At 48.1% G+C, this 57,671-nt stretch carries 52 protein-coding genes; 28 read left to right on the top strand and 24 right to left on the bottom strand.

Annotation, left to right across the window (positions count from 1 at the left end; all coding sequences use genetic code 11):
- Positions 1 to 176: 176 nt before the first annotated feature.
- The 4 genes from ACTHMC_RS16250 to ACTHMC_RS16235 form a co-directional block, all read right to left on the bottom strand.
- Positions 177 to 1,475: a TolC family protein gene (locus tag ACTHMC_RS16250; protein WP_440414583.1), complete on the bottom strand. Its 1,299-nt coding sequence runs from the start codon at positions 1,473 to 1,475 to the stop codon at positions 177 to 179.
- Between the two features lie 39 nt (positions 1,476 to 1,514).
- Positions 1,515 to 3,107 (bottom strand): DHA2 family efflux MFS transporter permease subunit, encoded by a 1,593-nt coding sequence (locus tag ACTHMC_RS16245; protein ID WP_440414581.1) that lies wholly within the window; start codon positions 3,105 to 3,107, stop codon positions 1,515 to 1,517.
- An 82-nt stretch (positions 3,108 to 3,189) separates the two neighbouring features.
- Positions 3,190 to 4,236 (bottom strand): HlyD family secretion protein, encoded by a 1,047-nt coding sequence (locus tag ACTHMC_RS16240; protein WP_440414579.1) that lies wholly within the window; start codon positions 4,234 to 4,236, stop codon positions 3,190 to 3,192.
- A 26-nt stretch (positions 4,237 to 4,262) separates the two neighbouring features.
- Complete coding sequence (locus tag ACTHMC_RS16235; protein WP_440414578.1) at positions 4,263 to 4,895, bottom strand: TetR/AcrR family transcriptional regulator; 633 nt, start codon at positions 4,893 to 4,895, stop codon at positions 4,263 to 4,265.
- Between the two features lie 324 nt (positions 4,896 to 5,219).
- Here ACTHMC_RS16235 and ACTHMC_RS16230 point away from each other — a divergent pair, with 324 nt between their 5' ends.
- The gene (locus ACTHMC_RS16230) at positions 5,220 to 6,248 is read left to right on the top strand and encodes a 2-oxoacid:ferredoxin oxidoreductase subunit beta (protein ID WP_440414576.1); all 1,029 of its coding nucleotides are present in this window, start codon (positions 5,220 to 5,222) and stop codon (positions 6,246 to 6,248) included.
- A 706-nt stretch (positions 6,249 to 6,954) separates the two neighbouring features.
- Here ACTHMC_RS16230 and ACTHMC_RS16225 read toward each other — a convergent pair.
- Positions 6,955 to 7,845, bottom strand: a complete 891-nt coding sequence (locus ACTHMC_RS16225; protein WP_440414575.1) for a cupin-like domain-containing protein — start codon at positions 7,843 to 7,845, stop codon at positions 6,955 to 6,957.
- A gap of 110 nt (positions 7,846 to 7,955) precedes the next feature.
- Here ACTHMC_RS16225 and ACTHMC_RS16220 point away from each other — a divergent pair, with 110 nt between their 5' ends.
- Positions 7,956 to 8,573: an L-threonylcarbamoyladenylate synthase gene (locus ACTHMC_RS16220; protein WP_440414573.1), complete on the top strand. Its 618-nt coding sequence runs from the start codon at positions 7,956 to 7,958 to the stop codon at positions 8,571 to 8,573.
- A 21-nt stretch (positions 8,574 to 8,594) separates the two neighbouring features.
- Positions 8,595 to 9,203, top strand: coding sequence for a GNAT family N-acetyltransferase (locus ACTHMC_RS16215; protein WP_440414571.1), 609 nt, complete (start codon positions 8,595 to 8,597; stop codon positions 9,201 to 9,203).
- 121 nt (positions 9,204 to 9,324) lie between these two features.
- Here the strand turns inward: ACTHMC_RS16215 and ACTHMC_RS16210 are convergent, their stop codons facing one another.
- Together ACTHMC_RS16210 and ACTHMC_RS16205 are read right to left on the bottom strand one after the other, a co-directional pair.
- A complete protein-coding gene (locus ACTHMC_RS16210; RefSeq protein WP_440414569.1) occupies positions 9,325 to 9,630 on the bottom strand; it encodes a hypothetical protein in 306 nt (101 codons plus the stop codon).
- 95 nt (positions 9,631 to 9,725) lie between these two features.
- Entirely contained in the window at positions 9,726 to 10,331 is a 606-nt protein-coding gene (locus ACTHMC_RS16205) for a ribonuclease HII (RefSeq protein ID WP_440414567.1), read from the bottom strand.
- A 125-nt stretch (positions 10,332 to 10,456) separates the two neighbouring features.
- On the opposite strand from ACTHMC_RS16205, the gene ACTHMC_RS16200 reads away from it, so the two are divergent.
- From ACTHMC_RS16200 to ACTHMC_RS16190, 3 genes are all read left to right on the top strand, one after another.
- A complete protein-coding gene (locus ACTHMC_RS16200) occupies positions 10,457 to 11,257 on the top strand; it encodes a sulfite exporter TauE/SafE family protein (RefSeq protein WP_440414565.1) in 801 nt (266 codons plus the stop codon).
- Positions 11,258 to 11,313: 56 nt separating this feature from the next.
- Complete coding sequence (locus tag ACTHMC_RS16195) at positions 11,314 to 12,426, top strand: COX15/CtaA family protein (RefSeq protein WP_440414564.1); 1,113 nt, start codon at positions 11,314 to 11,316, stop codon at positions 12,424 to 12,426.
- 75 nt (positions 12,427 to 12,501) lie between these two features.
- Complete coding sequence (locus ACTHMC_RS16190; protein WP_440414563.1) at positions 12,502 to 14,757, top strand: hypothetical protein; 2,256 nt, start codon at positions 12,502 to 12,504, stop codon at positions 14,755 to 14,757.
- Here ACTHMC_RS16190 and ACTHMC_RS16185 read toward each other — a convergent pair.
- On the bottom strand, positions 14,738 to 15,637 hold the full coding sequence (locus tag ACTHMC_RS16185; protein ID WP_440414561.1) for a diacylglycerol/lipid kinase family protein: 900 nt from the start codon (positions 15,635 to 15,637) through the stop codon (positions 14,738 to 14,740). The genes ACTHMC_RS16190 and ACTHMC_RS16185 overlap by 20 nt on opposite strands.
- A gap of 27 nt (positions 15,638 to 15,664) precedes the next feature.
- Here ACTHMC_RS16185 and ppk1 point away from each other — a divergent pair, with 27 nt between their 5' ends.
- Positions 15,665 to 17,713 (top strand): polyphosphate kinase 1, encoded by a 2,049-nt coding sequence (gene ppk1, locus ACTHMC_RS16180; RefSeq protein WP_440414560.1) that lies wholly within the window; start codon positions 15,665 to 15,667, stop codon positions 17,711 to 17,713.
- A 221-nt stretch (positions 17,714 to 17,934) separates the two neighbouring features.
- Here ppk1 and ACTHMC_RS16175 read toward each other — a convergent pair whose 3' ends face one another.
- Together ACTHMC_RS16175 and ACTHMC_RS16170 are read right to left on the bottom strand one after the other, a co-directional pair.
- Complete coding sequence (locus ACTHMC_RS16175) at positions 17,935 to 18,984, bottom strand: 3-oxoacyl-ACP synthase III family protein (protein ID WP_440414558.1); 1,050 nt, start codon at positions 18,982 to 18,984, stop codon at positions 17,935 to 17,937.
- Positions 18,985 to 19,058: 74 nt separating this feature from the next.
- Positions 19,059 to 20,057 (bottom strand): alpha/beta hydrolase, encoded by a 999-nt coding sequence (locus tag ACTHMC_RS16170; protein WP_440414557.1) that lies wholly within the window; start codon positions 20,055 to 20,057, stop codon positions 19,059 to 19,061.
- 256 nt (positions 20,058 to 20,313) lie between these two features.
- On the opposite strand from ACTHMC_RS16170, the gene typA reads away from it, so the two are divergent.
- The 5 genes from typA to ACTHMC_RS16145 all read left to right on the top strand — a co-directional run bounded on the left by typA (position 20,314) and on the right by ACTHMC_RS16145 (position 25,136).
- Positions 20,314 to 22,113 carry a translational GTPase TypA gene (gene typA / locus ACTHMC_RS16165; RefSeq protein WP_440414555.1) on the top strand — a complete coding sequence of 600 codons (1,800 nt, stop codon included), beginning with the start codon at positions 20,314 to 20,316 and terminating at the stop codon, positions 22,111 to 22,113.
- A 130-nt stretch (positions 22,114 to 22,243) separates the two neighbouring features.
- Positions 22,244 to 23,116 carry an RDD family protein gene (locus tag ACTHMC_RS16160; protein ID WP_440414553.1) on the top strand — a complete coding sequence of 291 codons (873 nt, stop codon included), beginning with the start codon at positions 22,244 to 22,246 and terminating at the stop codon, positions 23,114 to 23,116.
- Positions 23,113 to 23,973 carry an RDD family protein gene (locus ACTHMC_RS16155; RefSeq protein WP_440414552.1) on the top strand — a complete coding sequence of 287 codons (861 nt, stop codon included), beginning with the start codon at positions 23,113 to 23,115 and terminating at the stop codon, positions 23,971 to 23,973. Before ACTHMC_RS16160 ends, ACTHMC_RS16155 begins: the two co-directional genes overlap by 4 nt.
- Before the next feature lie 160 nt (positions 23,974 to 24,133).
- The gene (locus ACTHMC_RS16150) at positions 24,134 to 24,580 is read left to right on the top strand and encodes a hypothetical protein (protein ID WP_440414551.1); all 447 of its coding nucleotides are present in this window, start codon (positions 24,134 to 24,136) and stop codon (positions 24,578 to 24,580) included.
- A gap of 337 nt (positions 24,581 to 24,917) precedes the next feature.
- Positions 24,918 to 25,136, top strand: a complete 219-nt coding sequence (locus ACTHMC_RS16145) for a hypothetical protein (RefSeq protein WP_440414549.1) — start codon at positions 24,918 to 24,920, stop codon at positions 25,134 to 25,136.
- Between the two features lie 3 nt (positions 25,137 to 25,139).
- Here the strand turns inward: ACTHMC_RS16145 and ACTHMC_RS16140 are convergent, their stop codons facing one another.
- The 7 genes from ACTHMC_RS16140 to ACTHMC_RS16110 form a co-directional block, all read right to left on the bottom strand.
- A complete protein-coding gene (locus ACTHMC_RS16140) occupies positions 25,140 to 25,832 on the bottom strand; it encodes a LytR/AlgR family response regulator transcription factor (protein WP_440414548.1) in 693 nt (230 codons plus the stop codon).
- Positions 25,829 to 26,872, bottom strand: coding sequence for a sensor histidine kinase (locus ACTHMC_RS16135; RefSeq protein ID WP_440414546.1), 1,044 nt, complete (start codon positions 26,870 to 26,872; stop codon positions 25,829 to 25,831). Before ACTHMC_RS16135 ends, ACTHMC_RS16140 begins: the two co-directional genes overlap by 4 nt.
- 9 nt (positions 26,873 to 26,881) lie before the next feature.
- A complete protein-coding gene (locus tag ACTHMC_RS16130; protein WP_440414544.1) occupies positions 26,882 to 27,538 on the bottom strand; it encodes a hypothetical protein in 657 nt (218 codons plus the stop codon).
- A 10-nt stretch (positions 27,539 to 27,548) separates the two neighbouring features.
- Entirely contained in the window at positions 27,549 to 28,172 is a 624-nt protein-coding gene (locus ACTHMC_RS16125; protein WP_440414543.1) for a hypothetical protein, read from the bottom strand.
- Between the two features lie 87 nt (positions 28,173 to 28,259).
- Complete coding sequence (meaB, locus tag ACTHMC_RS16120; RefSeq protein ID WP_440414541.1) at positions 28,260 to 29,150, bottom strand: methylmalonyl Co-A mutase-associated GTPase MeaB; 891 nt, start codon at positions 29,148 to 29,150, stop codon at positions 28,260 to 28,262.
- An 81-nt stretch (positions 29,151 to 29,231) separates the two neighbouring features.
- The gene (locus ACTHMC_RS16115) at positions 29,232 to 30,101 is read right to left on the bottom strand and encodes a glycosyltransferase family 2 protein (RefSeq protein ID WP_440414540.1); all 870 of its coding nucleotides are present in this window, start codon (positions 30,099 to 30,101) and stop codon (positions 29,232 to 29,234) included.
- A gap of 65 nt (positions 30,102 to 30,166) precedes the next feature.
- On the bottom strand, positions 30,167 to 30,943 hold the full coding sequence (locus tag ACTHMC_RS16110; RefSeq protein WP_440414538.1) for a glycosyltransferase family 2 protein: 777 nt from the start codon (positions 30,941 to 30,943) through the stop codon (positions 30,167 to 30,169).
- A 72-nt stretch (positions 30,944 to 31,015) separates the two neighbouring features.
- Here ACTHMC_RS16110 and ACTHMC_RS16105 point away from each other — a divergent pair, with 72 nt between their 5' ends.
- The 5 genes from ACTHMC_RS16105 to ACTHMC_RS16085 all read left to right on the top strand — a co-directional run bounded on the left by ACTHMC_RS16105 (position 31,016) and on the right by ACTHMC_RS16085 (position 35,686).
- Positions 31,016 to 31,666: an LON peptidase substrate-binding domain-containing protein gene (locus ACTHMC_RS16105; protein ID WP_440414536.1), complete on the top strand. Its 651-nt coding sequence runs from the start codon at positions 31,016 to 31,018 to the stop codon at positions 31,664 to 31,666.
- 23 nt (positions 31,667 to 31,689) lie between these two features.
- Positions 31,690 to 32,424: a type III pantothenate kinase gene (locus ACTHMC_RS16100; RefSeq protein WP_440414535.1), complete on the top strand. Its 735-nt coding sequence runs from the start codon at positions 31,690 to 31,692 to the stop codon at positions 32,422 to 32,424.
- Entirely contained in the window at positions 32,417 to 33,730 is a 1,314-nt protein-coding gene (locus ACTHMC_RS16095; protein ID WP_440414533.1) for a hypothetical protein, read from the top strand. The genes ACTHMC_RS16100 and ACTHMC_RS16095 overlap by 8 nt, the downstream gene beginning before the upstream one ends.
- A 15-nt stretch (positions 33,731 to 33,745) precedes the next feature.
- Entirely contained in the window at positions 33,746 to 34,603 is an 858-nt protein-coding gene (gene lptC / locus ACTHMC_RS16090; RefSeq protein WP_440414532.1) for an LPS export ABC transporter periplasmic protein LptC, read from the top strand.
- A gap of 93 nt (positions 34,604 to 34,696) precedes the next feature.
- The gene (locus tag ACTHMC_RS16085; protein ID WP_440414531.1) at positions 34,697 to 35,686 is read left to right on the top strand and encodes a potassium channel beta subunit family protein; all 990 of its coding nucleotides are present in this window, start codon (positions 34,697 to 34,699) and stop codon (positions 35,684 to 35,686) included.
- Between the two features lie 148 nt (positions 35,687 to 35,834).
- On the opposite strand, the gene ACTHMC_RS16080 is transcribed toward ACTHMC_RS16085, so the two are convergent.
- Positions 35,835 to 36,179 (bottom strand): carboxymuconolactone decarboxylase family protein, encoded by a 345-nt coding sequence (locus tag ACTHMC_RS16080; RefSeq protein WP_440414530.1) that lies wholly within the window; start codon positions 36,177 to 36,179, stop codon positions 35,835 to 35,837.
- A 102-nt stretch (positions 36,180 to 36,281) separates the two neighbouring features.
- On the opposite strand from ACTHMC_RS16080, the gene ACTHMC_RS16075 reads away from it, so the two are divergent.
- A complete protein-coding gene (locus ACTHMC_RS16075; protein ID WP_440414529.1) occupies positions 36,282 to 38,423 on the top strand; it encodes a S9 family peptidase in 2,142 nt (713 codons plus the stop codon).
- Here ACTHMC_RS16075 and ACTHMC_RS16070 read toward each other — a convergent pair.
- Entirely contained in the window at positions 38,416 to 39,654 is a 1,239-nt protein-coding gene (locus tag ACTHMC_RS16070; protein ID WP_440414528.1) for a TCR/Tet family MFS transporter, read from the bottom strand. The genes ACTHMC_RS16075 and ACTHMC_RS16070 overlap by 8 nt on opposite strands.
- Positions 39,655 to 39,939: 285 nt before the next feature.
- Positions 39,940 to 40,263, bottom strand: a complete 324-nt coding sequence (locus ACTHMC_RS16065; protein WP_440414527.1) for an RNA recognition motif domain-containing protein — start codon at positions 40,261 to 40,263, stop codon at positions 39,940 to 39,942.
- Between the two features lie 208 nt (positions 40,264 to 40,471).
- On the opposite strand from ACTHMC_RS16065, the gene gndA reads away from it, so the two are divergent.
- From gndA to pgl, 3 genes are read left to right on the top strand one after another with little or no spacing between them, the layout of a single operon-like run.
- Complete coding sequence (gndA, locus tag ACTHMC_RS16060) at positions 40,472 to 41,887, top strand: NADP-dependent phosphogluconate dehydrogenase (RefSeq protein ID WP_440414525.1); 1,416 nt, start codon at positions 40,472 to 40,474, stop codon at positions 41,885 to 41,887.
- A 27-nt stretch (positions 41,888 to 41,914) separates the two neighbouring features.
- On the top strand, positions 41,915 to 43,429 hold the full coding sequence (gene zwf, locus ACTHMC_RS16055) for a glucose-6-phosphate dehydrogenase (protein ID WP_440414524.1): 1,515 nt from the start codon (positions 41,915 to 41,917) through the stop codon (positions 43,427 to 43,429).
- Between the two features lie 5 nt (positions 43,430 to 43,434).
- Entirely contained in the window at positions 43,435 to 44,160 is a 726-nt protein-coding gene (pgl, locus tag ACTHMC_RS16050; RefSeq protein WP_440414523.1) for a 6-phosphogluconolactonase, read from the top strand.
- A 225-nt stretch (positions 44,161 to 44,385) separates the two neighbouring features.
- Here pgl and ACTHMC_RS16045 read toward each other — a convergent pair whose 3' ends face one another.
- A complete protein-coding gene (locus tag ACTHMC_RS16045; protein ID WP_440414521.1) occupies positions 44,386 to 45,561 on the bottom strand; it encodes an N-acetylmuramoyl-L-alanine amidase family protein in 1,176 nt (391 codons plus the stop codon).
- 70 nt (positions 45,562 to 45,631) lie between these two features.
- Between ACTHMC_RS16045 and ACTHMC_RS16040 the strand changes: the two genes are divergently transcribed.
- The 3 genes from ACTHMC_RS16040 to ACTHMC_RS16030 all read left to right on the top strand — a co-directional run bounded on the left by ACTHMC_RS16040 (position 45,632) and on the right by ACTHMC_RS16030 (position 50,238).
- On the top strand, positions 45,632 to 47,089 hold the full coding sequence (locus ACTHMC_RS16040; protein WP_440414519.1) for a M48 family metallopeptidase: 1,458 nt from the start codon (positions 45,632 to 45,634) through the stop codon (positions 47,087 to 47,089).
- Positions 47,086 to 48,639, top strand: a complete 1,554-nt coding sequence (locus ACTHMC_RS16035; RefSeq protein WP_440414517.1) for a DUF6770 family protein — start codon at positions 47,086 to 47,088, stop codon at positions 48,637 to 48,639. Before ACTHMC_RS16040 ends, ACTHMC_RS16035 begins: the two co-directional genes overlap by 4 nt.
- A 69-nt stretch (positions 48,640 to 48,708) precedes the next feature.
- Positions 48,709 to 50,238 (top strand): DUF6770 family protein, encoded by a 1,530-nt coding sequence (locus tag ACTHMC_RS16030; RefSeq protein WP_440414516.1) that lies wholly within the window; start codon positions 48,709 to 48,711, stop codon positions 50,236 to 50,238.
- A 79-nt stretch (positions 50,239 to 50,317) separates the two neighbouring features.
- On the opposite strand, the gene ACTHMC_RS16025 is transcribed toward ACTHMC_RS16030, so the two are convergent.
- Together ACTHMC_RS16025 and ACTHMC_RS16020 are read right to left on the bottom strand one after the other, a co-directional pair.
- Positions 50,318 to 52,120 carry an acyl-CoA dehydrogenase family protein gene (locus ACTHMC_RS16025; RefSeq protein ID WP_440414514.1) on the bottom strand — a complete coding sequence of 601 codons (1,803 nt, stop codon included), beginning with the start codon at positions 52,118 to 52,120 and terminating at the stop codon, positions 50,318 to 50,320.
- Positions 52,121 to 52,153: 33 nt separating this feature from the next.
- The gene (locus ACTHMC_RS16020; RefSeq protein WP_440414513.1) at positions 52,154 to 52,594 is read right to left on the bottom strand and encodes a MarR family winged helix-turn-helix transcriptional regulator; all 441 of its coding nucleotides are present in this window, start codon (positions 52,592 to 52,594) and stop codon (positions 52,154 to 52,156) included.
- A gap of 208 nt (positions 52,595 to 52,802) precedes the next feature.
- Here ACTHMC_RS16020 and ACTHMC_RS16015 point away from each other — a divergent pair, with 208 nt between their 5' ends.
- From ACTHMC_RS16015 to ACTHMC_RS16000, 4 genes are read left to right on the top strand one after another with little or no spacing between them, the layout of a single operon-like run.
- Complete coding sequence (locus ACTHMC_RS16015) at positions 52,803 to 54,050, top strand: SGNH/GDSL hydrolase family protein (protein ID WP_440414512.1); 1,248 nt, start codon at positions 52,803 to 52,805, stop codon at positions 54,048 to 54,050.
- Entirely contained in the window at positions 54,050 to 54,898 is an 849-nt protein-coding gene (locus ACTHMC_RS16010; RefSeq protein ID WP_440414511.1) for an alpha/beta fold hydrolase, read from the top strand. Before ACTHMC_RS16015 ends, ACTHMC_RS16010 begins: the two co-directional genes overlap by 1 nt.
- A gap of 53 nt (positions 54,899 to 54,951) precedes the next feature.
- Positions 54,952 to 56,103 (top strand): glycosyltransferase, encoded by a 1,152-nt coding sequence (locus ACTHMC_RS16005; RefSeq protein WP_440414510.1) that lies wholly within the window; start codon positions 54,952 to 54,954, stop codon positions 56,101 to 56,103.
- 29 nt (positions 56,104 to 56,132) lie between these two features.
- Positions 56,133 to 57,203, top strand: a complete 1,071-nt coding sequence (locus ACTHMC_RS16000; protein ID WP_440414509.1) for an ABC transporter permease — start codon at positions 56,133 to 56,135, stop codon at positions 57,201 to 57,203.
- Positions 57,204 to 57,255: 52 nt separating this feature from the next.
- Here the strand turns inward: ACTHMC_RS16000 and ACTHMC_RS15995 are convergent.
- Positions 57,256 to 57,671 (bottom strand): hypothetical protein (locus tag ACTHMC_RS15995; protein ID WP_440414507.1); only part of this gene is annotated, 416 nt, incomplete at its 5' end.

The raw sequence follows: 57,671 nt of genomic DNA, 5'->3' as shown, positions 1-57,671 counted from the left end.
GATGATAAAACGGCTGCAAAAATAACGGAAAAAAGCGTAACCGGAGTGCTGCCAGTCACTCGCGGGGATGAGCGAGCGACCGGCACACCATAATAAAGCCCGTACTCCCGGCTAGGGAATACGGGCCGCACTTAGCCAATCTGATAATAATGCCTGTTAATTACACGCTCACAAAATCAAAACAACTTCGTTCCAACTACTTTATGACTTTCCAGTTTATCAAGCTGAGTCTGGTACTGAAGCTGCACCAGTTGTAGTTTTGCATCTTCAACATTTGTCTGTGCAGACAGCAGCTCCACATTGGTGATCAGGCCTTCCTTGAACCGCACCTGGGCTAAAGAATAGGCGCGTTCCGCCTGGCTCACCAGCACACTGGTGTTCTTTATCTTTTCCTGCAGGTTCCTGAAATCCTCCTGAACTGTGGCCAGGTCCTTGCGGATTGTGTTCTCCAGGGTTGTGAGCGATGCTTTGGTGGCATCGATCTGAACCTGCGTCAGCTTCTGGCGCAGTTTGGGACGGTCGCCGCTCAGGATGGGGATATTCAGGCCCACCCCCACTGACCCGTTGAGACGGAACTGATCAATATCCGGCTGAAAGCCGTTACGAACACCGCCGGAGGCCGTACCGGTCAGGCTGGGACGGGATTCCACCGCAGACTCTTTCAGATCATACTGGTAAACATCCAGTCTTTTCCGGATCAGTTTCGCTTCAGGGTTGATATTCTTCCAGTCGCCCGCATCCATGAGCAGGGTAAGCTCATCATAACTATCACGCGCCAGGATCTTACCATGCGCATCGGTGGCCGACAACCACTGCATCAGCACATATTGTTTTTCCAGCTGGCTTTGCAGGTCGGTGAGGCGGTTGGTAGCATTGGCCGTGCGCACCTGTGTGGTGAGCAGGTCATATTCCAGCGCATCCCCGTTTTTGATGCGGGCCTTGATCAGCCTTTCATTTTCTGTAAGTGAACTGAGCTGATCGGTCTGCACCTGGATGGCTTTCTGATAGAACTGGATATTGTAATACAGCTGCGCTACCTGGTAGGCGATCGCATTCTTACTGTTATCCAGGTTCTCTATATTGAGTGAATGTTCTGCATCATTCTTACCGAGCTTCAGTTTTGTTCTTCCGAAATCATAGATCAGCTGCTGCACATTCAGCGCCGCATTGTAGTTGTTGTAGGGCGTGAACTGAATGGTAGCCGGACCTGTAGGCAGGGGGAATTCCGCCTTGGCCACCGGCGCATCAAAACGGTAGCTGATATTGGTATTTACGGTAGGAAGATAACCGGCTTTGATGATGGATTCTTTCACACCATCCGCTTTCAGCTGTTCTTCCATTTCCTTGATGCGGGGATAATTGGTAACTGCTGCCTGGATCAGGCTTTTCAGTTGTTCATCCCTCACTGGCGATTCCTGTGCCATGGCGGGGGCCAGTGCAATCACCAGGGCCAGTACGCCGATAATCTTTTTCATGTTGTATAATTTGATTGGTCGCTTCATTATTGTAATATATCAGTGAGCCGCCTCCATGGCTTCTTTCACAGCCTTTGCATCGATGGGTGCAGCAACGGCCGTTTTCTTCTTCCTCAGGAATACCACCAGCGGCAGCACTATTATGAAGAAGACGCCAATGAGCCTGAACGTATCCAGGTAAGCGAGATAGTATGCCTGCTTGTCTATCGCACCACTCACCATCGCATATGCCTTGGCGGTAGCTGTAGACGCATCGCCTGTTTTGGCGATCATACTCTGCGTGATGGCATTCATTCTTTCCGTCATGGCCGGCGCACCATCATAGGTGGACGCCACCATATCCGAGCGGTGTTGTGCATAACGCTGGCTGATGAAATTGTTGGCCATCGCAATACCAAAAGCGCCACCGATCTGACGGATCATATTATTGAGTGAAATACCTGCTGCATAATCTTTCGGCTGCAATCCCGCCACTGCCTGGTTGATCAGCGGCAGCTGGCTCATGGAGATCCCGAATGCACGGATCAGCAAAGGCACAAAGAAGGCCCATCTTCCTACATCCGGACTTACATCCGCACTCATCCAGGAGTAAATGGCAAATAGTATGAAACCTGCCACAATGAAAGGGATCGGAGAGATGCCCTTGCTCATCATCTTACCGATCACGGGCATCATGATCACGCCCGCGAGCGTTGGTGGTAAGAGTGACAAGCCCGTTTCATAGGCCGTGAATCCCAGTACGCGCTGTGCCAGCACAGGATACACGAACACCGAGGTAAAGAGGCCCAGGCCCGCCACGAAGGTGAACACCAGCGTAAAGGCATAGGTCCGGTGTTTCATGATACGCAGGTTAACAACGGGGTTGGCTACACGAAGTTCATAAATAATGAACCCCACCACTCCTATCACCGCCAGCACTGCATTCACCTTGATCACATCACTGGCAAACCAGTCTTCCGCCTCTCCCCGTTCAAGTACAAACTGCAGGGTTCCGATACCAAGCATCAGCAGGGCGATGCCGATATAATCGATCTTTATGCCGGCTTTTTTCTTTCCTTCTCCTTCTTTCTTATCTATGAATGTGTAAGCCAGGAAAGTGGCGATAACACCTACAGGAATATTCACCAGGAACATCCATGGCCAGCTGAAATGTTCAATGAGATAGCCGCCCACAGTGGGTCCCAGCGTGGGCCCGAGGATCAGTCCCATACCAAAGAGACCTGAGGCCATGGGCCTTTCTTCAGGAGTGAACGCATCAAAGAGAATGGCCTGGGAAGTAGAGAGCAATGCTCCGCCACCTACTCCCTGAATGAAACGCCAGATGATGAGCTCCACCAGATCCGTTGACTGGCCGCACATATAACTTGCGGCCGTGAAGATCACCATGCTCACGAGGTAATAATTCTTCCGGCCGAAATATTCAGCCAGGAAGCCTGTCATCGGAATGATGATCACGTTTGCGATGGCGTAGGAAGTGATCACCCAGCTGATATCCTCGATGCTCACACCCAGGCTGCCAGCCATCTCACTCAGGCCCACGTTCACGATACTGGTATCGATCAGTTCCATGACGGCTGCCGTTACCGTGGTGAGCACTATTATAAACCGGGCAAATCCTTTTGGACTGGACATGTTAAAAGGTTGGATAGATCAGGCCATAACATTGCCTGTGCTGCTTTCGCAACAGAGAAAATGATAGGGCGAGTATCTGTGATTAATTCAAGGGAACACTTACGAAAACGCTGAGACCGGCACGCAGCACCTGGCGGTATTTATCGCAATCAGTGATAGCGATCTTCACGGGAACACGCTGCGTTACTTTCACAAAGTTTCCGCTGGAATTGTCAGGAGGCAGCAGCGCGAAACGTGCGCCTGTAGCATCACTCAGACTTTCAACAGAGCCTTTGATATGCATATCGGGGTAAGCGTCAACCTCAATGTCAACAGGCATTCCCGGGTGCAGTTTCTTGATCTGGTTCTCTTTGAAATTGGCAACGATCCAGTAAGTGGTATCATTCACCACCGTAAAGAGCGGAGCACCGGCCTGTACATACTGACCGGGAGAAACATTCTTCCTGCCGATCTTTCCTGCCTGCGGCGCATAGATCTTTGTGTAAGTAAGTTTAAGTTTTTCCTGCTCGATAAGCGCTTTCTTCACATCGATATTTGCACTGGCTTTTGCAACGGCGGCCTGCAGAATACCGATACGGCTTTCAGCACCGGCGAGGTCATTATGACTGTTATCTGTTTCTTTCACCAGCGTTTCATAATCATACTTACTGTCTTCAAGCTGCTTGTAGGTGATAGCATTCTCTGCATACAGGTTCTGATTACGCTGCAGGTCTTTCTGTGATTTTTCCAGTTTCACCTGGTTGATGGAGATATTGCCTTTGTTCACTCTGAGTGAAATGAGGGCGTTGTTCAATGCAGCTTTTGCATTTTCCAGATCGGCCACTGCCGCTGCATAATCAGCATTCATTTGCATGAGTTGTGCCTGGATATCTGCGTCGTCCAGCTCCACTACCAGCTGATTTGCCTTCACGGAATCATAGTCGTTAACTGCAATTGTTTTCACGTAACCGGCCACACGGGGTAGTACGGGCACCAGCTGCGTTTCCACCTGTGCATTATCTGTACTCTCATGATGCAGGGCAAACATGATCTTCTTGTAACCAAAAATGGCTGCTACCACCAGGATGGCGCCAATAACGATCATCCGCACGGGCGATTTCTTCTTTTCAGGTTTGTTTGGTTGTTCCATACTGTTCTGTCTGTTTATAAAAGGTGTTATTGTATCTGGAGATGGGCGTGGATCATTTGTTTAAGATGTTCTGTGAGCCGGGGTTTCATTTTAGCCAGGTACTCTTCTTCGTTACCAGGTTCAATTCTGAACAGGGTACAATACAGATTTTTTGAATTGATGGCCGAGTTGATGGTACCCATCATGGAGGCCATGGTCATTTCACAGTCTACCTTACGGAATGCTTTCCTTTCCACTCCTTCTTCTATGAGTTGCCTGATCAGCGAGAAGTTCCTCATCTTGATGCCCGTTATAAGATCGATGATCTCCTGTGACCGGTCAGTATTGTATTCCTGGTTGATAATGGTATGAAAGCGGCGGCCGTTCAGGATCTTGTTCACATAGTATTCGATCAGCTTCTCCACTTTCTGCCAGGGGGTCATCTCCGTATTGCGAACCAGTTCATCCAGCAGTTCAAAACTGGAAGCGAAACGCCACTCGATCAGCACCTGCAGCAATTTCTCCTTGGAGCCGAAATAGTAAGAGATCATGGCCAGGTTCACGTCTGCCCGCTGGGCAATATCGCGCACCGAGGTACCGTCGAACCCCTTTTCTGCAAATAAGAATTCGGCCGCGATGAGTAGCTGCTCCCTTTTATCAGTTTTTTCCTGTGCTGTCATCCGTAAGAATTAATTGTACAGCAAAATTAAACAAACGTTTGAATTAAACAAATGTTTAGTTTGTTACCGGCTCGTTAAGGGCCTGCTTCCGGGTTGGAAAACATACCCGCACCTTTAGAGGTGCTATTGAACTTTTGGAGGGAGTGTTGGGGCCGGGGTGCATAGCCGGGCTATGGGACCGTATGTTTTCCAGCCCGGAAGCAGACACCCAAGCCCGATAACATTGGATAATATTCCCGAATGCGAAAACCACGGCAAGACTTCAGTTGTAATTATTGGGTGCGTATATCGTAAATTTGCAGGAATCTATTTTTGAAATTGAATATGAGTGTAATTACAACCCCTACGCTGACGGCAAAGGATTTCTCAAGTGACCAGGAAGTGCGCTGGTGCCCGGGCTGCGGCGACTATTCCATCCTGGCGCAGGTGCAGAAGATCATGCCCGGACTGGGGATACCCAAAGAAAATATTGTGATCATCTCCGGAATCGGCTGCAGCAGCCGCTTCCCATATTATATGAATACGTATGGCATGCACTCGATCCACGGCCGCGCTACAGCCATTGCCAGCGGACTGAAGGCATCGAGGCCCGACCTCAGCGTTTGGATTGTTACCGGTGACGGCGACGGACTGAGCATCGGCGGCAACCATACCATCCACCTGCTCCGCCGCAACTTCGATGTGAATGTGATGCTGTTCAATAACCAGATCTATGGCCTAACTAAAGGACAGTATTCCCCTACTTCTGAAGAAAATAAAGTCACCAAGTCCACCCCCTTCGGCAGTATCGACCATCCTTTCAACCCGCTGGCCCTGGCCATGGGAGCGGATGCCACCTTCATTGCGCGGACCATGGACCGAGACCCCAAGCACCTCCAGGAATCACTGATCCGCAGCCATAAACATAAAGGCTCTTCCTTCCTGGAGATCTATCAGAACTGCAATATCTTCAATGATGGCATTTTTGAAGTGTTTACGGAGAAATCCTCCAAACCGGATAATACCCTCTTCCTGGAGCAGGGCAAGCCCCTGATCTTTGGCGCCCAGCGCAATAAAGGCATCAAACTGGATGGTTTCAGACCTGTGATCGTGGAGTTGGGAGAAAATGCCAGCACAGATGATCTGTGGGTGCATGATGAGCGCGACTTCTACAAAGCGCAGATCCTCGTCCGCATGTTTGATGACCCGCGTGTGGAAGGTCATCTTCCCAGGCCCTTCGGCGTATTCTATGAAACTGACCGCCCCTGCTACGAAGAAATGATGGCGCTGCAGATCGAAGAAGTGATCGCTTCCAAAGGAAATGGCAACCTCGACAAACTGTTGAGAGGCCATGAAACCTGGACCATCGCTTAATAAAAAGGAATAAGAATTCTTGATAGCAAGCCATACCTGGAGTATGGCTTTTTCTTTTGCTGTTCTGTTTCACTTCGAAATAAAAAAGCCAGCGATGGAAATCGCCGGCATGTGCTTACCTCTGAAACCACAAAAAGAAAGAAGTTAGCAATGAGTTCTATCTACTAATAGGTTGGGCATTTCCCATAAAAGCGTATTGGATCTTTCCCAGCGGGGTGGCATCAGCTTATTAGGCCTCGCCATAAAAAATCTTTGTAGCAATTGCTTTGGCTCCGTAAAAGAAGCCATTGGCATTGTATTGAGTTTCCTTTTTTTATTCAGGAATCAAAAAAATAATAATGTGGTTGCAGAAAACACCATCATCAAGTGTATGGATACATAACACCGATGACATGTAACTACGAAGGTTACGAACACAACGAGGTAAGCTTATTTACAAGGGTTGGGATACAACAAATATCAACACGGAAATAGTTAACACAGAAAAAAGGATCGTCCTCACATCAGACTTTAGATACCGGAGATTGGATGGTTGGAAATGAGGAGATTGGATAGTAGAGGGTGCTTTGTCGGTGAGAATAGTGTTTCAGCGCATAAGCAGGGTAAAAGTAAAGACTGTTTTCTTAAAAATCAACATTTTTAAGAAGAAATTTTAACAGTGTTGCAATAAATCAATAATAGCTGACAAAAATCAGTAACAGAAACATCAGTGAATACTGGTAGTTTCCATGATTCTTCCCGCCGCTTTGAATACTTTTTCTTTTTTATAATCGTACCACCATTTGGGGGCTGTGCGCTTCATCAGGGTATCGATGCCACGCATGCCGAAGAGATTCCAGAGCCCGTTCAGTTTGCCGATAGGCGATTTCTGAAGGGCCCGCAGGCTCATGGCAAAGCCACTGTCGAGGTACTCCATATGGTGCCAGTAACCCGCCGGCATGAAAAGCGTGTCTCCATGATCCAGGATCACTTCATAGCCCTCGGCCAGCTTCAACGCCGGGAACTGATCATAATCCGGCTTTCCGGTATTCTCAGAATAATTGCTGAAATCCGCCAGGCTGAGCACTTCAAAAGGCTTACGGTATAGCTTGTGCTGCTCCTCGAAGGGGAAAAGCAATACTCGCTTCCTGCCCGAAAACTGTGTGTGCATGATATGGGACAGGTCGATATCAAAGTGCATATGGGTGATACTGGTGGCGCCACCGGTGAACAGCATGGGATATTTCTTCACAAATCCCTTCATCAGGTCCTCAGGCCAGGTGAAATCGCTGGTGAGCTGGGGAGCGTGATCAAAAATATTGAAGAGGAAGATGCGCCAACCCGCCGGGCCCTGGCTGATCATATCAATGTATTCCCCGAAGGTCTTGTAATCGTCTGCTGTATTGATGGGGGTATAAGCATCGCTCTTCACATTGTTGTAGAGCCCTACTCGCTTGTCTCCTACGATACTTTTGAAATAGTTCCAGTTCCATTTGTCGTAAGCAGGCCAGGCCTTGGCGAGGTCTTTGATTACGAGAGGCTTCATCGGTTTATAATAGTGCTGCTGAAAATCTTCGCCACTGATATTGTCTACTCTGTCAACAGGCTTTAAGCGCATAGCAACAGTTTTGGGCAAATCTAACATTAAATTCATTTTGGCGGTACAGCCCGCCCCCGGAATATGGCGGTATGGTGACAATTTTGCACCTTTACACCTTAATCCATAATATGTTACTACACCTGCATCCAGAAGACCCGCAGCCGAGGAATATCCGGACCATTGCGGCCACCCTCTCAAAGGGCGGTGTGATCATTTACCCTACTGATACCATTTATGGCCTGGGTTGTGACATATATCAACACAAAGCAGTTGAACGCATTGCCCGCATCAAGGGAGTGGATCCTCAGAAAGCCCAGCTGAGCTTCATTTGTTATGATCTCAGCGATCTCAGCCAATACACCAAAAGCATCAGCACTCCCATGTACCGGATGCTGAAAAGTTACCTTCCCGGGCCATATACTTTCATCCTGCCGGCCAGCAAGGAAGTGCCGAAGATCCTCAAAAGCAAAAAAGACACCATCGGTCTGCGGATACCCGACAACAATATCGCCCGCGCCATTGTGAAAGAACTGGGCCATCCCATCCTCAGCGCCTCCCTGCCGGGAGACATGGTGGAAGAATATACCGATCCCGAACTGATGCTCGATAAATTCGGTAAACTGGTTGACCTGGTGGCCGATGGCGGTATCGGCGGCATGACGCCCTCTACCATTGTTGACTGCACCGGCGATTATCCCGTTGTAACCAGACAGGGTGCCGGCACCTTTGAACTCACTGAAGAATAAATTATCCTAAACGTAAAAAACATGTCTGTTCAACTTCAATACGAACAATACTTTCCCCAACACTTTGAACTGGAAACGCCCCGCGTGATCCTGCGACTGCTGAAGCCGGAAGACTTTGAAGCCTTCCTCCCGCTGGCCGCCCCCAAAGACACCTGGACTTACTTCAACAAAGACCTCAGCGATCCCGAAGAACTGCGCTCCTGGATCTATGTGGCGCTGGAAGAAAGAGCAGCTCATAAGCGCATGCCCTTCACCGTTATAGACAAGGACACATATGAGATCTGCGGCAGCACCAGTCTTGGGAATATCTCTTTTTACGATTCCCGCATCGAGATCGGCTGGAGCTGGCTGGGGCCTGACTTCCGCGGCACCGGCGTTAACAGGCATGCTAAATTCGCCCTGCTCAGTTATGCGTTTGAAGTGATGAAGATGGAACGTGTGGAGATCAAAACAGACAATACAAATGAGCGCGCCAAAGCTGCCCTGCTCAAAGTAGGAATGATACCCGAAGGCGTGCTGCGGAGCCATATGCAGATGCACTCCAACAGGAGAAGGGACAGTATTTTTTACAGCATGCTTAAGAATGAATGGAACGAAAGGAAATTCAGCTTTTTTCCGGACATGTACTGATGCCTTTACTCGGAAATCAGTCGCTCGCGGGGACGCGAGCGACTGGGCACTGCGAAATAAAAAAGGGCCGACTATCACTAGTCAGCCCCCAAAGTACAACCACCTGAAAAACCATCCTTATTTATTTGCAGCGAACGCGGCCATTGTGTTTATAGTGGTATATTTTTCTGCTGGCCTGTTTGCGTTCGTGGATCAAATGCTTTCTTTCGCGTGGACTGATGCGGCCATCATTCCTCTTATAACGTAAGCGGTCCATACGGATATCTTTCTGATCTTTGGCCAGTCTGAGTGTTTCTGCTTTTGTCAGCTGACCGGTTCTAACGCCGTTATATATACGCTCTTTCTGATTCCTGTTGGGTTGAGCTTGCAATGTGCCTACACCAACTATCGTCATCAGTAACATCGAGAGGAAAATTGAAGCTTTCATAATCTGTAAATTTTGTAGTGAAACAATCTTTACATATCAGACGCCTGCTGTTCTGTTGCGTTTAATGGAGAGGGTGGTGAGAATTGTTAGGGAAACTATAAATCCAGTTCCAGCTGTTCTTCAGAGGAGAAGCACTGGAAGGAACGGCGGTGGTAAGGGCTAAGCCCATGGCTCATGATGGCGCGGCGATGGTCCGCAGTGCCATATCCTTTATTCCTGTCCCATTTGTAGTGAGGGAAAGACTCGTGCAGTTGCTTCATATGATCATCGCGGTAAGTTTTTGCGAGGATGCTGGCTGCTGCAATATTGGAGTAAATGGAATCACCTTTAACGATGCAGGTATGAGGAATGCCCTGGTATGGAATAAAACGGTTTCCATCGATGAGCAGTAGTTTGGGCGGCTGCTTCAGTTGCGCCACCGCCAGGTGCATGGCTTTGAAAGAAGCTTTGAGAATATTGATCTCATCTATCTCTTCATGTGACACCATGGCCACTGCATAGCTGAGGGCCTTTTCCTGGATGAAGCTTCTCAGTTCATATCGATGCTCTTCCGTCACCTGTTTGGAATCGTTCAGCAACGGATGATAGAAGTCCACAGGCAGTATTACTGCCGCAGCCACTACCGGACCGGCCAGGCAGCCACGTCCTGCTTCATCGCAGCCGGCTTCCAATAATTCTTCCTGGTGATAATTTTTAAGCAAATGCTGAACTTTGCCCCAAAAGTAGGGATTGGCAGGAATACCTGCATGGTTGGTACCTTATTTTTACTCACATGTGTATTCAAATCCATAATCGCTAAAGATTCCGTTCTTTTGCTAAATTTTTCATGGAGATTCTTGCCTATATCATTGCTGTGCTGATTGGCGTTTCACTGGGCTTGATCGGTGGAGGCGGCTCTATCATCACAGTACCTGTGCTGGTATATCTCCTGAAAGTGCCGCCTGAACTGGCTACTGCTTACTCTCTCTTTGTGGTGGGCAGCTGCAGCCTCGTAGGATCAGTAAGATCCTATAAGAAAGGACTGATAGATTTTCCCGTTGTTTTTGTTTTCGGCAGCGCTTCCATGTTATCGGTTTTCACCACCAGGCATTTCCTGGTCCCAAGGATACCGGATCATATTTTCACTATCGGTGGCTATGATATGAATAAGGGCATGTTCCTGATGCTCCTTTTTGCCTGCCTGATGCTGGCCAGTTCTTATTCCATGATCAAAAACGGAAGAAAAACACTCTCCGTGGTGCCTCCTCCCGACAAACCACGTAAAATGGGCCCGCTCTTTTTCCAGGGCATTGCCGTGGGCATCGTAACCGGATTATTAGGTGCAGGCGGCGGCTTTCTCATCATTCCGGCCCTGGTGCTCTTCGGGAAACTGCCCATGAAAGAGGCAGTAGGCTCCTCCCTCACCATCATGGCCTTCAGCTCTCTCTTCGGTTTTTTCAGTACCTCCGGACAATATCATATCAACTGGATGCAGCTGCTGGTCTTCACCGCCATTGCAGTAAGTGGCATCTTTATCGGCACCAGTTTGTCTGACAGGATCTCCGGAGCCTCCCTCAAAAAAGGATTCGGATGGTTTGTTCTTGCCATGGGCCTCTATGTTCTCAGCAAAGAACTTTTCCGCTGGTAATAGTTTCCTGATTTGCTGCATGCGCAAACGGGTTTGTCCCTACCTTTGTGCGCGCTATGAAGACACAATCACCCCCTGCTGATTTATTGCAACCAGGGTCTTATGGCCCGGGATCCAAAGCAGTTGCCAACTGGATCATGATCGGTGTAGTGATGTTGCTGATCCAGGTAGTGCTCGGCGGTATCACAAGATTGACCGGCTCCGGATTGTCCATCACCGAATGGAATGTTGTTACAGGCGCCCTCCCTCCGTTGAATGAAGAAGCCTGGCTCCGCGAGTTCCAGAAATACCAGCAGACCCCACAGTATCATTACCTCAATTCCGATTTCACTTTATCAGATTTCAAATTCATTTTCTTCTGGGAATGGTTTCACCGTTTCTGGGCCAGGCTCATAGGAGTTGTATTTGTAGTAGGTTTTGTGTACCTGATAGCCAAAAAGTTTTTGAAAAAGGAAATGATGGTCCCCCTGATCACCCTCTTCCTCTTCGGGGCATTACAGGGCGCAATCGGCTGGATCATGGTGGCCAGCGGCCTTACCGGCGATGCTGTATATGTTAAGCCTACAAGACTGGCGCTGCACTTTGTCTTCGCCCTCGGCCTGATTGCCTATGCATACTGGTTTGCACTGGACCTTCGTATCACACAAAAAAATACTATCTCTCACCCCGGTATCCGCAAATGGACATGGTGGTTGCTCATCATACTTTTTGTGCAGCTGATCTTCGGCGCTCTCATGGCAGGACATAAGGCCGCCATAGCTGCACCTACCTGGCCAACCATCAACGGCAGCCTGGTGCCGGACGGCATGCTGAGGGAATCCCCCGCTCTTCTCAACTTCTTTGAGAATAAGATCACCATTCATTTTGTGCACCGCGGTCTGGCATACCTGTTACTGGTACTGATCATCATTTATTCAGGTAAACTTTTCAAGCTGAAAACAAACAGTGCCGCTTTCAATAAAGCACGCAAATATCCGTTGGTATTTGTTTTGATCCAGGTATTGCTGGGTATTGTTGCTGTACTTACCGCACCGTACATTGTGCCCAGTCGCTGGGGAAGTTTTGAATGGATGGCGCAGCTGCACCAGGTAACAGGAATGTTGCTGGTACTGAGCCTGGTGGCCATGTTGTACCTGGTCAGAAAAACCAGTACAACGGAACCAACGTAATTGTATCTAAACCGTTTTGTTTTATTGTAAATTGTAGGCAGAATGCCGGCAAACCCCGGCCCGAGTCTGTAAGATATGAAAGCATTCCTGAGAGGACTATATTGCTCATTCCCGTTGCAGTTGTTCCTGCTTCACTTCAAGAAGTTCCAGGTATTGCTGATCTTCTGGTTCATTCTCTTCAGTACCGTCAATGGCACTTTCATGAAGAGCTTTGGCGCAGATTCCCTCTACCTGGCGCCGGAATACCTGGGCAAGGTGAACGCCATCAGCGCTTCCATTGTAGGCGTTGCCATCGGCATCTTCATCATGAGCTGGAATATCACCACGTTTATTCTTTTCAGCAGGCATTTCCGTTTCCTGGCCACTACTTCCAATCCTTTCCTCAAATACTGTATCAATAATTTTGCGATCCCTTTCGCCTTCCTCATTTTCTATTTCATCAACGCCGTAGCTTTTGCAAGAGATAAGGAACTGATGGGTACCTGGGATATTTTCCTGCTGGTGCTGGGATTCCTGCTGGGGCTGACCTTCATTGTGATCATCTCCCTGTTTTATTTCTTCCGTGCCGACAAGACCATTATCCGCAGGCTAGCTCCCGTGATCAGTAATCCCCAACTGTTCAAAGCGCAGTTCCGCAAAGGCGAGACCCGCGCCACGGAAAGCAGGCTCGTGAAAGTGGAATGGTACCTGAATTCTCTTTTCAAGCTCAAAAAAGTACGGGACGTTTCCCACTATTCCCGCGAATTCCTGGAAACCATTTTCAGCCGTCACCACTTTGCAGCAGTGATCTCCATATTTGTAGCTTTTATATTCCTGATCTGCGTAGGCTTCTGGTTAGACAATCCACTGTTCCAGCTTCCCGCAGCAGCCGGCATCACCCTTTTCTTTGCCATCCTGATCGCTGTGTCAGGCGCATTCACCTACTTCCTGCAGAGCTGGAGCATTCCGGCCATGGTGATAGTGTTCCTTATCCTGAATGTGCTCTACCGTTATGGCATCATCGATCCCACCAACAAGGCTTACGGTCTTGATTATGCGATAAAGGAAGACCGTCCCGAATACTCACAGGAGGCCCTGATGGCGTTATGCTCTCCCTCTCATGTGGAAGCCGACAAGGCCCATTGGATAGAAATTCTGGAAAAGTGGAAAGCAAAACAGGACAGTCCCAAACCTGTGTTATTCCTCATCAATACCAGTGGAGGCGGCAACCGCAGCGCCACCTTCACCATGAACGTTCTGCAAAGGCTGGATAGCCTCAGCAACGGAGAACTGATGAAGAAGACCTTCCTCATCACGGGTGCTTCCGGCGGCATGCTTGGCGCAGCCTATTTCCGGGAGCTCGCCCGGGAAAAGGACAATGGTAAACCCATCGACCTGCGTAATAAGCAGTACGTGGATGATATTTCCAGCGACCTGCTGAACTCCCTGTTCACTTCCTTTGTGGCCCGCGACCTGGCTGCGCCTGCACAACGCTTCACTGTTGGCAAATTCGAGTATGTGAAAGACAGGGGTTATGCCTTTGAAGAGAAACTGAATTCCAATACCAAAGGACTGCTCAACAAACAGCTACGAGAGCAATATAACGATGAGGTACAATCGAAAATGCCCATCATGCTTTTCAATTCCGTGATCACCCGCGATGGCCGGAAAATGATCATCTGCACCCAGCCCGCCAGCTTTCTCATGAGGCCGCTCTATGATACCATCCGCGATGCGGATGTTGATATCGACGCTGTGGATTACCAGGCTCTCTTCGCTAAACAGGATCCACTCAATCTCCGTATGCTCACAGCACTTCGTATGAATGCCACCTTCCCTTACGTGTTACCCAATGTATGGCTGCCCAGCACGCCTGTAATAGACGTGATGGATGCAGGCCTTCGCGATAATTTCGGACAGGAAACAGCCACCCGTTTTGTGCAGGTATTCGATGACTGGATCAAAGAGAATACCAGTGGCGTAGTGCTCCTGCAGATCCGCGACCGGAAGATGGGAGGCTGGGATCATCCTTATGAATCCGGCGCCATTACAGACATTGCCACCAAGCCCATGCTGCTGTTGCAGTATAACTGGTTCAAGATGCAGGAATACGGACAGAATGAAATGCTGAGCCTCACGCAGGAATTATTGGGTGGACATTTCCGGCGCCTTACCTTTCAATACATCCCCAAAAAAGAAGACGCAGCGGCTGCGCTCAACTTCCGTTTATCCAAGCGCGAGAAACAGGATATCGGAGAAGCGATGGAAAGCGATATCAATATGGAAAGTTTCCGGAAATTTACTGGTTATATAAAAGGCCATCCGGCCTCCCTTACGAAGCAGGATGAATAAGCTTGAAATGATGTGGCAGTACGCGGATCGACAGGTTCTTCAATGAGTCTCTCGGCTCTCCGTCGATATGCAACGGCGCTTCTGCAATATTTTCTATCACCAGGTTATCGGTTTGAAAATAGATCACGGGCGAGCGCAGTGAGTTCTCCACTTTTCTGATCTTGCCGGCAATCACCTGTTTCATTACAGTGAGCAGCAGCAAGGGCTTGGCAATTTTCTTCACAATCACCACATCCAGCATACCATCTGATAACTCTGCCTGCGGAGCGATCGTGAAATTATTCCCAAACTGGTTGCTGTTGGCCACGCTGATGAAGAATGCCTCAGTGGAGAATGTCAGTCCATTTGCCTTTACTTTGAAAGGATATGCTTTAGCGGAAAAGAAGTTCCTGGTAGTGAGAGAAGCATAGGTAGCAAGTCCCCGCTTGGGTTGTTCTGCAAATTCGTGAGCCACTTTGGCGTCAAAGCCGAGGCCGCAGAGCATGCAGGCAAATTTTTCATTGACCAGAAAAGCATCAGTAGGTAAGGGCTTTCCGTCGAAAACTATGTCCAGCGCCTTAGCACTGTTCTTTGGAATGCCGGCTGCATAGGCCAGTCCGTTTCCCGATCCCATCGGCACGATACCGAAATTCACTTCCATATCCGCCAGGGAATACACCACTGCATTTACAGACCCATCACCTCCACATACAACAATATCTGTAATTCCATCATCCTTGATCTTGGATTTAAGGAAACGATAATCTCCATCGATCATGGTTGGGAGTACCTCGAACGGTATTTTCCGCTCTTTGGTTTTGCTGACCACCAGCTCCTTCAGGGAAGTTTTGCCCCGGGTGCCGGAAATAGGATTGATAAGATAGATGATCTTTCTTCGCATGCGTGGCAAAATTATTAGTTTTGAACCATGAGTGAAGCCTTATTTTTCGATCGGGACCTGAGTTGGTTATCATTTAACGAAAGGGTATTACAGGAAGCAGGCAACCACAGGGTGCCATTGCTGGAAAGGATCAAATTCCTGTCCATTTACTCTTCCAACTCCGACGAATTTTACCGGGTGCGGATGCCGGCCCTGATGGCGCTGGAAAAGCTGTACGAAAAATCGCCGCGCAAAGGCTTTCCCGTTTTCACCACCGTTCAGGAAGCCAACCAGCGCATCCACCTGCAACAGCAGCTCTTCGGCAATATCCTGCGCGGCATCATCCCCGAGCTCCAGGAAAGCCTCAATACAGAGCTGGTGTTCAACCGGCCCATCCCTGAACCGGTGCGGGCAGCAGCCACGGACTATTTCTTCACCCAGGTACTGGCTTTTCTGCAACCCATTTATCTCACTGATCGCCGTGCTTCGCTCTTTCCTGAGAACAACAAGATCTACCTGGCCGCCATTGCCAGCAGCGCCAGCAACCGGCAGGAAGTGATCATCGTGAATGTTCCCTCAGATGTTCTGCCCCGTTTTCTTTCTATCATCCACGAACAAACGAAATATATTCTCTTCCTGGAAGATATCATCCGGTGCAACCTGCAACTTGTTTTACCTAACCAGACCATCGATTCCTTTTACAGCTTCAAAGTAACACGGGACGCGGCCCTCGACATCATGGACGAATACGAAGGCGACCTGGCCGAAAAAATTGAGAAGCAGATTGCCAAGCGCGATTATGGTTTCGCTACCCGCTTGCTTTATGGCGCGGGTACGCCGCCTGAATGCCTGCAGGCGCTCATCAATCTTTTCAACCTGGAGAAGGCCAGCATCATGGAAGGGGGAGTGTATCATAATCTCCGCGACCTTGCCAGTCTGCCTGTTGAGAGCTCCCTGCTTGAATATCCCAAATGGCCGGTGCTCACCTATCGCATGAACAATCCACAAGGGTCGCTACTCAATGAGATCGGTCAGAAAGATATCATCCTCCACGCGCCCTTCCAGTCTTTCAATACGGTGCTTCGCTTCTTCAACGAAGCGGCTATCGATCCATCCGTAGAAGAAATATTTGTTACGCTCTATCGCATCGCAAGTGACTCGCGCATTGCCACAGCGCTCATCAGCGCAGCAAAGAACGGAAAGAAAGTAGTGGTGTTCGTGGAACTGAAGGCCCGCTTCGATGAAGCCAATAATCTCCGCTGGAGCAAGCGGATGAAAGAAGCCGGCGTCCGCATCATTTACAGCATTCCCACACTCAAGGTGCATGCAAAGGTAGCACTGGTAAAACGCATGATCAGCAACCGTCCTCATCATGTGGGCCTGCTGGCCACCGGCAATCTCAATGAAACCACTGCCCGTTTCTACACAGACCATATCCTGCTCACCGCTCACCAGGGCATGCTCACTGAATTGGAGCAACTGTTCGTCTTCTTATCAGAAAGAAAAAAACCACTGACTCCCGGCCTCCTGCCTTTTGCACATCTGCTGGTAGCCCAGTTCAACCTGCTGGACCGCTTCACCAGCCTCATCGACCGGGAGATCAACAATGCAAAGAAGGGGCTTCCTGCCGGCATCATTATCAAACTGAACAATCTCCAGGAGAATATGCTCATCACAAAACTGTACGAGGCCTCCAATGCAGGCGTTCGCATACAGCTGATCGTTAGAAGCATCTGTTGTCTTATTCCCGGCATTCCGGGCATGAGTGAGCATATTACCATCCGTCGTATCGTGGACCGCTACCTGGAGCACGGCCGTGTATTCATCTTCCAGAACAACAACGATCCGCAGCTCTACATGGGTTCGGCCGACTGGATGAACCGCAATATCTACCGCCGCATCGAAGTGTGCTTCCCCGTATACAATCCTGTTATCAAAACAGAGATCATGGAGCTTATCAACCTGCAACTCAAAGACAATGTTCAAGCCGTTCAGCTCAACGAGGATATGCACAACATTCCCCTTCCGCAAACGGAATCACTCATACGCTCACAACAAGCCATCAGTGAATTACTAAATCAACGTTACCGAGTATAAAACAACCTGAAGAAATCAAAAATCTACGTGCTGTATTAAAAACTGTTGCACTCTCCCGCTGCCCATAGCGAGCAGGGATTGCATGGAACAGGCCTTGAAAACATACGATCCCATCGCCCGGCATAGCACCAAAGCCATAACATACCCCACCACAGCCCATAAAATATCCTCAAAGGTGTGGGTATGTTTTCCAGCCTGAGAAATGCAACCCTGCGAGCAAATTACCATTTCAGCAACGCACTTGCCCAGGTAAACCCGCTCCCAAACGCAGCCAGACAAACAAGGTCTCCCTTCTCTATCTTCCCTTCCTCCCACGCTTCGCACAAAGCGATAGGCACTGAAGCAGCTGTAGTATTTCCGTACTTCTGAATATTATTATGTACCTGGTCATCGCGTAGCCCCAGTTTCTGCTGCACAAACTGTGCTATCCGCAGGTTTGCCTGATGCGGGATGAGCATACGCAGATCGGATGGTTTAAATCCGTTCTTGTCCAGCGATTCCATGATCACTTCGGGGAATTTCACCACCGCTTTTTTGAAAACTGACGGGCCGTCCATGTACGGATAGTTCTGTGCCTGATCGATCATATTATGGCTCATGAACATCTCGCCGATCTCTGCTTCATCGAAGTCGGCCAGCTTTTGTTCCATCCAGTGATTGGCATGGGTACCGGGATTGTACATGGCCAGGATCTCGGCACTTTCCCCATCGCTGTGAAGATGGGAGCTGAGGATCCCGCGGTTCTCGTCTGTGGTAGGTTGCAATACAACAGCGCCGGCGCCGTCTCCGAAGATCACGCTGATAGCGCGGCCGCGTGTGCTGAAATCCAGACCGAAAGAGTGTTTCTCGCTTCCGATCACGAGGATATTTTTATACATGCCTGACCTGATGAACTGGTCAGCCACGCTGAGTGCGTACACAAATCCGCTGCACTGATTGCGCACGTCCAGGGCGCCGATCTCTTTCATCTTCATGGCGCGCTGAACCAGTACGCCACAGCCGGGGAAATAATAATCAGGACTGAGGGTGGCAAACACGATGAAGTCGATATCCTGTGGTGTGAGGCCTGCTCTTTCGATGGCGATCTCAGCGGCTTTCACGCCCATGGTAGTGGTGGTTTCTTCTGTTCGGTGGGCATACCGGCGTTCTTTGATGCCGGTTCGTTCCTGGATCCATTCATCGCTGGTTTCCATGTAGCGGGTGAGGTCCTGGTTGGTAACTACATTTTCGGGGACATACCTGCCGATGCCGGCTATCACTGATCGGATCATATAGCAAACACATTTAGTTCCGGTAAATTACGGAAAGAATAAATGCAGGTAAAATGAAACTATTTCAAACGGAACTAATGTTTGGGCAATCCTAATACTTCGGTGAAAAATTTTGCGGTTTCGGCTTCTACAGTTGCCACATCTTTTGATTTGATCCAGGAAGCGATCACGTGGTTACCGGCGTTGGGGACAGATACAGCGCGCTTTTTACCGGCCGGAGTGCCCAGCTCTTCATACATTTTTTTGATGGCGCTTACCCGAACGGTACTGTCGCGGTGCACTTCATCTTTATAATAATATAATACCAGCGTGGGCTGATCGATGCGATGGAAGGTGGCGGGCGTCATGGAGGATTCCAGGAGCTCTTCCAGTGCTACAGCTGCTTCGATGCGGTATTTGGGAGTCCAGTACTGTTTGTATTCGGGGCGGGTATCGGAGGTGGATTCGATATATTTTCCACTTTTCACCATCCGTGCGATCTGCAGTCCCCAAGGGTTGTTGAGCAGCCAGGCATTGGGGTCATCGATCTCGATATTGGGGCTCATCAGTACCAGGGCGTATACATCGGGATAGGCCGCCGCCAGCTTCAGGGCCAGGGTGCCGCCGGTGGAAGTACCCATGAGGATCACTTTCTGTCCCAGTTTGCGGCCGATGGCCAGGGCTCTTTTGGCGGATTCCCAGTATTTGTCGGCCGTGAGATTGGCCATCACTTCAGTGGTATCGATGCCGTGCTCAGCCAGTCTGCTGAGGTAGAGGTTACAGCCATATTCCTTGGCGATCTTTTCATGCACGGGGTCTCCCTCTTCCTGGGAGGCGCTGAAACCATGAAGGTAAACGATGGAACAGGGCGTTATATTCTTCAGGCTGTCATTGAACCAGACGATGCGGGCTTCATTGTCCTTTTTCAGCTTATGAGCGGCTTCCTCACCGGCTACATAGCTCACCAGGTCATTGGCGCCTGAGGGCACTGCAGGCATATCGCTTGAGTAGACCGGAGTGGATGGTTTGGGGCCCAGCAGGTACACGATCAGGAGGAGCAGGGGGAGTATGAAAAGCCAGTTCCTTTTCCGCATTCAGTAAATTTGGGTTGAAATTAATGGATTTCCTTAAAAACTGAATATTCCGTAAACTTTAACCTTTCGCAAAGGCAATTCACTGGTTTTCAGAGCGCTGTAAATCATTCTCTTAGGCTCAGTTTTACCAAAATAATAAGTTTGAAGGATACTTTTGCCCTCCCGTTGAATTAACGTACCTTTGCGCCTCAAAAAAATGGTAATGCCGGAAGGCTGAAAAAGCACTTAACACACCGGCAGAACGACACTCACAGTTATGAATATTCGCAACATAGCGATCATCGCGCACGTAGACCACGGAAAAACAACGCTTGTAGACAAGATCCTGCATGCAACAAAAGTATTCCGTGACAATCAGGAAACAGGTGAACTGATCATGGACAGTAACGACCTCGAAAGAGAGCGTGGTATCACCATCTTCAGTAAGAATGCCGCCGTAACCTACAAGGATGTTAAGATCAATGTGATCGATACTCCGGGTCACGCCGACTTTGGTGGTGAGGTAGAACGCGTACTGAAAATGGCCGATGGTGTGTGCCTGCTGGTAGATGCCTTTGAAGGTCCAATGCCTCAAACAAGGTTCGTTCTTCAGAAAGCGCTTCAGCTCAACCTGAAACCAATTGTGATCATCAATAAAGTTGATAAGCCCAACTGCCGTCCTGATGAAGTTCATGACGCGGTATTCGAGCTTTTCTTCAACCTGGATGCCACTGAAGAGCAGCTGGACTTCCCTACCTATTATGGTTCCGGAAAGAACGGCTGGTTCAACGATTCTCTCACACAATGTGAAGACATCACTCCATTGCTGGATGGTATCATCAAGCACGTTCCTCCTCCCAAGGTGAGTGAAGGTCCGCTGCAGATGCAGATCACTTCTCTTGATTACTCTTCTTTCCTTGGCCGTATTGCTATCGGTAAGGTATCAAGAGGTACTATCAAAGAAAACCAGCCTATCGCCCTGATGCAGGCTGATGGCACCATCAAAAAGTCAAGGGTGAAAGAGCTCTATGTATTTGAAGGCATGGGTAAAAAGAAAGTAAGCGAAGTAGTTGCAGGTGATCTTTGCGCAGTAGTTGGTCTGGAAGATTTCAATATCGGCGATACTGTTGCTGATGCTGAAAACCCTGAAGCACTGCCGATCATCAGCGTTGATGAGCCTACCATGAACATGTTGTTCTCTGTAAACAACTCTCCTTTCTTCGGTAAGGATGGTAAGTTTGTTACCAGCCGTCACCTCCGTGACCGTCTGATGAAAGAAACAGAAAAGAACCTTGCACTTAAAGTAACAGATAGCGAAGAAGGCGATAGCCTGGTAGTATACGGTCGTGGTATCCTCCACCTCGGTGTACTGATCGAGACCATGCGTCGTGAAGGATATGAACTCACTGTGGGTCAGCCCCAGGTGATCGTGAAAGAGATAGACGGTAAGAAATGCGAGCCTTACGAAACACTGGTTGTAGACGTTCCGCAGGAGTTTGCATCCAAGGTAATTGACCTCGTTACACGCCGTAAGGGTGAAATGCTGGTGATGGAAACCAAGGGCGAAATGCAGCACCTGGAATTCGATATTCCTTCAAGAGGTCTGATCGGTCTGCGTACACAGATGCTCACTGCTACAACGGGTGAAGCTGTAATGGCACACCGTTTCAGCGAGTACAAACCATGGAAAGGAACTATCCCCGGAAGGAACAATGGTGTTCTTCTTTCAAAGAACACTGAAAAAACAACCGGTTACTCTATCGATAAACTGCAGGATCGCGGAACCTTCTTCGTTGATCCGGGTGAAGACGTATACGCAGGTATGATCATTGCCGAGCACATCAAACCAGGCGATCTGGTAGTGAATGCTACTGAAGGCAAAAAACTCACCAACCACCGCGCCAGCGGCAGTGACGATGCAACCCGCATCGCTCCTAAAACGCTGATGACCCTGGAAGAGTGCATGGAGTATATCCAGCAGGATGAGTGTATCGAAGTAACGCCTAACTACATCCGTATGCGTAAGACCATCCTGGATGAAGAGGAAAGAAAGAAATATGCGAAGAGCATGTCCTAAGGACCGGCTCTCTGATATAATCTAAGTTGAAGGCTGTCTGTAACGGACAGCCTTTTTCATTTACCATATTTAGAAATAAGGAACGAAACGATTATATTAGCTTCCATATTAAACCGCATCCAGCATTACCATGAAGAATCTCACCACCGCTGCCATCATCCTCATACCGCTTACTTATATCGGTTGGTTCTTTATCTGGAACTTTTCTTCCGAAAAGTACTATGTTCAATTGCTGTCGGAGGCACTGACAGAACCCCGGCGATGGTCAGACCTCTTTAAATGGACAATGATTGAGCTTTCTACAGCATTCATGATAATCGTTCCTATTGTATACCTGCTCAGTTCAGACCAGGCAATGAAGAATAAATTGTATTCACTGATCAGGCTGGTGTTCATAATGGAACTGCTGTTCTCACTTCCATCTGTAATCCTGATTATGTTCAGGGGAGGTTTCGGGCCAGAGCTTTTCAACTATATCACGTTGGGTGCCCGCTTCCTGATCTTCATTTTTATAGGTGTTGTGTTATGGATGGACAAGCCAGCCAATGCCATTCCCAGGATCAATCTTTCCGATTACGAGCTGGTTTCTTACACTGGCGGCAACCAAAGGCTGCTTCATTACTTTGTAGATTCCTGTTTTTTCACCTGCCTGTCGTTCGACTGGCTCCTGGCCGCCGGCGTGTATGAATATTATGATCAGAATGTTCTGCTTTCTTATCTGGTCTCCCTGATCAATTTCGTTATCTACTATTTTGTTGCTGAAGCGCTGTTCTGTCAAACCCTGGGCAAGGCCCTCACTGGTTCCTGCGTGGTGGGTGTGGGTGGAAGGTTAAGTACCGGTCAGATCCTTGGCAGAAGTTTTGCGCGGCTCATTCCCTTTGATCCGTTATCATTCCTGTGGAATGGCAAATGGCATGACAAGGCTTCAAGTACTACGGTGGTACATGCATTCAGCTGGGAGGATATTGTGTTTGAAGGAGAAGATACAAAAGAACAGGCATGAGAAGATCAGTGCCGTTTGCCATAGCGCTGATACCGATGCTCATTATCGGTTTCAATGCATTGTGGGAATTCCCGGTTGAAAGATATATCTATTCCTTTCTCACATCGCCTTTCCGGGTGGCACCATACAGGTATATATTTGTGATCAAGCTGGCATTACATCAATTGATAATGCTATTCCTTATTGTTGTTTCCATCAGCTATTTTCTCAATCCACAGAAAAAACAAAAAGAAACTGCAGCTTATATCCTTCGCAGCAGTTTCATCATGTATACCATTTCCAGTATTGCGAACCAGCTTACTCTTATAGCAGAATGGAAGCAGAATTGGGATGATGCGAATGGATTTTGGGGGCTTATACGCCTAAGCCTGATGATAATCATATCAGCAGTACTTTGGAAAGGTGTTCCGCAAAAGGATATTTTCCGGATCAATCTCTCTGATTATACGCTCTGGGAAACGCCCGGTAAATGGAACCGGTTCCTGCACCATGTAACAGACCTTTTGTTCTTTTATGCGATCACCGAATTCTGGGTAGTTTTCCTGCAATCAACAATGACCTATCTGCAGGTAACCTTCATCATTTCCGGCATGGTGGCCATTTACTTCCTCTACTTCTTCCTCTCCGAAGCGTTCCTTGGCCAAACACCCGGTCAAAGCCTGACCAATTCCTGCCCTGTTGGTCTCAGATCCCCTATGTCTGTCCGCAAAGTTTTACTGCGCTCACTGGGCCGTCTCATTCCCTTTGACAGATTCTCGTTTTTATGGGGCAAAAACTGGCACGACCGCATTTCCGGCACCACCGTAGTCCGGCGTAACAGCTGGAAAGACATTCCTTTCGAGGGTGAGCGGCAATAAATCCGTATGAAAGGATTTAATTGTTAAAGTGGAAATTTCATGCAACCGGATTGTAACATCGGGAAAAGTGCTGCGTCTTATTATGTATACAAGCAAACGCGCAGCTGCTTTAAAAGTGAAACCAACAAACAATTAAAACACCTTTCTAAAAATATTCAAAATGAAAAAGTTTATTATAGTTGCAATGATTCTTCTGACAGGATTAAGCACAACCTTCGCCAACGTTCTCGAATCAGTAAACGAAAGAATTTCCAGCGCTTTCAATAAAGACTTCGCAGGTGCACAGAATGTGCAGTGGGAAGTGAAAGAGAAATTCGCAAAAGCTACTTTCAAACTCAACAGCCAGGTGATGTTTGCCTTCTACTCACAGGAAGGAGAGCTGCTGGGCGTTACAAGGAATATCGTTTCCTCGCAACTGCCTATCAACCTGCTGGCCGATCTGAAAAAAAGCCATAGCAACTACTGGATCACAGACCTCTTTGAGATGAGCAACGACAGTTCAACTGCATATTATGTTACACTTGAGAACAGTACACATACTGTAGTACTGAAATCCTCCGGAACAAATGGATGGGAAGTGTATAGCCGCGTTAAGAAACCTGCATAATCAGGACTTGACATTCAAGTATAACCGAAAAACAAAGATCAGTAAATCTGATCAGAACAAGAATCAACGTCAATTTCTCATGTGTTCGCAGAAAAAGTCTGCACAAAAAATGGTGTGTCATTCATGATACACCATTTTTGTTTTGTAGCGTTACAGGTAATTCATCACTTTATCAGCAATCCATAAACACTCCTGCCCATCGATATGCAGAAGTAAAGCCGGAAAATCAGGCCATATTCGCCATTCGCCCTGTTTAATGGTAATTTTTACTGGTTGCAAATACTGCTTTGTACTATTGATTTGAGTTGTATTTTTGCATCTCAACAATCCCAGGATCATGAAAACGTGGCGTAAGATCATCTTCATAGTAAGCATCGTTGTTGCCTCGGCAACTGCGGCTGTTGCGCAATGTTCTATTTGCACCAAAACCGCTCAGCAACTGGGCGAGAAGCCTGCAAAGGCACTGAATACCGGGATCGTTTACCTCGCATTTACACCAATAGCCATCATTGGTATTGTTGCCTACAGGTGGTACAAAGGCAATAAAGAATCATAGTATTCACCCGATTCCCAGCACCCGTTTAAGTTCGTCTTTGTAGGAGGCGCCCACAGGAATGTCCTTCGCGCCAAGCTTTATATAATTACCCTCCACGTAATTGATCTTACTCAATGCTATCACAAAACTTTTGTGTATACGCAAGAACGCGGTAGCAGGTAATTGCTCACTTAGATTTTTAAGAGTGTCATGTACCATGTATTGCTGTTGCGCAGTAACCAGTTTCACATAATCATCCAGGGCTTCCAGGTACAGAATTTCACTGACTAAAATGTTGTACACTTTCTTATCTGCCCGGATAAAGATGGCAGCATCCTGCCGGAGCCCTTTCTGCTGCAGTTTTTCGAGCGCTTTGTTCACCGCACGCAGGAAGCGCTCAAACGAAAATGGCTTCAGTAAATAATCGATGGCGTCCAGTTCAAAACCTTCCACTGCATATTCAGGATAGGCAGTAGTGAAGATCACCAGTGGCGCCTGCTTGAGTGTTTTGAGAAAGCCAGTTCCGGAAAGTACCGGCAGGTTGATATCCAGGAATAGGATATCAACTTCCTGGCTGGCAATATAAGCCTGTGCATCCAGTGCATTGTTGCAAACAGCCAGCAATTGCAGGCTGGGATGATCTGTGATGAATTTCTTCAGCACATCCTGAGCCAGTGGCTCGTCTTCTATCACCAGGCACTTAAAGGAATTTCTCATATTTGAATTCGAAGATCAGCAATAAATTCCTGTCCGTTATCAGTGATCTGCAACTGGTGTTTAAGCGGATAAAGCAATTGCAGTCTTCTTTTTACATTCTCCATCCCCAGTCCTCCCGGTTGTTTTTTCTCTACTTCATTGCTGATCCCGATTGAATTGATGATCCGGTAATGCAGCATGTCGCCAGCTGCATCCAGGTCAATATGAATAAAATTATTTTCATTATTCCGTCCACCATGTTTGAAAGCATTTTCAAGGAAAGCAATAAGGATGAGGGGGGCCAGCTCCTGGCGGTTGATCTGTCCATTCACGGATGTGGTTACCTGTAGTGACTGCCCTGCACGCAGTTGCTGTAACGAGATATAGTCCAGCAATGCCTGCCATTCTTTTTCCAGCAATACCCATTGTTCGCCTGCTTCATACAGGAAGTACCGCATCAGTTGAGATAATTTCAGCACTGTATCAGGCAGTCGCTGATCCTGGTGCAGGCTCATGGAATAAATACCATTGAGTGTATTGAAAAAGAAATGGGGATTCACCTGGGCCTGTAATGCCCGTAATTCCATCTGCACTTTTCCTTTTTCCGTTTCCAGTAACTGTTTCTGCAATGCATTCACTTCAAACCAGCTTCTGGAAAATTTCAACAATGAAGTAATGATCAGGTAGAAAAAGAAAAAGGCGCTGACCTGCCACCAGCTGAAATAGGAAATAAAGAAGAAATCCGGCAGCAGGTATTGGCTCCAGTCCTGGAAGAAGAAATAATTAAGTGTAGTGAAAACGGCAATCAGCAAAAGTACCAATGTCAGGTACAGCGGCCATTTCCAGGCATGCGCAAAAGAAGGAAGCAGCCAGAGGAGATTGATGTACACCGCCGGAATGATGGTGGCATGAAACAGGAAAGCATACACATAATCCACCTTTGCTATGCTGTCGCCATTCCTGAATACCTGCAGGAACAACATGAAAAGCAGCACCCAGAAAACGAGGTGCTGCATGCATCTTGCCATGCGATGCTTCAATGATATGTTACGGATGGCCATCATTTACTTTTATCCTTTCCGCTTTAAATTAATGGAATTCCCGGAAGGAAAGAAGCGGGCATCATTCCCATATTTTCCCAGGAACTGCTGCAGCTCCTCCGAACTGGCTGTGATCATAAATGTTCCAAAAAGCGGGTCATACTCATGTTTCAGCCGCATATTCCCGGCCAGTACCTGCTTTTTGATCAGTTCGCCATCCAGGAATTCGATGGACAGGTTTGCCCTGTCTTTTATTGCCAGGCGTGCAATGGTGTATCCCGGCAGAAAATCATTGTCCGTTCCAAAACCAGCTTCCGGATCAAACTTGTCGAGCATTTCAGCAGGGTACAGGTCTCCGAAAAGATTTCCGTTTATACGAATCAGGGAAAACAGTAATTGATAAACACGGTCTTCCTTTTTATAGGAGACGACATATAATTTTTTGATTGCCTCGGCATTTTCCTTTTTTGTATCCAACTGTTTTCCGTTCAGCAGATTTTCCCATTCTCTGCTAAGCCCGCTGGTAGAGAACGGTTCGATGGTAACCTCTGTTCCATTCTGCATCCACACCCCAGTAATGCGCGGATCGGTGATCATTTTGTTTTTGCTGACCAGCGGCTGCACGGAAGTAACGCAGGAACTGGTTGCCAGCATGAGAATGCTTAATGCTATCAGGATCGGTTTCATGGTGCAGGGTTTAATTGATCTTTGAATAGGTTTCACTGCTTTCGTAAGCTTCGGGGTTCTGTCCGTATTTCAGTACATACTGTTGCAGTTCTGAGGTAGGGGCAGTGATCACAAAAGAGCCGTCAGGTCTTTCTTCATGGCGGATACGTATTTGCTTGTTCCTGATCAGGTCGGCCAGGTAATCCCCTTTGAGCCTGCTGGCTTTGAAACTGCCGTTCTTATCAAACTGTATACGATAGAAACTGTGCATAGCCGTGAAATGTGCTTTGTAGAAATTGTCGTAGCTGTTCTGTTTGGGTGTGGTGCTGGAGAAATAATCCAGATACAATGCATCTCCGAGTTTGGTAGGGAACGCAAAGAACTTCTGAACGATTTGTCCATTTTCTTTTACTGTAACGGTGTAAGCCTTTTCTGAGGCATTCTGCAATACTTCAGGCAGTTCACTGAAGGTATCAGGATTGCCTTTTTCAAAAGCAACGGTCATTGCATCTTCTCCCTTCACCTTCCAGACTCCCAGCAGGCGTGGTTCGTGGAATAATTCTTTTTCTGTGAACAGGGGATGAAGAGCGGTAAGGCAGCCGGGCATCAGAAAGATGACCAGCAGCAATCCGGTAAGGGGAAATAGTTTTTTCATACCATTTGTTTTAATACACCAAAACTACCCGGACAGTATCTGGTAATAAAACCAATTCGGTGAACATGTATTGTAAGGCGGTGAACGTCAGAGCCAGGATTGTACAAAGCGGTAGAGGTTGAAATGCCCCTCCTGCAAACTGGCTTCTATAGCAGTTTTCAGCCTGTCTTTATCCAGCTCTTTCATTTTGTATTGCTGAATGAGGAACCATGCGCGTTCTGTAAGCAGCCATGGTTTTTTGGAGGCCTGTACGGGATGTTGCAGGAATTCGTGAACCTTTTCAAAGAGTTGATCAACTCCTTCTTTCTCGGAGGCGATGGTCTTCACTACAGGGATCTCATACTGATGCGTGGAAAAAACGGGTGCCAGCATCAGTCGCAGGTTTTTCACAAAAAGATCTGCACCGGGGCGGTCTGATTTGTTTACCACAAAGATGTCGGCTATTTCCATGAGTCCTGCCTTCATGGTCTGTACTTCATCACCGGCTTCGGGAACTACCACCACTATGGTAACATCGGCAAGGCCCACGATCTCCACTTCGCTTTGCCCTACGCCAACCGTTTCCACGATCACATAATCGAAATCGGCGGCCTTCATCAGTTCCGTGATCTCGATGATACGGGGATGCAATCCTCCCAGGGAGCCTCTTGTAGCGAGGGATCGGATATATACGCCAGGATGATCGTACCATTCGCTCATACGGATGCGGTCTCCCAGTAAAGCGCCGAAATTGAAGGGCGACGAAGGGTCTACGCAGAGTACGCCCACTTTTTTTCCCTTACCGGCCAGTACTCCGATGAGGGCGTCCACCAGCGTGGATTTACCTGCACCGGGCGGGCCTGTGATGCCGATGATCTTTGTATGATCATTGGCGGGGATGGCAGCCAGCATGCGGTCATAACCGGGCACTTCATTCTCCACATAAGAGATGGCGCGGGCCAGGCTCTTGCGATTGCCGCTTCTGATCATTTCCAGCATTGATGGCCAGTTGGTCAAGAGAAGAAAGTTTTATGCGGATGAACCAAATATGATTATTGCCTTTTCGGCTATTGACAGGCGTTAGATAGTACGATAGTTACGGAAATCGAAGAGGCGGATGCCCGTCTTTTTCTCAAACCAGTAAAGCACCCTGCCTTTGAGGGAAAATCTTTTGCGGCTCACATCCATCTCTACCTGCCAGTTGCGGCTGGCGATGCGGGGCAGCATTACATTGGGATGGGTACCAGTAAACTTTTCCAGGGAATCGAAATCATTGAAGTCGAAGAAATCCTGCTCCTGTAGTTTTTCCGCTTCCTGCTGCTGTTCAGACCAGTACTGGATGATATGCCTTTTCTTGGCCTGCATCTGCTGCGGACTTTTCACCCATCCGTAGTGGTAGATGAAGGCGTCGATCTGTTTCACGTGCAGCTTCTGTCCGTTGCGGCGGAAGCCCTGTGCATCTTTATAAGAATTGATAGTTTTATCGTTGCGGATGATACGCACTTCTTTATGATACCAGCGGCGGCTGTCGCCCACATAATCATAAGTGCCATAGAAGTGCAGGTAATTGAAGAGTAATCCTTCCACTCTTTTATCGTCTTTGAACCGTTCGGCGGCTTTGCGGATGGCGGCATGGTATTGTTCGTGCACTACTTCGTCGCCCTGGATATAGAAGGCCCAGTCATAATCTTCCGGTATGTGCTGGAATGCTTTATCGGTTTCGATGGCCAGCACTTCCCCACCTTTTTTGGCTTTGGGATCCCAGGATGTTTTCACGATCCTGATCTTCTCAGAAGGAATTCCTTCTATCAGTTGCAATGTATCATCTTCGCTTTCTCCTACGGCCACGATCATCAGGTCAACTACCGGCAGGATGGAAGCAATGGCTTCCACGATGGGGTAATCATTCAAAATCGCATTCCTGATAATGGTAAAACCGGCAATCTTCATAAAAAACTCTAGGTCGTTGGTGAACAATCATCTTTCTATATGCGAAAATAGTCAAGCTGGCGCAATCACGCTCCTGGTTTTACAGGAATACCTTTTTGCAGGGCATATAGTTTATAATATTTCATAAAAGTGCCATGTGCAATATTCTTTGCGATCACGTATCCTGAAAATCCATCCAGGAATCCGCGGCGGATCAGGTAGCTGTGCACAAAGGCCCAGGCAGGGTTCACCAGCATTCGGATCCAGCCGGACTTCTTCCCTTTTTTATAATAGGCTTCTGCCGATATGGAACTGTAACGGTTGTTTTGTGTGATATGTTCTTCCAGGCTGTTGTAGGAATAATGAAGAAGGTCTCCGCGAAGATGCCCGAAACTGGCGCCTTCATCCGCCTGTGTGCTTTCATGTACGGGATCCTGGCTCCAACGGATCTTCCGTCGGTCGAACAGCCGCATCTTCCGGTCAGGATACCAGTCGCCATGATAGATCCACTGGCCGCAATAGTTGGTGCAGCGGTTCATGGTGTACCCGCTATGGGGGAAATTATCCTCTTTCACCGTCTCAATTGCCTGGAGCAGGGCCTCACTCAGCGCCTCGTCTGCATCCAGTGAAAGAATATGATCATATGATGCCTGCTGAAGGGCGAAATTCTTCTGCCTGCCATACCCCTCAAATGCATGTTCGATAAAACGGACCTTCTTTTCCAGGCAGATGGCCCGGGTACTGTCGGTAGACAGGGAGTCAACCACCACCACTTCGTCAGCAACTCCTTTTAAGGAGTCGATGCACCGGCCGATATTTTTTTGCTCGTTGAAAGTGATTATAACTACTGATAATTTTTCCATTGGGCTTTTCGTGGCATGAAAGTAATATAAATGACCATATTATCTGATTTGGTTTTTATTTTTGTAAACGACATGACAAATTTCATTCCTATATTCCCCCTTGCTGTGGTAGTGTACCCGGGAGAAGTGATGCACCTGCATATCTTCGAGCCAAGGTATAAACAACTCATCCGCGAATGCCAGGAGTCTGGCAAACCATTCGGTATTCCGTCTGTGCTGAGCGACAAGTTGCAGGACATGGGCACCCTGGTGGAAGTAGCCGAGATCGTTCAGGAGTATCAAAACGGAGAACTGGATATCCGTGCCCGGGGCCTGAAAGTGTTCCGTGTTCTGGAGGTGATTAAAAAGATCCCCGAAAAATTATACAGTGGTGCCATTGTGAGTTATCCTGATAATAATGTAGACATGGGTAACCGGATGCTGATGCAGAAAGTGGTGCACGGCGTGAAGGAGCTGCACCGGATGCTCAATGTAAGCAAGGATTTCCGCAAGTCCGAAGAAGAGCTCCGCAGCTATGATGTGGCACACCATGCAGGACTGTCGCTGGAAGAAGAATATGAGGTACTGGGCCTGATGGAGGAACTGCAGCGGCAGGAATATATCCGCAGGCACCTGGAAAAAGTGCTGCCCATGTTAATGGAAATGGAGCAGCTCAAAGAAAAAGTAAAGCTCAATGGTCATTTCCGGAACCTGTCCGCCTTTGACCTGGATATCGATGTATAGCCTCCCATCTTAAATTCAAACGATTGACGCCAACAACAACGCTTTGCCTGGATTTCGGAAATACACGCCTCAAATGCGCGGTGTTCAGGAACAGGGAAATGCAGGAACTGATTGTTCTGCCTGATGATTCCGACGCCACCATCCGGGATCTGGTCAGCAGCTACCGGCCAGACCGCACCATATTATCATCGGTGATCAATCACAATCCTGTCCTGGAGACCATCCTGTCAGCCGCCGGCCGATTCCACAAACTCAGCAATGAGAGCAAACTGCCCTTCACCACCCCGGTAGGCAAACCACAGAGTATCGGAGCAGACAGGCTGGCGCTGGTTTCCGCGGCTGCCGATCTTTATCCCGGAACCAATAACCTGGTGATTGCCCTGGGCTCTGCCATCACCTATAATTTTGTAAACAAGAAGAAAGAATTCATCGGGGGTGGCATTTCACCCGGTATGGAAATGCGTTTCAAATCTTTGAATGCCTTCACCGCCAAACTCCCGCTGGTAGAGAAAGACTGGAACTTTACCCTCATGGGATATGATACCCGGACCAACATTTTAAGTGGCGTAATCCTTGGAATGGCCGCTGAGATCGATGGAATGATAGAAAATTATCGACAAAAGTACCATAACTTTAACGCCGTCTTAACCGGGGGCGACGCACCATATTTTGGCTATCATCTCAAAAACAAGATATTTGCAGACCCTAACTTAATATATAAAGGGCTTTATGCTATCTGCGAATACAACAATGTATAAGAAAATCAGTCTGTTAGGAATTGTTTGCTGCTGCTTTCTCTCCCTGGCACAGGCTCAAACCGAAAACTCTCCTTACTCCCGTTACGGATTAGGAGACATCGTACCCGGTCAATCTATCGCTAGCCGTGGAATGGGCGGATTATCAGCTGCTTATTTCGACTACACAGGTATCAACTTTGTCAATCCCGCATCGTATTCAAAGCTCAATGCCACTACCCTCGATCTGGGTTTTGAGTTTATTTCACGTACGCTCAGGGCAGGCGAAAATGCACTTGACCCCAACAAAAAATTCAATTCATACAGCCCGAATATCTCCTACCTCCAGCTGGCCTTCCCGCTCAAAAAGAACGGCGGATGGGGTATGAACCTCGGACTGAACCCCGCAAACAGGATCAGTTATAAACTTAACGCAAGTTCCCAGCGGGCATTTCCTCAATTTGAAGACACGCTGAACATCAATACACTTTATGAAGGTACCGGCGGTGCTTATGAAGCACATATCGGAACAGGCTTCAATGTATTCAAAGGCTTCAGCATGGGTTTCAATTTTGGTTATCTCTTCGGTACCAAAGATTACAGCACACGCACCAATGTAGTGGATACTACTGCCTACACTTATAAATCCAGCCACGACAGAAAAACTTCCTACGGAGGCATAAAACTGAATGGTGGTCTGCAATATGTTGCCAAACTGAATAAATCCTCCTACCTCCGCATGGGAGCATATGGTAGCATCCAGGGCAACCTGAATGCAAGGGAAGATTATACGGTTCAGACTTTTGAATATGCTGCCTCTGGCGCTATTCAAACCATCGATACAGCTTATTCCGTTCCTGAAAAATCCGGCGACATCAAATATCCTGCAACCTATGGCGCAGGTATCATCTACGACAGGCCTGGCAAGTTCATGATCGGTGTGGATTACGTTACAGAAAAATGGAAATCTTACCGTTTCTATGATCTGAAAGACGATCTTCAGGATAGCTGGGAAGTGAAGGTTGGTGGCCAGCTCGCACCAAGACTGGGTAAAACCTACTGGAGCAATGTCAGCTATCGCGCAGGCTTCTCCTGGGGCCAGGATTATATTTATGTAAATCAGAAAGACCTTTCCAAATGGACGGTATCCGTTGGTGCTTCACTGCCCATGCGTAAGCCCGCTTATACCAACCAGTTCTCCGTGATCAACGTATTGATGGAGTATGGTAACCGTGGTACCAAAGAAAATCCGTTGCGTGAGAATTTCTTCCGCCTCGGTGTTGGCCTGGCATTGTCAGATATCTGGTTCCTTAAACGCAAGTATGATTAATGCATGATCAGATTCATGTCAACATATTCTCTTTTCCGGGCAGCCCTTCTGGTGGGCTGCTTTTTCTTTCTTATTGCATGCGAGAACACAAAGAAGGAGCTGGACGCAGTTTTCGGTGAGAAAGCAACAGGTATCGAAGAAGCCACCCAGGTGAGCAGTTATATGAGCCAGGATGGCATCACCAAGGCCCACCTCACCGCTCCTACCATGCTGCGCAAAGAGTCCAGGGACTCTGCCTTTCTTGAATTTCCGAAAACACTGCATGTTGATTTTTACGATACGCTCGGTGTTATCGAAACCATCCTGGATGCCAGGTATGGAAAGTACCGTCAGTATGAGAACAAGGTATTGCTGAGAGACAGCGTTCGTGTGATCAATATCAAGAATGGCGATACACTCCGTACACCTGAATTATGGTGGGACCAGAATAAACAGGAATTCTATACCGATAAGCCTTCGCATATCACTAAACGTGATGGCACCGATATCTTTTCTAAAAATGGTATGAAGGCCAAACAGGACCTCAGCTGGTATGAGCTCTATGGCAACTCAGGTATCTTACCGGTACCGGATGACGCCAACCCCAACCTGCCTGCAGACAGCCTGCGGACAGACAGTGCCGCTCCTGCCAGCCGGAATATGCCACCGCCACCTCCCCCGCCGGCTCCTGTAAAAACACCGCCTGCTGCACAGCCGGAAGTAAAACCGGTTAGTTCCACAGCCATGAAACCCGCGCCAGGCAACAGTTTAAGCACCAGCAACAAGTCTCCGTTCCTGCGCAGAACAGACAGCATGCGCGATGCACGTGAACGACGGATAAGCAATATGCGGAGGGGCAGGGATGAAGCCGACAGACCGGCAAAACAGCCATAATATTATTGTAATTCTTTGTCATTCCGTAGGAGCCTACCCATGCCGCTTCTGGATCTTTCTCCGTAATTTCAGTGCCTTAAATCTTCAATGATCATGGAATATCGCAGACTTGGAAAATCAGGACTGGAATTAAGTGTGCTGTCTTTCGGCAGCTGGGTGACCTTTCACAAACAACTGGATGACAGCCTGGCAGACGAACTGATGGGCATTGCATATGATAATGGCGTCAACTTCTTTGATAACGCAGAAGTGTATGCGCTGGGAGAGAGTGAAAAGATGATGGGCCGTGTACTCAAAAAGAAAAACTGGGACAGGACTTCGTATACCGTTTCCTCCAAAGCTTATTTCGGATGGAGAGGCAAGGAGAACAAACCCAATCAAACTGGTCTTAGCCGCAAGCATCTGTTTGAAGCCTGCCATGAAGCGCTTCAAAGGCTGCAGATGGATTACCTCGATCTCTTTTTCTGCCACCGCCCCGATGTGAATGTGCCAATTGAAGAAGTGGTTTGGACCATGCACAATCTCATTCAGCAGGGAAAGATCCTTTACTGGGGAACCAGCCAGTGGAGCGGCGCAGAGATCATGGAAGCACATCGCGTGGCGCATCAGTACGGACTGATCGGGCCCGTGATGGAACAGCCACAGTATAATATGTTCGAGCGTTTCAAAATGGAGCAGGATTATCTTCCTGTTTTCAAAAACGTGGGACTTGGCACAACTATCTGGAGCCCACTTGCAGCCGGGTTCCTCACCGGGAAATATAATGAAGGCATTCCGGCAGATTCACGTCTGGCCATTGAAGGATTCGACTGGCTGAAAGATCGCTGGATACAGGACGCCAAGCTCGCAAAAGTGAAGAAACTTACAGAGCTTGCAAAGCAACTGAATGTATCGCTCGCTTCGCTGGCTATTGCCTGGACCATCAAAAACCCGAACGTTACTACCGCCATTCTCGGCGCTACCAGGAAATCACAACTGGAAGAGAACCTCAGTTCACTGGAAGTAGTGAAGGTGCTCACTCCAGAGGTGATGGCGCAGATTGAAAATATTCTGCAGAACAAGCCCAGTATGGACCTGGCTTAAATAAAGTGTTACTATATTATTCGGCTGTGCCCAGTCGCTCGCTTCCCCGCGAGTGACTTTTATTCCGTCGCCTCCGGCGACACGATGTTCGCCAAAGGCAAACAAATAGCAATCACTCGCGGGGACGCGAGCGATTGGGCACACACTGTTATTGCGCAATCAACTCTTCCCAGTATTCTGCAGCGCGCCTCGTATGCGGGATCACAATAGTACCACCCACAATATTGGCTACGGCAAATACTTCATATACCTGCTCTGTGGTGATGCCGAGCTCATGACATTTTCCCAGATGGTATTTGATGCAATCGTCGCAACGCAGTACCATACTGGCTACCAGCCCCAGCATTTCTTTCGTATTCACATCCAGTGCGCCTGCTTCATATGTGTTGGTATCCAGGTTCCAGAGCCTTTTCATCACCAGGTTGTTCTTTCCCAGGATCACATCGTTCATTTTAGCGCGGTAGTCGTTAAATTCCTGAACCAGATTACTCATATAGATATTTTATTAAAGCTACATTAAGAATTGCAGCCGCTGATCATTTCCTGCTTCCATAAATGAACTGAATTTGTACATTCAACCTATAAATAACCGTTTATGAAAAACGTCACATGGGTCCTCCTGCTTCTGTTGCAGGCACCGGTTCTTTTTGCCCAGGAGCCTGTAAAAGTTACAGACATGCTGAAGATCAAAAGCATCTCCAGCGTAAACCTATCCAACGATGGCAGCAAAGCTGTGTACAGCCTTACCAGTATTGAGCCCGACGGAGAAAGTAAAACCGACTATAAATATGCATCACAGCTCTGGCTGGTGGGTACGGATGGAACATCTGCTCCCAGGCAATTAACCAGTAAAGAAAATTCTTCACAGGCCGCCTGGAGTCCCGATGGTAAAACAATCGCCTTCGTTCGCGCAGCGGATGGCAGGCCACAGATCTTTCTGCTCTCCCTTGATGGCGGCGAAGCCATCCAGCTTACAAAATACAAATACGGCGCATCCAGCCCAAAATGGAGTCCTGATGGCAAGCAGATCCTTTTCGCGGCTTCCATTCCAGCTAAAGATTTATTGAAAGACAGTCTTCTAAATCCCGGCAAAGCAGTTCCTGACTTCCCGCTGGAAAGGCCGGGATTCGATAACAACAACTGGCTGAAGAGTTCAGCCAAAGCTGATCCCGATGGAAATATCGAAGAGGTAAGAGCCTGGCTCGACAACAACGTCACAGACCGCAAAGCCACCCTGCTCAACAAACTGAATTTTCAGGACGAAGCCAATATCAATGGCGGTAGCAGCATCACACATTATTTCCTGGTCAACATTACAGCCGGCTCCACACCAACACCGGTTACCAGAGGGTTTTCCAGGCTTGCCATTTCCGACTTCACACCGGATGGCAATCAATTGCTGCTGGTGGGTAATAATGATGTAAGCCAGAACCCTGAGCGTATTCTGGAAAATGAGATCTATATCATGAACAAAGACGGAAGCAAGCTCCGGAAAGTATTAGGAGAAAAAGGGAAATCCTTTTCCGGTCCTAAACTCTCTCCTTCCGGAAAGCTGCTGGCTTTTACGTATGGCAATACTTCCTTCGTGAACGTACAGGCGCTTGGCATCATGCCCGTCAACGGAAATGAAAAAGACATCATCACCATTCCATTCGACAGGACCAAAGGAAGTTTCACCTGGAGCAACGATGAAAAATATCTCTATTTCACCGCGCAAAGCAACGGCGGAGCGCCCTTGTACCGCGTTGACCTGAAAACCAAAAAGGTTGAACAACTCACGGACTACAACGGAGGTATCGGCAGCTATGATATCGTGAACAACAAGCTGGTGTATTCAAGAACAGATATCAGCAGTCCATTTGAACTGTATCTCGCAGATGCGGCAGCAAAGAATGCCAAACGGATCACTTCCCTGAATACAGAATGGATCAGCAACAAACGGATATCCATACCCGAAAAGAAAACATTCGTTAACAGCAAAGGCCTGACCGTTGAATACTGGGTGATGAAGCCTGCCAATTTCGAGGCCGGTAAAAAGTATCCCGTAGTACTGGAGATCCATGGAGGCCCTTCAGCCATGTGGGGACCTGGCGAAGCCAGCATGTGGCATGAGTACCAGTTCTTCTGTAGCAAAGGATATGGTGTAGTATACTGCAATCCCAGGGGCAGTGGGGGTTACGGACAGGAATTCCTCCGCGCCAATGTTGAAGACTGGGGAGCCGGTCCAACCAGCGATGTGCTTACTTCATTGGATAAAACAATTGCTGAAGGATGGGCAGATACAGCTAAGCTGGTAGTAACCGGCGGATCCTATGCAGGTTATCTGGTAGCCTGGATCATCAGCCATGATCAGCGTTTCAAAGCTGCCTGCTCACAGCGTGGCGTATACGAGCTCAATACATTTTTTGGAGAAGGCAATGCCTGGAGGCTGGTGCCGAATTATTTCGGGGGTTATCCCTGGGAGCCAAAAGCAAGAGAGATCCTCGACAGAGAATCTCCCTTCAATTATGTGCAGAACATCAAAACTCCCTATATCATTTTCCACGGAGACAATGACCGCAGAACGGGTTTTGTGCAGAGTGAAATGATGTACCGTGCGCTGAAGGTGTTAGGCCGCCCGGTGGAATATGTCCGTCATCCGGGAGGCACACATGAGCTCACACGCAGTGGCGATAACCGTCAGAGAATGGACCAGATGTTACGCACCTGGGAATTCTTTGAGCGGTACATCAGGTAGTCTGCTGTGGAACCGCAGGATGCTTTTCATTGTAAAGCGTTCTGTAAGCGATCCATGTAGCCACGAAGATCATCAATGCACCCAGATAGAAAGGCGCGCCGGGCAGATAGACCGGTGCGCTTTTATGTGTAAAGTAGCTGAATAACTGCGTCATGATGGGAGGCCCCACAACGGCAGTTACACTCATCAGGCTGGTAAGCGCTCCCTGCAATTCGCCCTGTTCATTGGCAGGCACGTGATTGGAGATTACTCCCATCAGAGCGGGGTTACCGATACCACCCAGGCAATAGATCACAGTGAACGCATACATCATCCATCCCTGGGTAGCCAGGCCGAACAATAACATGCCCAGGCCATACAGCAGGAAACCGTAATAGATGCTTTTCTCCTGGCCCAGTAGCGGAATTGTTTTTCTGATCAGCACTCCCTGTACCAATCCTACCATCAGTCCAACCACACCCAGCGAAACACCGATCTCGAAATGTCCCCAATGGAATTTCTCTTTTCCATAATAGGCCCAGTTGGTTTGAACAGCGTGTGAAGCGATATAAATGATCACCAGGGAAATCACCAGTCCCGTAATGGCTGGATATTTCTTCAGGTGTAATAAAGAACCAATGGGGTTGGCTCGTTTCCATTCAAATTCCCTGCGATTCTCTTTTTTCAGTGATTCAGGGAGGATGAAATAACCATACAACCAGTTGAGGATAGTAAGCGCTGCACAAACGAAGAAAGGAACACGCACGCCGAAACCGCCCAGTAATCCACCGATGAACGGCCCGATGATGAAACCTACGCCAAATGCGGCACCGATAATCCCGAAGTTCTGTGCGCGTTTTTCTGGTTCGCTGATATCTGCAATATAAGCGCTGGCAGTAGTGAAACTTGCGCCGGTGATACCTGCAATGATACGGCCTACGAACAACCAGGCGAGCGTGGGTGCAAATCCCATGAGCATATAATCTACGGCAAAGCCGAAGAGGGAGAAGAGAAGAATGGGCCTTCTTCCATATTTATCACTCAGGTTACCCAATAAAGGAGCACAGATAAACTGCATGCCTGCATATGCCATCAGCATCCAGCCACCGATGGTGGAGGCCTGGCTGTTATCAACATGTCCCAGGTCCATGATCAGGTCTGGCAATACGGGAATGATAATGCCGAAGCCGATCACATCAATCAGTATTGTTACGAAGATGAAGCCTAATGCCGCAGTTCCCGTTGATTTCATACGAAAAGATTGTAGGTTAAAGGAAGCCCTGCAAAGTAAGTGTATAAAGGCTTTGCAGCCATAAAAGATGGGCTTTGGGCGGTGAAATTTCGGTAAAAAAAGGCGGTAATTTTTACTTCAGGGGATGATGCGGCAACATCGTTTGAGGGATAACATGGCGGTAATAAGAATTGTTTGCAGAAACAGCCCTTGCTGGTTGAAATGCGCAAACATGATTCCCGGCAATAAAGGGCATAAAAAAAGCCTCGCTGAAGCGAGGCTTTCAGTATCGGTTAAACGCAGTGATTAATAACGGTTGTTATAGTTATTATTGCGGGGAGCGAAAGAGCGTTTTTGACCGCCGCCGCCACCGTTGCCGCCGCGCTCTTCACGAGGACGTGCTTCGGTAACTTTGATTGCTCTTCCTTCTACAATGCCACCATCCAGCTCGCTGATCGCTTTCTGTGCAGCTTCGTTATCTGGCATTTCAACAAAACCAAAGCCACGGCTTTTGTTAGTGAATTTGTCAGTGATAACTTTGGCAGAAGTTACTTCGCCGTAGTCTGCAAAAAAGTCGTTCAGATCCTCATCTGTAACGTTGTAGCTTAAATTAGAAACATAAATGTTCATACAAAAATACTGGTTAAATTAAATAATCATCTGAGAAGTAAGCAGAGTAAAGAAGACTAACTAATAGCAGAATTAATGCGTAGCAGAATTTCGTTCACTTACTGAATGCTCAATCGCTCAAGATTTCGCCGCAAAGATACGGCTTTCTCTCGTCAATCTGAAAATAGTACCTCAATTTACCTAATTTTGCCAATCATATAACATAAGCATGGCAGCACAACAATTCGACTTCGGAATGATCGGCCTGGGAGTGATGGGCAGGAACCTCCTCCTTAATATGGCAGACCATGGATTTAAAGTAATCGGATTTGATAAAGATGAACAGAAGACCACAGCCTTTGAAAAGGCCGCTACCAGCGGCACCACGGTAAAAGGTGTCAGTAACCTGAAAGCCATGACAGACGGGCTTTCCCTGCCCCGCAGGATCATGATGCTGGTACCCGCCGGAAAGCCAGTCGACGATGTGATTGAAAGCCTCCTCCCCCTTGTTCAGCCCGGCGATATCATCATCGACGGTGGCAATTCCCACTATACAGACACGCTGAGAAGGGTGCAATACCTGTCTGAAAAAGGCATTCACTTCATGGGAGTGGGCGTTTCCGGTGGCGAACAGGGTGCCAGAACAGGCCCCAGCATCATGCCAGGCGGCGATCAGGAAGCTTACCCCCATGTTCAACCCATGCTGGAAGCCATTTCCGCCAAATTCAACGGAGAACCCTGCGTGGCACACCTCGGAAAAGGCGCTGCCGGCCATTATGTGAAGATGGTGCACAATGGTATCGAATATGCCATCATGCAACTCCTCACGGAAGCCTATGACCTGCTCCACCGCGGAGCCGGCCTCAGCAACGAAGAATTACACCAGACCTTCGACTCCTGGAATAAAGGGGAACTGCAATCCTTCCTCGTGGAGATCACAGCAGCCATCTTTAAACAGAAAGATGATAAGTCCCCCAATTTCCTGGTGGATATGATCCTGGACAAAGCAGGCGCCAAGGGCACCGGAAAATGGACCTCCCAGGATGCCATGGATATCGGCGTTCCCATCCCCACCATCGATATGGCGGTGACCATGCGCAATATCTCTGCCCTCAAAACAGAACGTACCAATGCAGCTGCATTATTTGATAAAACCACAACAGCCATCACCACAGATAAGGCTACATTTGTGAAGCAAGTGCATGATGCCCTCTTCTTTGGCGTGCTCATCAGCTACACCCAGGGACTGGCCATGCTGCACCGCGCTTCCACCGAGCTGGATATGCAGATCCCCATGCCAAGTGTTGTAAGGGTATGGAGGGCAGGCTGCATCATCCGTTCCACATTGCTTGACCTGTTCACGAAAATTTATGATCAGAACCCTCAGCTCGAAAATTTGTTATTGGATAAACAAATTGCTGAAATGCTGAAGGCCAAAGAAGCCGGCATGCGCGCTGTTGCAGCCTCCGCTGTTACCAACCGCTTTGCTGCAGGAGGCCTGCTGAATGCACTCACTTATTTTGATGCATACACCAGCGCTCAACTGCCTATAAATCTTTTACAGGCTCAAAGGGATTATTTCGGAGCTCATACCTACCAGCGCGTAGATGAACCCGGATCTTTCCACACTGAATGGAACAATTAGATTTGACTACTGATTTATTTCAATACTATGCAACAACACAAAAGACCACCGGCAGCTCTATTATTCATCTTCGGTGGCAGCGGCGACCTGAATCACAGAAAGCTTTCCCCGGCTCTCTTCAACCTCTTCATCGATAACTGGATGCCTGAGAAATTCAGCATTGTTGGGATCGGTAGAAGGCCCTATACTAGAGAAGGCTATCACACCCATCTGATGGACGGGATCCGTCAGTTCTCACGCCGCAAGGAAGATCAGAACGGCAAGTGGGCCGATTTTTCCCAACACGTTTCCTACCTTCAGATGAATGCTGAAGTAGAGGAAGAATACCAGAAGATCGCCGAGATCGTAAAGCAGAAAGAAGCTGAATTCGGAGAACACCCGAACGTGATCTTCTATATGGCCGTTGCACCACAACTGGTGCCGGACATTGCCAGCAAACTCGGACCGCTTAATATCTGTCATGATACCAAGTGCACCCGCATTGTTGTTGAAAAGCCCTTCGGTCATGACCTGCAAAGTGCCCAGGAACTGAACAACCTGCTCTCTTCTCTTTTCAGCGAAGAGCAGATCTACCGCATAGATCACTACCTCGGAAAGGAAACCGTACAGAATATCCTGGCGCTCCGCTTTGCGAACGCTCTCTTCGAGCCGCTCTGGAACCGCAACTATATCGATCACGTACAGATCACTGCCGCTGAAACAGTAGGTGCGGAAGGTCGTGGTGATTATTATGAGCGTTCCGGCGCCCTGCGCGATATGGTGCAGAACCATATCCTGCAGCTCATGTGCATGATCGCCATGGAAGCCCCCGTTTCCTTTGAGGCCAATGAGATCCGTAACAAGAAAGTGGATGTGCTCAATGCCATCAGAAAATATCATAACGATGAAGTACATGCGCATGCTGTACGCGGTCAGTATGCAGGCGGCTGGATGAAAGGCGCCCAGGTTCCGGGCTACCGCCAGGAGAAAAGCGTGAACCCCGATTCTCCCATCGATACTTTCGCAGCAGTAAAGTTCTATATCGACAACTGGAGATGGCAGGACGTGCCTTTTTATGTGCGTACCGGAAAACGCATGCACGAGAAATCCACCATCATCAATATCCAGTTCAAACCAGCGCCTTCTTTCGCCTTCCCTTCGGAAGCAGCAGATACCTGGCGCCCCAACAGGCTTACCATCAGTATTCAGCCGGAAATGGATATCCGTCTGCGCTTCCAGGCAAAACGCCCCGGACAGAGCATGACCCTCAACCCGGTTGACATGATCTTCAATTATAAAGATGCATACGATGGTGATGAACCCGAAGCATATGAAACACTGCTCCTGGATGTGATGGAAGGTAACCCAACGCTCTTCATGCGTTCAGACCAGGTGGAAGCTGCCTGGAAGATCATCATGCCGATCCTGGAAGTATGGGAAAGCAGGCCTCCAGTTGACTTCCCCAACTATGCACCAGACAGCTGGGGACCAGAAGATGCAGAAGCACTCATCGCTCGCGATGGTAAGAACTGGGTAACACTTCCGCAACCACATAAGGATTAATTAGAATGCTGCATATATATAAAGATGCGAATGAAGTCAGTATTGCACTGGCAGAATGGACCACCAGCCTGATAGAAACAACCCTGCAGAAACAGGATGGATTCACCTGGGTGCTCACCGGCGGCAATTCACCCAAACAGTTGTATGAACTGTTGGCGCAAAGCCCCTACCGGGAACGCATTCAATGGGAAAAACTTCATTTCTTCTGGGGCGATGAAAGAGCAGTGCCTTTTGAAGACAGCAGGAACAATGCACGCATGACCTTTGAAGCGCTGCTGAACAATGTTCCCGTAAAACGCGAACAGGTGCATATCATGCAAACGGACATAACACCGGATGCATCCGCAGTGGCCTACGAAAAGATCCTGCATACTTACTTCCCCGCAGGCAATGTAACCTTTGACCTGGTACTGAACGGAATGGGAGACGATGCGCATACGCTGAGCCTCTTCCCCGGATCTCCCGCCATCAAAGAGCAGGATGCGTGGGTAACTTCTTTCTGGTTGCAGGCACAGGATATGTACAGGATCACATTGACCGCTCCGGTGGTGAATCTGGCGAAACATGTGGTGTTCCTGACATTCGGCGCCAATAAAGCAAATGCATTGCACCATGTGCTGGAAGGAGAAACGAATATTGAATTGTACCCGTCACAATTGATCCGTCCGCAATCAGGAAGCCTTCACTGGTTTATTGATGAAGCAGCGGCGGGAAAGCTGACGAAGAAATAATTATCATTGGATAGTGAATGGGACAGGGCTTTTCAACGGAGTTGGAAGGCCCTGTTTGAGTTTATAGACAAAAACACTTAGTTTTTCTCAACTACAGGGATTTCCTTGGTAGTTCAATTTTTGCGAACTGTTCGGGATTTCCGAACAGTTGAGATGAATATTGAACTTGTGCAAAAATTGCACAAGTTCAGGGCCGAATCCAACTATCAAGGAATCCTTGACAGTTCAATCCATTCCCTTCAACCAATCCACAATCCCTTTACAGATCTTTGCAGCCACATCCTCATCAAAGCCTTTCGCCACCAATCTTTTCTCCTCCGCTTCATTGCTTAAAAACCCAACCTCTACCAAACAATTAGGATATTCCGTTGGCCCGCTCAGCGCAAAATTAAACCCACCCACATTGCCGTAATTGCTAAAATCCAGCTGCAGCATGCGTTTCAATATCGCCTGCGTCAGAGGCTGAAATCCTATGTATCTGTAATAAGTGCTGGTTCCGCTCACTGTTGGATTGCCGGAAGAATTGAAATGGATGCTGATCAGCAGGTCAGGATCTGCTTTCCGTAAGAATGCCGTTCTTTCCGGCATGGCCAGTTCTGCATCGGTTGTTCTGGTCATCACCACAGTTGCTCCTTTATCCTGTAACAATTTCTCCAGTGCTTTTGCATACTGAAGCGTCAGGTTCTTTTCAAGTACTTTTGAATTCTTTCCGGTAGCGCCGCTGTTGGAGCCACCATGCCCTGCATCGATCGCTATAACCATATCGCGTAAGCGAAGTTTCTCCGGGGGATGCTTTACCCGGATCTGGAGACGGCTCGCAGCACTGTCGTACCCGATGGAATACCCCCAGTGATCCGGTTTATTGAGCTCAATAAATACCCGCATCAGATCATCTTCAATTTGTTCATACCACACTTTATTCACGTATGTGGCCGTGCCCCGGTCCGTGATCCAGTTGGTATTGGAGGTAACGCCATAGAGGTCTACCACAATCCGGGAAGGGCTGACCTGTTGAATGCTTTTGTAAGGAAGGCGGTTGCCAAGCGCAATGGAAAGGATATCATAACGGCCTTCGCCGCGGAGGCTCCAGCTTCCGCTCAGGTTTTCACTGCTGAGCCTCAAACCTGAGTCTGCCACTACGTTTGCCTTTGAAACCCAGGCAATATGATATTTCGATAATTGTACTTTATAATCCGTATTTATGGAATCGATCACTTTCAGCACCACATTGGTATCCAGGTAGGTCATTTTGGCTCCACCCAGACGGTCATCGCCCGTACCGTATTCCAGGTATGGCAATGGTCCGGTCGTGCGCACAAGAAAGGCATTTCCTGCACTGTCCTGGGCCATTATCAGGCTGGAGGAAAGCAATACCAACAGCACAATCAGCGTTTTTTTCATGATCGAAAGATACAGCATTGCAAAAGGATTTTATTACTTTTACCGCAAACCCTTAATAGCCATAAACCGAATGAGACTGCTCTTCCTGCTGGCAATCATTTTCCTTTGCCAACAATCCTGGTCCCAAACCATCGCCTATAAGCCCCTGGCCGATGACGCCTCACAATTGAAGAGCTGGGATGAAACACTTGCCAGCGAGCACAAACGACTGATCAGTAATCTCCCCAGCACCTACAAGCCTGCATTCAAAAAGATCTACGAAGAACGATATGAAGGCCTGAAGGAACTGACGGCAAAAAACCGGATCCTCACAGATTCACTCGCCAATAATTATCTCCAGCAAATGGCGCAACTGATCTTCCAAAGCAACCCCGGCATTCCTGATCAGGGTTACCGCATCCGGTTCACCCGCGATGACTGGCCTAATGCCGCCAGCATGGGTGAGGGCACCATCATCTTCAATATCGGCCTGTTCACCAAACTGCAAAACGAAAGCCAGGTGGCTTTTGTGCTTTGCCATGAAATAGCCCACTACCATCTCAAACATAGCCAGCGTAGCATTGAACATTATGTGAACACCACGAATTCGGACGAGTTCAGGGCTGAGGTGAAAAAGATCATGAAGTCCCAGTACCAGCAAGGCAAACAGGCAGAAGCGCTGCTCAAAGGAGTTGCCTTCAACAGCCGCCGCCACACACGCGAGAATGAATCTGCCGCAGACAGCATGGCGCTTGAACTGCTGAAAAATACTCCTTTCAAAACAGAAGAAGCATTAACCTGTCTGGCGCTGCTCGACAGTGTTGATACCGATAAATACAATGTAGCTCCTCCCCTGGAAACGGTATTCAACTTTCCCCAATATCCATTCCAAAAGAAATGGGTACAGGAAGAGCAGTCTCTGTTCAACGCCATGGCAGCTTCCACCAAAGAAGAAAAAAAGAAAGAAAGGGATTCGCTCAAAACCCACCCTGATTGCGATGTGCGGGTGAAACAACTCCAGGCAAAAGTGCAACAATACAGCACCGGCAACAAGCAGGCAAACCCATTGCATGAAGCCCGGTTCAAACAACTGCAGGAGATCTTCGATTATGAGATCATCGAGCATTGTTACAATAAGGACGAAGTAAGCAAAAGCTTCTATTATACTTTGCAGATGCTGCACTATAAGCCCCAGGACCCTTACCTGGTGGCCAATACAGGCCGTTGCCTGAACAAGTTATACCAATCGCAGAAAGATCATCTGCTGAACCGTATTGTAGACCTGCCCTCACCCTGGAATGAGCAGAAATACAATAAACTGCTGCAATTCATTCAGAAAGTCCGCCTGAATGATTTTGCTGCCTTCAGCTATTATTTCCTGCTCCCTTATCAGTCTGCCAATGTTCCCAGTGAAGAAATGCTGGTGGCACTGATCAACAGCAAGGATAACTTCAACAAGCCCGAAGAAAAATCTTCTCTCATAGCCCTGTACAATAAACATTATCCAAACGGAAAATTAAACGCTGATAACAACCCTCAAAAAAAATGAAAAAGATTACAGGAATCCTCGCCCTGGCCCTTGCCATCGGCCAGGTTACGCATGCTCAGAAGTTAAGCCTCGAGAACGTACGGACCGTATCGCTAAGAAGTACAGGTGCTATCAAATCCAATGAAGAAGTAAAAGGATACTTCACCTTGTATCAGGGTGATAAGATCGACAGGAACACCAACGAATATGCTTTGCAGATCATGGACGAACACCTCAACAAAGTAAAAGAGGTGAAATTTGCCGACTCCAAAAAAGTGCAGTTGCTGGAATCCGCCTTCAACGGATCTGACCTCATCTTCAAGTTCTTTGATGAAGAGCAGAAAATGATCGATTTCCGCGTGTTCAATTTCGAGGGAAAACAGAAGTATAATTATCAGCGGGAAGTAGACAAGAAGACCAAGCGCTACATGGAACAGCTGGATATGTATCGTAAAGAAGGCTCCGAAGACAAAACGCTCTTTGCTGTAGGAGACAGAGGATATATCTCCGTAATCCCTGTTCGCGAAGACGGTGATTACACGTATGAAGTTTCTTATTATGGAAGTGGCAAAAAAAGCAGCTGGACCTTCGTCCCCAATGGAGAAGACTCTAAAACAGCGCAGGCCCAATACCTCGGCAGTACCGATAGTGTGGCTATTTTTTCAGTGATGAAAAGAAGCAGCATGCTGACTAAAAAAGGATCATCCTTCCTGATGGGTCTTTACCTGCACAATGGAAAAATTGCCTTTGATTTTGAAACCGACAAGGATAAATTCAATTTCATGCCGATGAATGTTTCCACCATTTATGGAACTACCAATTTCCTGGTGATGGGATCATACTGCGATAAAGAAGACAATATCTCCAAAGGCAAGAGCCTGGGTCTCGGCATGTGGCTGGTCAACTCCAAAGGCAAGATCCTCAATGCCAAGTACAACTCCTGGGATACCGAGATCGGCAAACATCTTTCCGTAAATGCGAAAGGCCGCGTGGAAGATATTGGCTTTATCTATTTCCATAAAATCCTGCAAACAGAAGATGGCAATTTCTTTGCAGTAGGCGAAGGTTACAAGCGCCAGGCTTCTGCACTTGGCATCGCAGCCACCGTATTGAGCAGAGGCAGAGCCGGCGCTTCCACTACCAAGATAAAGGTAACAGATATGCTTATGCTCAGCTTTGACCAGCAGTTCAATATCAAGGCTGCTACTATCTACGATAAGAATCCTTCAAACATTGAACTCATGGCAGGTATGGATTTTGCCAACCTTCCGACCGTGGCAATGTGGATCAAATACTTTTTCAACGGATTTGATTACGCCTTCACGCAAACCAACAAAGCACATTCAACTTTTACTGTTGGTTACGTTGATTACGTAAAAGAAGAAGACTACAAAGGTCTTACCTTCAATACCATCACTTACCACGAAGGTAATTTCAGCCAGGATAAGCTTAATCTCGTTAAGAAAGGAAGCACCATGCAGGTCTATGAAGCCAAACTCGGCTCCATCATGATTGCAGAGTATTTCAAAAAAGAGAAGAGATACGAATTGCGCCTGGAAAAGATCAACTAATTACGATTGACTTTATAAAGATCCGGGCCTTTTCAACATTGAAAAGGCCCGTTTCATAGAATCACTAACATGAAAAGAATCATCCAAACCTTTACCGCCCTGCTGCTCATCCATGCCGCATTGGCACAGGGAAAACTGAGCATCGAAAACGTTAAAACGGTTTTCGTGCGCAGCACAGGACCTATCACCACCAACAATGAAGTGAAAGGTTATTTCACCTTCTTCCAGTCAGATAAAGTAGACAAGAAGAACAACGAATACACCCTTCAGATCATGGATGACAACCTGATCAAGATCAAGGATGTGCAGTTCGTGGATTCCAAAAACATCCTACTCCAGGAATCAGCCTTCGACAACAACAGCCTTCTCTTTAAATTCTATAACCAGGATGCAAAGTCGTACGACTGCCGCGTGTATGGCGTTGACGGGAATCTGAAGTTCAATTACGAGCGGGCGGTTGACAAAAAAACACTCGAGTATCTAAAACTCGCTAAAATGCCCCCGGGCTCGGAAAGCAATAACCTGTTTGCCGTGGAAGACAAAGGCTTCATTGCCGTTTATCCTCAGCTGATGGACAATGTTCCCACATTTGAAATTAACTTCTATAGCAGCCGCGACAAAAGACAATGGTCTTATATCCCACCCGTGGTAAAGCCCGCCGGCGGCAGCTTTCTCGGTTGCAGTGATAATGTTGCCATGTTCCTGGTGCTTAAACAGGCAGGCACACTTCTCACACCGAAAATGGAGACATGGATCCTGGGCATCTACCTGCAGAACGGACAACGCGCCTTTGAGATCAGGACGGATGCACAGCAGTACAACCTGATGCCTATGAGTGTGATCAAACTGAAAGGCACGGACAACTTCATGTTGCTGGGCGCTTATTTTGATAAGGACGAAAAGAACCTCGGCGGCCGTAGCCTGGGCGTTGGCCTCTGGCTGATGAACAGTTCAGGAAGAGTGATGAACTCCAAATACAATTCCTGGGAAACGGAAATCAGCAAAGTGCTCAACGTAAATGAAAAAGGTAAGGTGGAAAACCTGGGATATGTATTTTTCCATGACCTGATCGAAACTTCCGACGGACATTTCTTTGCTGTCTGCGAAGGATACAAACGCACCGGAAATGCAGTAGGCATTGCAACTGCGGGGTTCGGAGGAGGTATGTCGAAAATGGTGGTAACAGATATGCTGCTCCTCCATTTCAATCAGAAATTCAATATCAAAGAGGCGAAAATATTTGAGAAGAACAGCAACACACTCGAGCTTCCTGGAGATATGATGATGCTGAACCTCGCCGCGGCAGGCAATTATATCAAGTACGGTGCTTTTGGGTTTGATTATGCATTTACTCAAATGGACCAGTCTCGCAGTTCTTTCACCGTTGGTTATACTGATTACGTGAAAGACAGGGATTACAAAGGCCTTACCTTCAACGCCATCTCCTACAGCAATGGTAACCTCAGCACAGACAAGATCAACCTGAAAACAGAGGCCGGCAATATGCGCATCTTTGCCGCAAAGCCAGGTTCTGTAATGATCATGGAATATTTCAGGAAAGATAAGAAACTCAATATGCGACTGGAGAAGATCAACTGATCTTTTAATCATACAAAAAGAAAAAGGGCTCCCGCAGATAACCAATCTCAGGAGCCCTTTTCTTGTTCTGTATAGATAATTATAACGGATACCTGTTGTCTGCTATCAGCCTGCCCGCGATCCTTCTCCTTGCTTCCTTGCTATCGAAGGGATCCGCTTTGGTAAAGCGTTTCAGACCAAGCAGCATCATCCGCTGCTCATCACCTTCAGCAAAGGAATTGATTGCGTCTTTTCCGAACTTATTGATATGATCGGCGGCATCGTACAGGAAAGTACGGGTGATATCGCTTTCATATTTTACGGCATCGGCTCCTTTTTGTCCGGTCAGTTTCTGCAGACGCAGCAAGGCGCTTTCCGCCAGGAAGGTCTGAATGGCCATATCGGCAATATTCATCAGTATTTCCTGTTCGTGCTCGATCTTCATCATCAGCTTCTGCACAGCAGCACCGGCAGTCATCAGAATGGCTTTCTTGAAATTGTTGATCAGCTTAAGCTCTTTCGCAAAAGGTGTTTCATCATCGGAACCGAAATCAGGAATGCTCATCAGTTCTTTCTGCACATTCATGGCAGGCCCCATCAGATCCAGCTTGCCCTTCATAGCGCGTTTCAATACCATATCAACAGTAAGGAGGCGGTTGATCTCATTCGTTCCTTCATAGATCCGGTTGATACGGCTGTCGCGGTATGCTTTGGATATAACATACTCATCGCTGAAACCGTTACCTCCATGGATCTGCACACCTTCGTCCACTACAAAATCAAGACACTCTGAACCTGATACTTTAAGAATGGCGCATTCGATGGCATATTCTTCTGCCGCACCCAGCAAAGCCTCATTGAAAGGCTGGCCGGCTTTCAGCAACTCATTCTCTTTATCGTCGATCCATTTGGCGGTTCTGTAAAGCGCGCTTTCATTCACCCACATCGAGATGGCCATATCAGCCATTTTATGCTTGATGGCGCCAAAGTTGGCGATGGCTGTTTTGAATTGCTCGCGCGTATTCGCATACTGTATACTGGTAGTTGCAGCACGCTTAGCGCCTCCAAGCGCAGCAGCACAGAGTTTCAGGCGGCCGATGTTCAGGATATTGAAGGCGATGATATGCCCTCTTCCTATTTCACCCAGCACATTCTCTACCGGCACTTTACAATCCTGGAAATAGAGCTGTACAGTGGAGGAACCCTTGATACCCATTTTATGTTCTTCGGGCCCCTGTGTAAATCCTTCAAATCCTCTTTCAACGATGAAGGCTGTAAATTTATCACCATCGATCTTGGCAAACACCGTGTATACGTCTGCAAATCCACCGTTGGTGATCCAGCATTTCTGACCGTTGAGGAGATAATATTTTCCGTCGTCGCTGAGTTTGGCCGTGGTTTTTGCACCGAGTGCATCTGAGCCGCTGTTAGGTTCTGTTAGACCGTAAGCTCCTTTCCATTCACCGGTAGCAAGTTTGGTGATGTATTTTTCCTTTTGAGCATCCGTGCCAAAATAAAGGATCGGCAACGTACCGATGCCCGTATTGGCAGCTACTGCTACAGAGAAGGAGAAGCCACCGCCCAGCCCCTCGTTCACGAGCGTACTGGTGATGAAATCTTTTCCAAGCCCACCATATTGTTCAGGAATGGAAGTGCCAAGCAGCCCCTGTTCTCCCGCCTTTGCCACCAGTGATGGCATGAGCCCGGGTTCCAGTTTATCGATCCTGTCCAGGATCGGGATCACTTCAGCATCAAGGAAGGATAAACACATATCCTTTACCATTTGCTGCTCTTCATTGAAATCTTCCGGGATGAAGGTATCTGAAGGAGCGCTTTCTCTGATCAGCCATTCTCCACCTTTGAGAGTGGATTTTTGCTGGGTGGTTGCGGTTGCACTGCTCATATGGACAATTTTATAAGTGAATATTATGAATATTTATTTCAGGTTATCATACACGATCTGCAAAACTTCCTTACAGATATCAACCCTGTCTGATGGTACTCCTTCCAAAGCTTCGTTCAATGTATGTTCCGCCAGGCTCATGGTTTCTTCCTGTAATTTCTGCGCCTGTTTGGTGAGGTACACCATGTTCATGCGGCGGTCAGAAGAAGAAGGCACCCTTTTCACCAATTGCAGTTTTTCAAGGTTGTCAACCAGCCTGGTGATGCTGGGCTTATCCCGGAAAGTAGCATTGCATAGTTCCTGCTGACTGATACCATCCTGTTTCCAAAGGTGATATAACACACTCCATTGTTCGATGGTGAGGTTCAATCCCGCAGCATTGAACTTCTTCTGCAATCTTCTGGCAATTGCAGTGGAAGCCTTACCGGTGATGAAGCTGTAGAGTTCCCCTTTTTTGAATTGGTTGTTTGGCATATCGTTGTTTATGCAACTATCCAAACTTAGGATTTTTACCTGGGATTGTCAAGTTTTACCGGATAATTTTTTGCGATGAAATTCCGGTGCCTGCTTTTGTGCGGAAACATGCGGTGAGCCGGATTTTTCAGTACTTTTAATTCACTTCCTTCCTTTGATTTACCAGCCCGGACAGCCCTTGAAATATACCCCCTAAACATCGTTCAACATGAAGCGGTTACCTATTCTTTGCCTGCTCCTCCTGGCAATTCAGATGCCTGTATCGGCACAATTCCGCGTAGCCGTGATCGGCTCCTCCACCGCCGGAGGCACAGGTGCCTGGCCCCTTGACAGTTCCTGGGTCAACAGGTTCAACCAGTATTACAAATATAAACTGCATATAGTGGATAGTACCCATACCCTGGCCGTGGGTGGTTATGCCGTATACAAGGGCATGCCCAGCAGTTATGTGCCGCCGCCCAACAGGGAGGGGCCGGATCACAACAAGAATGTAACAAAGGCCAATAAAGTGCTCGCCAGCCTTCCGCTGCCTTACAACGCCATCGTGTTTGTGAACTATCCTTCCAATAAATATGAGGAGTACAGTATTGAAGAGATCATGTTCTGCCTTCAGACCATTTATGACTCTGTAATCAAAGAAGGTCACCAATGTTATATCATTACGGCACAACCCCGTACCGGTGGTATCTGGGACCAACCAGCGATGAAACGTAAGCTGGGCCTGATCAAAGATTCCATCATCAATCGTTTTGGTGTTGCGCGAACCATTAACTTTTATGACGGTCTTTATAACCCGGCAGACAGCAGTATTCTTCAGCAATTCAGTTCAGGCGATGGTATTCACTACAGCAATGCCGGCCACCGGGAGCTCTTTGAGAGGGTCAAGGCTAAAAATGTTTTCAACCTGGTGCTGCCGGTGAAACTGCAATCATTTACGGGTGATCTTAAAAACGGGCAATCCTTACTGGAATGGACAGCCGAATGTACGGATCCCAATACCAGTTTCATTCTTCAACGAAGTGCAGACAGCAAAAATTTCACCACCCTGAAAGAACAGAAGGCCAGCGGCGCTACGCTTGCCACTTACCGTGTAACCGACCCTGATCCTCTGCCCGGAAAGAATTACTACCGCCTTGAGATCCGCGAATCCTCACAGACCATTTATTCCAATGTATTACTGGTTAGAAGTGCAAAAGCCGGACTGGTGCTTAATAGCCTCTACCCCAATCCTGCCAATCAACCCATGCTGGTTGCCGGGCTTACCGCTGCACAGAACTATTCCGGCATAGTAAGCATCCTCAGCATCAGCGGAGTGAGTATGATGAGCCGGGATACCCAGTTCAAGAAAGGTGATATGCAGCTCTGGCTGCCGGTAGACTTCCTGCCCGAAGGCCAGTACCTGCTTTCGATCCGTTACGGAGATGGGCAATCCATTCTGCGCTCATTCAGCAAATAGTGCAAAAGATTGTAGATTTGGTGCTGCTCATGCAGTCGGCCATCCTACTATACAAGCATTCGTCTGTTCATTACCGGTATGGCGGTAATGGTTCCCGCGTATTGTGCTGCCTGCATGGTTACGGGGAAGCCGCTGTCAGCTTCGATTTCCTGGGAAACCATAAGGCGCGGGACTACACCATCATTGCTATCGATCTTCCTTATCATGGGCTTACACAATGGAAAGAAGGACTGAACTTCAGCAGCCAGGAGCTGGCAGAAATTGTTCAGGCCATCTTCACGGCAAGGGGCATTTCTTCCTCCTCTCCATTTACACTGATGGGCTTCAGTATGGGTGGAAGAGCCGCGCTGAGCCTGGTACAGAGCATTCCACAACAGGTGGAACGCCTGGTATTACTGGCCCCCGATGGCCTGAAAATCAACGGCTGGTACTGGCTGGCCACACAGACCTGGATCGGGAACAGGATTTTCCGTTTTACCATGTATCATCCCGGCTGGTTCTTTCTGCTACTCAATACGGGTAATAAATTGAAGCTGATCAACCAGAGTGTATACAAATTCACACGTCATTATATTCATGATCAGGGCATCAGGGAGGAACTCTACAACCGCTGGACCTGTATGCGGCATATCAGGCCTGACCTTCATCGGATAAAGGAATATGTACAACAGTACCGGATAGCCGTAAGGCTGTTGTATGGCCAGTACGACCGCATCATATTGCCTCAACCCGCTGAACGGTTCCGCAAAGGCATTGAAGAATGGTGCACCATCACTATATTGCCTTCAGGCCACCAGGTATTGCAGGAAAGATATATTGATCATATCAGCAATGCACTGGATCAATAATTGACATTGCATGGATACAATCGTATATTTAACGCATCAACCAACTTGTACCGATGCCCTTTTTTCTGTTGATCTTCTTTTTGTTGTTGATCGGATATGCAGTACTGATCGGGTATTACCACAATGCCTGGAACAAACTTGCCATATTCACTCCACCCACCGAAGCGCCGGCGGTTACTATTTCGGTGATCATTCCTGCGCGTAATGAAGAAGCCAACCTGCCCGCGCTGCTGCAATCACTGCAACAACAACAATATCCCGCCGGTCAGTTTGAAGTAATCATCATCGACGACTTTTCTACAGACGATACGTTCCGTTTATTACAGGAAGCAGGCGCCACATGGCCTGCACTCAGCGTGATCAGGATGGCAGACCAGCCGTCTGATGAAAACGCCTCCGCTGCATTCAAGAAAAAAGCAATTCAGGCCGGCATCAGCCGGGCAAAACATACGCTCATTGTAACAACAGATGCAGATTGCGTCTTCGATCCCGGATGGCTTCATACCATTGGGACCTTTCATGAACAGACGGGCGCAAAATTCATTGCCGCGCCGGTCAGCATCGAGGGAAAGGACAATTTCCTGAACATCTTCCAGGCACTGGATTTTCTCACCCTGCAGGGAATAACCGGCGCGGCTGTTTCCAAACGCGCGCACAGCATGTGCAATGGAGCCAACCTCGCTTACGAGAAGGCAGCTTTTGAAGAAGTGCGGGGATTTGAAAAGATTGATCACCTGCCTTCCGGTGACGATATGCTGCTGATGCATAAAATATTCACCCGCTATCCCGATAAAGTATTTTACTGCAAAAGCCCTACAGCTATTGTACGGACAGCACCCGTCAACAGCTGGAAGGCTTTCTTCCATCAGCGGATCCGCTGGGCCAGCAAGGCCGACAGTTATGACGACAAGCGTATTTTCTGGGCGCTCCTGCTGGTGTATCTTTCCAACCTGGGTTTTCTCATTCTTTTCCTCATGGGCTTCTGGCAGCCGCTTGCCTTCTTCTTCTGCGTGATACTGCTGCTGGCAAAAATGCTGATAGAGTTTCCTTTTGTGAATTCCGTGTCTATCTTCTTCGGGCAGCAACGCAGGATGAAATACTTTCTGCTGCTGCAACCGGTGCATATCCTGTACACCATCATCGCCGGCTGGCTGGGCAAGTTCGGGCATTATGAGTGGAAGGGAAGAAAGGTATCGAAGCGCTGAAATACCGAATAATATTGTAATTTCCACGCATGGCTGCTGAGGCTTCCCGTAATACCTGGCGAAGGTTAAAAAGAAATAAAGGTGCGCTGTTTGGCATGGGTATTATCCTGCTGGCAGTACTCACAGCGCTGTTTGCCTACTTCATTGCTCCCGATGGAACACCCGATGCCAACCGCATGATAGTGGAGATCGGTGGACAAAAACCGGGGTTCAAACAGCAGTTCCTCCAGTTACCTAAAACTCCGCTTCCTCCCAAAGTCTCATTCCTACAGCGTTTGCTCGGAGGGCAGGAAGACCTGGTTCAATATATTCCCATCAGTTCCTACACTACTACCAGCGACAGCCTGATCATTCAGCAGTTCATTGATGAAGGTGTTACCGAACGAAAATCTTTTGCCTTGCAGACTGCCGGCTGGAAAGTGAGTGAACAAACTTTTCACCTGGGCACCGACAAATATGGCCGGGATATCCTCAGCCGCCTGCTGGTAGGAGTTCGTGTAAGCCTCAGCGTTGGACTGGTAACGGTACTGATCTCACTCAGCATTGGTGTGCTGCTGGGTGCACTGGCAGGTTATTTCAGGGGATGGGTGGATGATGCCATCATGTGGTTCATCAATGTGATCTGGAGTATCCCTACCCTCTTGCTTGTATTTGCCATTACCCTGATGCTGGGCAAAGGGTTCTGGCAGGTATTTATTGCCATTGGCCTTACCATGTGGGTGAATGTAGCGCGCATCATCCGCGGGCAGGTGATGAGCGTAAGAGAGATGGAATATGTGGAAGCCGCAAGAGCACTGGGTTACGTGCACGGAAGGATCCTGTTCAGGCATGTATTGCCCAATGTGATGGGGCCTGTGACCGTAGTGGCCGCCTCCAATTTTGCCTCAGCCATCGTAATAGAAGCGGGGCTCAGTTTTCTGGGTGTGGGCGTTCAGCCGCCGCAACCCAGCTGGGGCCTGATGATCAAAGAGAACTACAACTTCATTATCACCAATAACCCCATGCTGGCGCTGGCTCCCGGCTTTGCCATCATGATACTGGTACTGGCTTTCAATATGCTCGGCAACGGGCTGAGGGATGCCATGGAAGTAAGGGGATAACACAAAAAAGGCGCACGGAACCGTGCGCCAGTTACAATTTATACGAAGCTTCTTATTTTCTGGAATAACGGAAAGTGCCTGTCCATTTATTGGTGGCGCAGTTCTTTGATGTTACCGTCACTGTCACCACCACACTGGCGCCTGCCGGTGTTCCTGTGATGGTTACGTTATTTACGCCCGCAGTTACAGTTGCAGGGCTGTTATCGAAGAAACTGGTATTGGTAGTTTCATTCTTTGCGTTCACATTGATGGTGGCTCCCGCCGCAGGGAATCCTGCCGTAATATTGATAGTAACCGGGAAATCCGCCCCAACCTGTGCCGGAGTGGTTGAATTTATCGCCGGAGTGGTAGTTACCGCCAGCTTGGTTTCAGAACAGGGATCCGGAGGAGTAGGACCATCATCGCCACCTTTATCACTACAGCTGGTCATAGCCAGGGAAGTCATCACAAACAAAGCCGCTGTCAACA

The sequence above is a fragment of the Pseudobacter sp. genome (assembly GCF_051955275.1).
In the GTDB taxonomy this organism is placed as follows: Bacteria; Bacteroidota; Bacteroidia; order Chitinophagales; family Chitinophagaceae; genus Pseudobacter.
The sequence above is the reverse complement of the archived record's forward strand: the minus strand, read 5'-3'. Positions and strand labels throughout refer to the sequence as shown.

Coding starts and splice junctions, on each gene's coding strand:
- ACTHMC_RS16005 (WP_440414510.1), top strand. CDS start 54,952: ATGCCCTTTTTTCTGTTGATCTTCTTTTTGTTGTTGATCGGATATGCA.
- ACTHMC_RS16200 (WP_440414565.1), top strand. CDS start 10,457: ATGGAGATTCTTGCCTATATCATTGCTGTGCTGATTGGCGTTTCACTG.
- ACTHMC_RS16025 (WP_440414514.1), bottom strand. CDS start 52,120: ATGAGCAGTGCAACCGCAACCACCCAGCAAAAATCCACTCTCAAAGGT.
- ACTHMC_RS16020 (WP_440414513.1), bottom strand. CDS start 52,594: ATGCCAAACAACCAATTCAAAAAAGGGGAACTCTACAGCTTCATCACC.
- ACTHMC_RS16030 (WP_440414516.1), top strand. CDS start 48,709: ATGAAAAGAATCATCCAAACCTTTACCGCCCTGCTGCTCATCCATGCC.
- ACTHMC_RS16235 (WP_440414578.1), bottom strand. CDS start 4,895: ATGACAGCACAGGAAAAAACTGATAAAAGGGAGCAGCTACTCATCGCG.
- ACTHMC_RS16045 (WP_440414521.1), bottom strand. CDS start 45,561: ATGAAAAAAACGCTGATTGTGCTGTTGGTATTGCTTTCCTCCAGCCTG.
- ACTHMC_RS16245 (WP_440414581.1), bottom strand. CDS start 3,107: ATGTCCAGTCCAAAAGGATTTGCCCGGTTTATAATAGTGCTCACCACG.
- ACTHMC_RS16135 (WP_440414546.1), bottom strand. CDS start 26,872: ATGGCCATCCGTAACATATCATTGAAGCATCGCATGGCAAGATGCATG.
- ACTHMC_RS16130 (WP_440414544.1), bottom strand. CDS start 27,538: ATGAAACCGATCCTGATAGCATTAAGCATTCTCATGCTGGCAACCAGT.
- ppk1 (WP_440414560.1), top strand. CDS start 15,665: ATGAGTGAAGCCTTATTTTTCGATCGGGACCTGAGTTGGTTATCATTT.
- gndA (WP_440414525.1), top strand. CDS start 40,472: ATGGCAGCACAACAATTCGACTTCGGAATGATCGGCCTGGGAGTGATG.
- ACTHMC_RS16175 (WP_440414558.1), bottom strand. CDS start 18,984: ATGATCCGATCAGTGATAGCCGGCATCGGCAGGTATGTCCCCGAAAAT.
- meaB (WP_440414541.1), bottom strand. CDS start 29,150: ATGCTGGAAATGATCAGAAGCGGCAATCGCAAGAGCCTGGCCCGCGCC.
- ACTHMC_RS16065 (WP_440414527.1), bottom strand. CDS start 40,263: ATGAACATTTATGTTTCTAATTTAAGCTACAACGTTACAGATGAGGAT.
- ACTHMC_RS16230 (WP_440414576.1), top strand. CDS start 5,220: ATGAGTGTAATTACAACCCCTACGCTGACGGCAAAGGATTTCTCAAGT.
- ACTHMC_RS16040 (WP_440414519.1), top strand. CDS start 45,632: ATGAGACTGCTCTTCCTGCTGGCAATCATTTTCCTTTGCCAACAATCC.
- ACTHMC_RS16015 (WP_440414512.1), top strand. CDS start 52,803: ATGAAGCGGTTACCTATTCTTTGCCTGCTCCTCCTGGCAATTCAGATG.
- ACTHMC_RS16000 (WP_440414509.1), top strand. CDS start 56,133: ATGGCTGCTGAGGCTTCCCGTAATACCTGGCGAAGGTTAAAAAGAAAT.
- typA (WP_440414555.1), top strand. CDS start 20,314: ATGAATATTCGCAACATAGCGATCATCGCGCACGTAGACCACGGAAAA.
- ACTHMC_RS16115 (WP_440414540.1), bottom strand. CDS start 30,101: ATGAAGATTGCCGGTTTTACCATTATCAGGAATGCGATTTTGAATGAT.
- ACTHMC_RS16155 (WP_440414552.1), top strand. CDS start 23,113: ATGAGAAGATCAGTGCCGTTTGCCATAGCGCTGATACCGATGCTCATT.
- ACTHMC_RS16160 (WP_440414553.1), top strand. CDS start 22,244: ATGAAGAATCTCACCACCGCTGCCATCATCCTCATACCGCTTACTTAT.
- ACTHMC_RS16070 (WP_440414528.1), bottom strand. CDS start 39,654: ATGAAATCAACGGGAACTGCGGCATTAGGCTTCATCTTCGTAACAATA.
- ACTHMC_RS16125 (WP_440414543.1), bottom strand. CDS start 28,172: ATGAAAAAACTATTTCCCCTTACCGGATTGCTGCTGGTCATCTTTCTG.
- ACTHMC_RS16210 (WP_440414569.1), bottom strand. CDS start 9,630: ATGAAAGCTTCAATTTTCCTCTCGATGTTACTGATGACGATAGTTGGT.
- ACTHMC_RS16240 (WP_440414579.1), bottom strand. CDS start 4,236: ATGGAACAACCAAACAAACCTGAAAAGAAGAAATCGCCCGTGCGGATG.
- ACTHMC_RS16215 (WP_440414571.1), top strand. CDS start 8,595: ATGTCTGTTCAACTTCAATACGAACAATACTTTCCCCAACACTTTGAA.
- zwf (WP_440414524.1), top strand. CDS start 41,915: ATGCAACAACACAAAAGACCACCGGCAGCTCTATTATTCATCTTCGGT.
- ACTHMC_RS16150 (WP_440414551.1), top strand. CDS start 24,134: ATGAAAAAGTTTATTATAGTTGCAATGATTCTTCTGACAGGATTAAGC.
- ACTHMC_RS16185 (WP_440414561.1), bottom strand. CDS start 15,637: ATGCGAAGAAAGATCATCTATCTTATCAATCCTATTTCCGGCACCCGG.
- lptC (WP_440414532.1), top strand. CDS start 33,746: ATGTCAACATATTCTCTTTTCCGGGCAGCCCTTCTGGTGGGCTGCTTT.
- ACTHMC_RS16075 (WP_440414529.1), top strand. CDS start 36,282: ATGAAAAACGTCACATGGGTCCTCCTGCTTCTGTTGCAGGCACCGGTT.
- ACTHMC_RS16170 (WP_440414557.1), bottom strand. CDS start 20,057: ATGCGGAAAAGGAACTGGCTTTTCATACTCCCCCTGCTCCTCCTGATC.
- ACTHMC_RS16105 (WP_440414536.1), top strand. CDS start 31,016: ATGACAAATTTCATTCCTATATTCCCCCTTGCTGTGGTAGTGTACCCG.
- ACTHMC_RS16190 (WP_440414563.1), top strand. CDS start 12,502: ATGAAAGCATTCCTGAGAGGACTATATTGCTCATTCCCGTTGCAGTTG.
- ACTHMC_RS16225 (WP_440414575.1), bottom strand. CDS start 7,845: ATGCGCTTAAAGCCTGTTGACAGAGTAGACAATATCAGTGGCGAAGAT.
- ACTHMC_RS16220 (WP_440414573.1), top strand. CDS start 7,956: ATGTTACTACACCTGCATCCAGAAGACCCGCAGCCGAGGAATATCCGG.
- ACTHMC_RS16080 (WP_440414530.1), bottom strand. CDS start 36,179: ATGAGTAATCTGGTTCAGGAATTTAACGACTACCGCGCTAAAATGAAC.
- ACTHMC_RS16250 (WP_440414583.1), bottom strand. CDS start 1,475: ATGAAAAAGATTATCGGCGTACTGGCCCTGGTGATTGCACTGGCCCCC.
- ACTHMC_RS16140 (WP_440414548.1), bottom strand. CDS start 25,832: ATGAGAAATTCCTTTAAGTGCCTGGTGATAGAAGACGAGCCACTGGCT.
- ACTHMC_RS16145 (WP_440414549.1), top strand. CDS start 24,918: ATGAAAACGTGGCGTAAGATCATCTTCATAGTAAGCATCGTTGTTGCC.
- ACTHMC_RS16035 (WP_440414517.1), top strand. CDS start 47,086: ATGAAAAAGATTACAGGAATCCTCGCCCTGGCCCTTGCCATCGGCCAG.
- ACTHMC_RS16085 (WP_440414531.1), top strand. CDS start 34,697: ATGGAATATCGCAGACTTGGAAAATCAGGACTGGAATTAAGTGTGCTG.
- pgl (WP_440414523.1), top strand. CDS start 43,435: ATGCTGCATATATATAAAGATGCGAATGAAGTCAGTATTGCACTGGCA.
- ACTHMC_RS16195 (WP_440414564.1), top strand. CDS start 11,314: ATGAAGACACAATCACCCCCTGCTGATTTATTGCAACCAGGGTCTTAT.
- ACTHMC_RS16095 (WP_440414533.1), top strand. CDS start 32,417: ATGTATAAGAAAATCAGTCTGTTAGGAATTGTTTGCTGCTGCTTTCTC.
- ACTHMC_RS16110 (WP_440414538.1), bottom strand. CDS start 30,943: ATGGAAAAATTATCAGTAGTTATAATCACTTTCAACGAGCAAAAAAAT.